Origin of the sequence: Scopulibacillus cellulosilyticus (genome assembly GCF_042665295.1) — a bacterium.
Lineage (GTDB): Bacteria > Bacillota > Bacilli > Bacillales > Sporolactobacillaceae > Scopulibacillus_A > Scopulibacillus_A cellulosilyticus.
In genome coordinates this window covers 230,687-279,220 of sequence record NZ_JBHTCO010000002.1, presented here as the reverse complement: position 1 = coordinate 279,220, position 48,534 = coordinate 230,687, and the positions used below count along the sequence as shown (strand labels likewise).

The following is a 48,534-nucleotide window of genomic DNA, read 5'->3' as shown; positions in this document are numbered from 1 at the left end:
AAATGCATATACACGTAACTCCTATCCTTCTCTTGTTTCTGGACAATTCAAGTGTAAAGGATTAAGGAGCTTGCGTGTATTTTTTTGTTTTAATTTTTCTCATACCCCAACAAATATTATAGAGCCATTTTTATATACTTTTCGCTGTTTATGTGCGATTTTTCGCTGTTAAAAAAAAACGTCCCGCGTGCGGGACGTTTTTTTAAATCTCTACTGTCCAATTAAGAACATCTTCTTCCTTGCCCAACTGGATATTTGTAATTGCTTGGTAAAGACGCATTGATAAATCGCCTATTTGATTGCCGTTAACAATGATCTGTTCATCTTTCCATTTTAATTCTCCAACCGGTGAAATAACAGCGGCTGTACCCGCTCCGAATACTTCTCTCAGCTCACCTTTATGATAAGCATTGAAAATATCTTTAACAGATATACGTTCTTCACGGACAGGGACGCCCCAGTGTTGCAACAATTGAATAACAGAATCCCTTGTAATTCCGCCAAGGATGCTGCCATTAAGTTTAGGCGTAATTACTTCGCCTTTGACTTTGAAGAAGATATTCATGCTGCCAACTTCTTCGATATATTTCTTTTCAACCGCATCCAGCCATAGAACCTGATCATAACCTTGCTCTTCTGCTTCTTCTTGCGCTTTTAGGCTGGCTGCATAGTTGCCGGAAGTTTTAACATAGCCCACACCGCCGGGCACCGCGCGAATGTATTGATCCTCTACATATATTTTAGTCGGTGACAATTGTCCTGAATAGTAAGAACCTACTGGAGATAGGATGATCATAAATTTGTATTGTCCGGCTGGTCTAACCCCTAAGTATGGTTCTGTTGCAATAACAAAAGGCCTGATGTATAACGATGTTCCTTCCTCTTCCGGAATCCAATCTTTCTCTAATTCAACCAACTGTTTAATGGCTTCTAATACAACATCTTCATCAAGCGTCGGTATACTCATTCTATCACAGGATAAATTCAGTCTTTTAACATTCTTATCGGGTCTGAATAATAATACCTTGCCTTCTTTGGTCTTATAAGCTTTTAATCCTTCAAAGACAGCTTGACCATAGTGAAAGACCATTGATGACGGATCTAATACTAACGGTTCATAAGGTGTAATTTTTGGCGAATGCCAGCCTTTATCTTTTTGATAATCCATCACAAACATATAATCAGTAAAATATTTGCCAAAGCCTAAAGATTCAACAGACGGCTTTTCTTTCTTTGCATTTGTTTTAACTAATTCAATCACTTGGTTCAATCTAAGCATCCCTTTCTCTATTTATCTCACTCGTGATGTTTCATTCGATTATATCAGAAGCGGCTGATTAATTATACAACTAAAATAATTTCTATTTATTTTAAAGCTTTTTCAGTTCATTAATCACCGCGTTTGTTACTTCTTCAGTCGTTGCTTTCCCGCCTAGATCAGGTGTCTTAATGCCTGAATCGAGTACATTTTCAATCGAAGAAAGCAAATGATTACCTAACTCATTCTCGCCAAAATGATCAAGCATCATTTTAGCTGTCCAAATTTGTCCGATCGGATTGGCAATGCCTTTTCCGACAATATCAGGGGCCGATCCATGAACCGGCTCGAACATCGAAGGATATTTGCCGTTTAAATTAATATTAGCAGATGGTGCAATACCGATACTGCCCATAATCGCTGCCCCTACATCAGTTAATATATCTCCAAATAAATTACTGGCAACAATCACATCAAAGGTTTCCGGCTGTGAAACGAGAAAAGCCGACAAAGCATCAATATGCACTTTTCTTGTTTTTATATCAGGAAAATCAATTGCGGTTTCTTTGAAAACTTCATCCCAAAATGGCATAGAATGGACAATGCCATTTGATTTTGTCGCACTGGTCACATGATGACGCCGGCTTTCAGCCAATTTAAATGCGTAGTCCATTGCCCGGCGTGTGCCCTTTTTTGTAAAAACAGCATTCTGTATAGCTATTTCATCATCGCCTTGATGTATCCGTCCGCCTGATTCACTGTATTCTCCTTCACTGTTCTCCCTGACAACAATAAAATCAAAGCCCTTCGGATCATGGAGAGGCGAACGAACACCTTTAATATGTTTTGCCGGACGAATATTAACCACTTGTTCAAATGATCGGCGAATATTAATTAGCAGCCCCCATAGGGAAATGTGATCAGGAACCTTATTCGGATCGCCGACTGCTCCAAGAAAAACGGCATCGTGCGGCTGCAATTGTTCAAGGCCGTCCTCCGGCATCATCACACCATGTTCCAAATAATAATCACAGTTCCATGGATATTCTGTAAATTGAAAAGATAACCCGCCGTGAAGATCAGCTGCTGTTTCTAATACTCTCACAGCCTCAGAAACGACTTCTTTGCCTATTCCATCTCCTGGTATGACTGCTATATTGAAGTCTTTCATTTCTACATCCCTTTCTATAACAACGGTTGCTGAAACATTATAAAAATTCTAATATAATCTTATCACAAAATCTTCGATTAAGGGGATGATGATTTTTGGAATTTATAAGAAATTATTTAACAATAAAAAAACTTGCCGATTGGCAAGCCGTATGGCGCAGCCATAGGCTTAGTTGCCCTTATACTGTCTACATACATTATCATGACAACTAAACCGAACCTGCTTCTAAGTTGTCAAGATATACTTTCCGACAATATAAAAGACAGCCAGGATCATCTCCCGGCTGTGGAACACTTTAAACTTTATCTTCATATTCTTCTTCAGCTTCAATTAAAAATACATTTTTTAAATCAATTTCAAGATCACTAAGAATATTAACTTTAATAACATCTTTTCTAAAAAACATGCCTTGGCGCTGGTACGTTCCATCTTCAAGTAAATAAACCTCGATCACCTGATTGTACGGGTCGACAATCCAATATTCCTTAATACCGGCTTCCTCATACTTATTGAATTTTAAAATCCTGTCATTCTTTGCGGTAGACGGCGAAAGTATTTCTGCAGCAAGATCGGGCGGACCAATAATACGCTTGTTATCAATTTTGTTTTCGTCACAGACGACAATCAGATCCGGTTGAACCCAATTTTTAATTTTATTTATATCTGTCTTTTTCTTATCAAACAAACAAACATCGATTGGTGAAGTAAAAGTTTCGCATTCTTTGCCCCTTAAATACATAGCAAATTCAACCGCTAATTCCCTTAAAACCCGTTGATGGTCAGGTGTTCGGGCTGGTGTCATGCTGATCACCTGTCCATCTAATACTTCACAGCGCTTTCCTTCGTCCCATTTTAAATATTCCGCGTATGTCATTTCTTCCCGGTTATCGATTAGAGACATTGAATATCCCTCCGGAGGGTATTTTTGTCTATTATATCAAGAACGATGGAGAAATTTCTATCGATGGTTGATACTCCGTAAAATTTAAAACGCCCAATTACCGTTCCGGAAAATCGCTTCGCGCGTGCCGTCTGCCAATATACCGTCGATATCCATTTCTTCGGACCCTATCATAAAATCGACATGTGTAATACTGATGTTTAAGCCGTTGTTTCCAAGCTCTTCTTCATTCATTTGTTTGCCGCCTTCAATACAAAACGCGTAAGCACTGCCAATTGCTAAGTGGTTGGAGGCATTTTCATCAAATAAGGTATTGTAGAATAAAATATTTGACTGGGAAATGGGCGATTGATGCGGGACCAGGGCAACTTCGCCTATGTAATGAGAACCTTCATCTGTTTCTACAAGTCTTTTTAAAATATCTTCACCCTGTTCTGCCTTCACATCAACAATTCGGCCGTTCTCAAATGTAACTGTGAAATTATCAATTAAATTACCGCCGTAGCTCAAGGGTTTTGTACTGGACACATAACCATCAATACCATCTTTTTGGGGAGCCGTAAAAACCTCCTCTGTCGGCATGTTAGCCATAAAATCTACGCCCTGTTCATTTTCGCTTCCCGCGCCAATCCAAATATGCTTCTCAGGCAGCTTAATCGTTAAATCAGTACCCGGTGCCTTGTAGTGAAGCATTTTATATTTTTTATTATTTAATATATCAACTTTACGATGCAATGTTTGATCATGATCTTTCCAAGCTTGTACAGGGTCTTCAGTATCAATTCTTGTTGAAGAGAAAATAGCATCCCATAGTTTTTCAATACATTGATTATCATTTGGGAAAACTTTTTCAGCCCAAGCCTGAGACGCTGCAGCTACAACAGTCCAGCTTACCTTATCAGACTGTACATATTGTCTAAACTTATTAAGAGCTTTTCCGGAAGCTTTTTGGAAATTGGAAATACGTTCCGGATCGATGCCTTTTAATAAATCAGGATTATTGGAAACGATTGAAATAAAAGCTGCACCTTTCTCCGCAAGTTCTTCCTTTTCTTTTACCTTCCATTCGGGGACTTCTTTAAAGACCTCTTCATCCGCTTTTTCATATTTTAAGCGTGTTAATACATCATCCGCCCAATCAATGTGAACATTTTTGGCTCCAATTTCGTAAGCATGTTTGGCAACAAGTCGAACTAATGGCGCTGATTCTAAATTTGCTGAAACTAAAACCTCTTGTCCTTTTTGAACATTAACCCCTACCTTGACAATAAGTTCTGCATATTTATCCAGCTTTTCTTGAAAATTAGACATTTAACATTCTCCTTTTCCATAATCTTCTTTTATTTTACCAGTGTACAATTCATTTTAAAAATTTAAAAATGGTCAAGAAAGTTTTGCCAAAAAAGAACAGCCGGCAGTTTCACTGCCGGCTTGTATTCTATCATTTGTATTAAATTTAAATAGATTAAAGATTTTTATTTGGATTGATTTTCAAATTTAATAGATTTAAACCATTAATGAAACATACTTCGTTTCCAGATATTCTTCAATACCTTCAGCGCCGCCTTCACTTCCGAGACCGCTTTGCTTGATACCGCCGAACGGTGCTTGTGCGGTAGATGGCAGCCCGTCATTCCAACCGACAATACCGTATTGAAGCTCTTCAGATATTTTTGTACCGCGGGAAACGCTTTCTGTAAAGAAGTAAGCAGCAAGACCGAATGGTGTATCATTAGCCAAGCGGATAGCTTCTTCGTCTGTTTCGAATTTTTGAATTGGCGCAATCGGACCAAATGTTTCAATATGCATGATTTCCATATCTGACGTTACATCCTTTAACACAGTCGGCTCAAAGAAATAGCTGTTGTTTTCAGCTTTACCGTGACCGCCGACAACACATGTTGCGCCTTTTTCAACGGCATCCTTAACTTGATGTTCAACCTTTTCATAGCCGCCCTTATCGATAAGCGGTCCTAAATCTACGCCTTCTTCCATGCCGTTACCGACTTTAAGCTCTTTGACTTTTGCTGCGAATTTATCAACGAATTCATCATAAACACTTGAATGTACATATAAACGGTTGGCACATACACAAGTTTGACCGCTGTTACGATATTTGCTGGCAATAGCCATATCAACAGCTTTATCTAAATCAGCGTCTTCACAAACAATTACCGGTGCGTGTCCGCCAAGCTCCATGGACATTTTCTTAACCGTTTTTGCGCCCTGTTCCATTAACAGGCGGCCAACTTCAGTTGAACCTGTAAATGTTATTTTACGGACTCTTTCATCATCCATAAAAGCATTGGTAATCTCTTTAGAATTTCCGCAAACAACATTAACCACTCCTTTAGGAATGCCTGCTTGCTCACAGTATTCAGCAAGCTTAAGTGCAGTTAACGGCGTTTGTTTCGGCGGTTTTACGATAAATGTACAGCCGGCAGCAAGCGCAGGTGCAAGCTTGCGGGTGATCATTGCCGCTGGGAAATTCCAAGGCGTAATGGCTGCAACAACACCAACAGGCTGCTTAAGCACTTTAATGCGATGGTTTTCATTTTTGCCTGGAACTGTGCGGCCGTAAATACGCTTTGCCTCTTCTGCAAACCATTCCATGAATGAAGCAGCATAGGCCACCTCGCCTGTTGATTCTTTCAGCGTTTTACCGTTTTCAAGCGTCATAATTTCGGCAAGTTCTTTTTTATTCTCAAGCATAAGGTCGCGAACTTTCATAAGAAGACCGGCGCGTTCAGCCGCAGTTTTCTTTGACCATTCAGGAAGGGCTTGATGTGCTGCTTCAATTGCCTGATTTGCTTCATTATATCCTGCAGACGGCACTGTGCCAATTAATTCACCGGTTGCCGGGTTTGTAACTTCGATTTTTTCATGTTCTTTACCAGTCCATTGACCATCAATATAGTTTAGCATGTCTAGTTGTTTCACTTAGAAACCTCCCTTATGTAATCTTTATTGTCTATATAACCTTAATTCAGGATCAGAAAACTTTTTTCCTGCTAATGACGATATTTTTTTTAGAAATTTTGTCGATTTTTAAAACATTATTTAAGACAGTGCATAAATATTCAAGATAAAACAAACCTTAAAAATGACCAAATATCATTAAGAAATGTGCCTAAATCAATATTTTAGACGATATTCCAGAATATGAAGGAGGCTCCGGCAGTGGAGAAACTGGATAAATTAAATTACATTAATGGAGAATGGGTTGGAAAAAACGAACAAAAATTTGAAATTAAAAATCCGGCTACCGGTGAAGTTGTCGGAACGATGCCAGAGGGGACGAAACAAGATGTTGAATCGGCAATTGATGCAGCGGACAAAGCCTTCCCCGAATGGGCAAATCTCTCCGCTGAAAAACGTGCGGATTATTTAAAAAAATTATTCCATATTATGATGGATAAAAAAGAAGAATTAGCAACGATCATGACCTTAGAGAGCGGCAAGCCGTTAAAAGAGGCTCGCGGTGAAGTCGATTACGCCGCTTCATTTATTGAATGGTTTGCTGAAGAAGCCAGGCGCGCTTACGGACGGATTATCCCTGGAAAAACAGCCGATCAGCGCATTCAAGTGATTAAACAGCCCGTTGGTGTCGTTGCCGCCATTACCCCGTGGAATTTTCCCGCCGCGATGATTACAAGAAAAATGGGACCGGCGCTTGCCGCAGGGTGTACTTTTATTGTTAAACCGCCGAAAGAAACACCGCTGACTGCCATTAAGCTGATGGAATACTGTGAAGAGGCAGGGATTCCAAAAGGTGTTGTTAATCATGTTGTTTGCCCGGATGAAATTTTCAGCAATACAATTAAAGACAGCACAAAGGTACGGAAGCTGACATTTACCGGTTCAACTGAAGTTGGCGTGCTTTTAATGAAGCAAAGTGCCGAGCATATTAAAAAAGTATCATTCGAACTGGGCGGACAAGCGCCATTTATTGTCCTTGATGATGCTGATTTGGATAAAGCCGTCAAAGGAACGATTGCCTCGAAGTTTCGCAATGCCGGCCAAACTTGTATTTGCGCAAACCGTTTTTACGTTCAGTCAAAGGTTTATGATGCATTTATCGAAAAGCTTGAAAAAGAAGTTAAAAAGCTAAAAGTTGGCAACGGGCTTGAAGAAGGTGTTGACATCGGGCCGCTTATTAACAAAGATGGTTATGAAAAGGTCGAGCATCATGTAAAAGATGCCCTTGAAAAAGGTGCAAAGGTCGTTACAGGCGGAAAAGGAGAAATTAAGAATGATAATGCCTATTTCTTCGAGCCGACCATTTTAAAAGATTGTAATGAACATATGGTTTGCATGCAGCAAGAAACATTTGGACCGCTTATCCCGGTACAAAAAATTGAAACAGATGAAGAAGCGATTGGCGCTGCTAACCATACACGTTATGGACTTGCCGGTTATTTCTTTACAGAAAGCGTTACCCGCGGAACAAAAATGGCTGAAGCCCTTCAATATGGGATCGTTGGCTGGAATCATGGTGCGCCGTCTGCTGCTCAAGCGCCATTCGGCGGAATGAAGGAAAGCGGTCTCGGACGTGAAGGCGGTACAGAAGGCTTTGATGAGTACCTTGAGACGAAATATATTTCTTTTGGTTTATAGTTTATAAAGAAAGGAGAGTGACAAGTCTGTCCTCTCCTTAATCATTATCCAAATTTTATCCTTTTATAAAGTTTCCAGGTGCACCCTGCTGCCTTTTCCGGATGGTTCCGCAGGCTCAACATATAACTTTCTCGATAAACGTGCCCTTAATTCCGGGACATGGCTGATGACACCAATAGATAATTGATTCATATGAAGTTTTTCAAGTGATGTGATAACCGTATCAAGTAATTCTTGATCAAGTGTGCCAAAACCTTCATCTAAAAAGAAAAACTGCAGCGGAACATCACCGCGTAATTGAATTTGCGCGGATAATGACAGTGCGAGGGCTAAAGAGGTTAAAAATGTTTCTCCTCCAGAGAGCGTAGACACCGGCCGTCTAATGCCGCCATTCGCATCATCTCTAATAACGAATCCTAATGATGTGTCTACTTCAAGAGCATAACGCTGTCTTGTTAAATCGCCAAGCCTTTTTGAAGCATCAAAACAGACTTGATTCAATTGCTCTTCAGCAACAAATTCCACAAAACTGTTGCCGCGAAAAACTTGCTGAAGTTTTTGCAGCTGATTAGCTTTTTGCCAGTGACCCTCTTTTTCCTTTTCCAGTATTTTGTAGCGTTCATGATTTCCTTTTATAGTTGTAAGCTCTTGATACAGGCTTGCTTTTCTTTCAAGCAAACGCTCATATTCATCCTTTAACTGCAGTAAACGTTTTTCAATCTCATTAAACTGTTCTTCAGTTAACGAATCGTCACCGACACGATCTTTTAACTTTTGAATATCATTAGTGACTTGGCTCAGTTCTGTATCATAATCTTGGATCTCTTTTTCTATCTTAGCCTTCTCTTCATCTTCCAAATGTGCTGCTTTTACCGCCTCTTCATCGGTAAAATTCGTTTTTATAAGAGCGTTATCCCAATCTATTTTTGCTTTTTCCAGCCGTTCTGTCGCATATTTATAGTTATTTTCAGCATTCGAATAATCCTTTTCCGCTGAAAACCGTAACGTTTGTACTTTTTGCCACTCGTTATAAGCAGATTCCTCTTGACTCTTAAGCTGGTTCAATTCTTTTTCAAGCTCTTTAAGGCATTGATCTATCGCCAGATCTTCTTCTGTTCCCAACGCTTTAAGTTTTTGCTTTTGAGTCTCGACCGATTGGGTTAACAGCTGTATCATGCTGCTGTTTTCAGTCTTCTGAGATTGCAGAGAACTGATACTCTCCCGCAGTTCATCAATTTGTTTATTGATATCATCTTTCGCTTTTAAAAACTGATCGTATTTCTTTGAAAACTGTTCAGTCAACTTATCCTTTTGCTGTATCTTTTCTAATTCACTTGCAGCATCTTCATAAGACAGATCAGCATATACTTTTTCCCAACGATCTTTCTTCGATTGAATCATTTCTTTCAATTTCTCTGCCTTTTTTTCTATATCGAGTTGATGTTTTTGATAAAAATCGATTTCAGTTTGAATTGATGATAACTGTTGCCCCGATGTTTGTGCCTCATTTATTTTTTTATCTGTTTCTTCACTTAGTGCCAAAACATCTTGCTTGACCGCCTTGATTTGGCTGGCAATAGCTTGGATATCTTGATGATTGAACTGAAGGGGATCAGATATTTCCTTATAGTTGATTGGTAAATCAGGCAAAGAGATGTCATCCGCGTATTCAGCCAATCTTGAAGATTGGCTTTCTAACCTCATTTTTAATGTCTCAATTTCATTAATCTGTTTTTGCAGTTCTTGAATATCTTGACGGCAATGCGTACGTTTTGACTCCAGGTCACTTTCTTCAAGGTAACTCCCGTTCTGTATCGGGTTTGGATGATGAGTGGAACCGCAAACCGGGCAAGGTTTACCGTCTTTAAGGTCTTGAGAAATCTGTAAGGAAAGTTTTTGCTTATATGCAGCTTTCAACTGATTTTCAATTCTAACCTCTTCTTGTTCCAGAAACCGCTTTGTCATATGCGCCTGACTTTCATATTCAGCTGCCTGATGATAAATATTATCATGTTTCTTCGTCAACGACTCTAGATATTTAAGAACAGCTTTATGTTTTTCATTTGCCTTTTCTAAATCATTCTTTTTCTTAAGAAGACCTGAGCGGTTTTTTTTCCAATCCTCTCGCCACTCTAACAATTGTTGATGCAAAGCGCTGATGTTTTGCTTATCAGCCATGGCCTTTGAAACCGTTTCTCTGTATTCAGAAGAGACTTTTGCCGATTGCAGTTTTTCTTGAATGTTTTTAAGATCCTGACCAACTTTTTGATAGTCTATTTGCTGTTCTTTAAGAACTTTCTCCTTTTCTCCAATCTTTAAAGCTAATGTTTGTTCAATCTGTTTCTTTTGATTAAGCTGGTTTTGTTGCGTGAAGAGTTCCTTTTGAATCTCTCTTGATTGCTCCCACTTGGAACGCTGTTTTAACAAAACAGGCTCTCTTTCATTTCTATGCTGCTTAGCTTTTTCATAAGAGATTTGGCATTTTTCTTCTTTTTCTTTTGCTTGTTCGTATCGGCTTTTCGCCTCTTTCAACGTTAGTGACGTTTCATCATAATGTTTCTTTGCACCTTGCCATTCTTTCATGGCTGGCATGATTTTTTCTGCAGCCTCTGACTGTGCGAGGCGGTTTTTCCTGCCGTGAATTTCCGGTTGCTTTTCTATTAATTTTTGATAATGCTTTTGATTTTCTTCAAGCTCAAGCTGCCATTGCCATCGTTGCTTGACTTGTTCAAACTGCTTTTCGTTTTTGCTTAATTCGTCCTTAGTATGGTCAACAGTCTCAGTCATTTCCGTGAACTGTTTTTTTATGTCTTCCAGCTTTTCTTTTGAAGCATCGCCAAGCCCTTGTTGTTCGGCTGCTATCTCTTTGATGCGTTGGTTTTCTTCTTGCATGTGAACTTTGATTTTATCATTCAGTTCATCGCCGTATTTTTCTAAATGAAAAAGGCGCTGCAGCATTTTCCGGCGATCGGCGCCTTTTAAAGTCAAGAATTCGGCAAATTTTCCTTGAGGCAACACAACGGCCCGGGTAAAGTCTTCATGCGTTAAACCTAAAATATCTTGAATTCCTTGGGTGACATCCCGCTCTTTGTCTGCTAAAACTTCTGTTTCTATATCATTTATTTTCAACAAACGGGAGCTGCCGATTTTCATACTGCCATCTTTTGATCGTTTATAACTTCTTTCTACACAATATCGTTTTGTCCTTTCACCTGACAGCTCAAATGTAAAAGCTACAGATAACTGGTTTTCTGCATGATTCATAATCCCTTGTGTATTTTTCTTTGCCCTTTCGACTTTTCCGTAAAGCGCAAGGGTCATAGCGTCAAGAAGTGAAGATTTGCCGCTGCCGGTCGGCCCAAATATCCCAAAAACTCCAGCTTCGCAAAGCTTATCAAATTCTACCGTTTGCTGGTCGCGAAAGCTGTGCAAACCTGAGACAGAAAGTTTAATAGGACGCATGAAGAGCCGCCTCCTGTTCCACAGTATCTTTATTGTCATCTTCATTGATTAAATTTAAAAACAGCTTAATAAGGTCATCTTCCGGCTGAGCACCGTTTGTTTGCTGCTCGTAAAAGCGGGTAAATAATTCATCTATCGGCATATCTGCAACTTGTTTTTTTGTCTTTTCTTCTTCTAATTGATAAACAGGCTTAATATGAATAATCCCTTGATGCTGCTTTCTCAGCTGTTGAATTTCTTGAATAGATAATGATCCGTTTAAATGAATCTCCAGGTCTATCCATGCATGAGAATCCCTGCCCTCTTCAAGCCATTGATGGACTTCATTCAAACCGTGCTTCGCCTGCCATTTAACAAGCGGCCTCCCCGCAGATAAATAAATCTCTTTTACAGAAGCCGTTTTGCTGGGCTCTACATCAATAACGGTTACCGACTTAGGCTGGTTAGCTTCTGAAAAACTGTAAGCGAGCGGTGAACCGGAATACCTTGTTGGTGCAGATGCTTGGTGAATCGTTTGCGGCCGATGCAAGTGTCCAAGCGCAATATATTGAGCTTCTTTCGGCAAAGATTGCGGTGAAACGGTATAAGCGCCGCCTACTTGAATAGGCCGCTCTGAATCCGATTCCCTGCTGCCGGCAATAAACAGGTGACTCATCATAATATTAACAGTGTCTTTTCTAAAAGACTTGGCATGCTCTGAAAAAACTCTCGCCAGACGTTGTTCGTAAGCCAATTGTATATCTTTTTCCTCATTCATTACACTCAGAACTTCATTTAATCTGGATTCTGACGGATAAGGAACTGCACTGACAATCATGTCAGAACCGGCTGCGGGGACAGGGATGCGCAATGGTTGTGCAATCGGTTTGCCAATCAAAGTGATTGCCTGAACATTTGCAATCGGTGCAGATGCCTGTAATCGTTCCGGGTTGTCATGGTTGCCGGAGATAACGACGATCGGCCGATGACCATTATTTGATAAGCGGTGAACCGTTTCATAAAATAAAGTTTCTGAGGCCGCCGGCGGGTTAACCGTATCAAAAGCATCCCCCGCCATAATAACCGCATCAATATGCTCTTCTTCGGCAATCTGGCATATTTCGTCCATAACAGCTTCTTGCTCAGAATGACGGGACCGTCCTTCTAAAGTTCTGCCCAAATGCCAATCTGCTGTATGCAGTAATCTCACACTTTCTCCTCCTTCCTTATTTCAATAAACCGTCCGATATCAAATGACCATAAACCGACCGTTTGTACCTTTCGTTTCCAAATCCTTTCAATTGCCGTTTTATAAAGTACCATCTGTTTTTCGTATCGAAGTATCATCTGCTTTTCCGCCTCTTCTATCGAGGGATAACGCTCGGCTACCTGATCCGTTTTATAATCAATAAGGGCAAGGCCGTCATGATCTTCAATCAAACAGTCAATAACGCCTTGAACGAGAATTTTTTCATTATCATCATTTTGCCAATCTGGGTACGTTTCATTGCTGTCAAGAACTAAACTAAATGGACATTCTCTGACTACTCTCGGAGCGTTTATCATCCGCTGCCCTATCGAAGATTTAAAAAATGCTAATATTGCTTCATAGTCTAAGCTGTTTTCTTGTTCAGGCGTCATCAATTCATTGGCAAGACAAGCTGCCCCTTGTTCTTTTAATGAATCGATTGATATTTCTCGGGAAATATCGACATGCTGCATCATCATATGCATAGCCGTTCCCTTTTCTGTTGCCGATAGCTGCCCTTTTTGCAAAAAACGCGGGCGGTCGCCGATCGGCTGCCGGAATTGCCTTATCATTGCTTCGTCGAATCCATCATTAAAATAATCCTGCTGCCTTTTAATTTCCGTCACTGTTTGTTTGGCCATAAAGCTTGTCGCTTTATTGTAAGAATAATTCCAAGTCAACCGGCGACTAATTTTATCAATATATTCCCCGTTTGTTTGAACTGGCTGCCATTGCTTGATTTGCAGCCATTTCTTATCCTTTTCTTCAGAAGGGTTTTCTTCCGGCAACAATTCGTTTGATGGTACTACTTTAGTTACCCATGATGAGCTGTCAAGAGAAACAGTTGTTTTATCAGGTTGTTCCCCGGCGATTTCATGCAGCGTATCTGCTTGGCAATGGCGAATAACAGCCGGGCCGATCCAATCAAGAAACGTTTTTCCTTTACTTCGGTCAAATGCCGGTAAAAGCCATGATTTTTTCTGAACATACGCCGCCCACTTTTTGATCGTTTTTTCGGCATCATTGATTGTACCAATAAGGTAAAGTTTTTCTTTCGCCCGTGTTAAAGCAACATACAGCACACGCATTTCTTCAGCTAACATTTCTTCTGCCATTTTTTGTTTAATTGCTAAAAACGGCATGGTTGGCAAACTGATTCTTTTCTCCGGATCAATATTTCTCGTTCCAAAGCCTAATCCTTTATGGAGCAGCGCCTTTTGACGAAGGTCCATTTGATTAAATTGTTTATTTAAACCGCCGACAAAAACAACGGGGTACTCCAGACCCTTACTTTTATGAATCGTCATAATCCGGACGACATCTTCCTGTTCGCTAAGTGCTCTTGCCGCCCCCAAATCACTGCCGCGATCCCGCATTCGTTCGATAAACCTTAGAAATCTAAATAAACCGCGGAACGATGTTTTTTCGTACTGGCGGGCACGGTCATACAAAGCTTTCAGATTGGCTTGTCTTTGATTGCCGCCTGCCAGTCCAACAACATAATCATAGTAACCCGTCTCACGATAAATTTGCCAAATAAGATCCGCTAATGCGCCGGAACGCGCCCGGCTTCGCCATGACTGTAACTGTTCTGTGAAGTATATAAGCTTATTTGCCAAAGAATTATTATTGTCGCTTATATAAGCCTTTAATGCTTCATAAAATGGTACCTTATCTTGTTTGAGACGAATTTGTGCAAGATCGTTACCGGAAAGGCCGACAATAGGTGACCTAAGGACAGCAGCCAAAGGAATGTCCTGATACGGATTATCAATGACATTCAACAGAGACATCATCACGGAAACCTCAACAGCATCGAAGTAACCTGTTGATAATTCAGCATGGGCAGGAATGCCTTGTTGCTTTAAAATATCAATCATTGTCGGTGCTAAGCTTTGTGCAGCGCGGAGTAAAATGACAATATCACGATATTGTATCGGCCGGTTACGCTTTAAATCCTTATCGAAAACTTGAAAAGCTTCATCCGGATTTGTTCCTATTAATTCTTTTATTTTCTTTGCAATTTGATGGGCCTCCAGTTCAGCCGCTTGAAAATCCTCAGCTTCATCAGTTTCCTCATCTGCATTATTATTTTTCCGGTTAATGATCAATAGTTCAGCTGGATGCGATGCTTCAGGATAAGATGCACCAAGCTTGAGTTCGGCTTGTTCATCATAGTCAATTTCACCAACTTCTTCGTCCATAATTTGCTTAAAGAGATAGTTCGTTCCATCAATTATCTCTTGCCGGCTTCTGAAGTTTTTGGCCAAGTCAATCTTACAGCCTGTTTCACTATCAACGTGTCCAAATTGCTTATATTTGGTTAGAAACAAGCCGGGCTCCGCTAACCGGAACCGATAAATACTCTGTTTGACATCACCAACCATAAACAAGTTTCCGCCAAGCGCCTGATCACGGCTGACAAGCTGGAGAATCGTTTCCTGCACAAGGTTTGTATCTTGATATTCATCAACTAAGACTTCTTCAAATTGCGCGCGGTATTGTTCAGCTACTGAAGAAGGCAATTCTTGACCTGGAACCGCGGCACGATCCCGAAGAATATCCAGACAATAATGCTCCAGATCAGAAAAATCAACAACGCCTTTTTCTAATTTTGCTTTCCGGTATCGTATTGAAAACTCTTTAACTAAATCAATCAGCTGATCAACATAAGGCGCCATTTCTTTTAGATCTTGTAAATAGGAATCCGGAGTACGCTTAAACCATTCGTCTTGAATTTTGGTTACTTGCTTTTTCACTGAATCTCTTAAATCTTTTACTTGTTTCTTCAAAGCTTCTATATAATCATCGCCCTTAACGGCCTTTAATTTTGTAAATTTTATATTAGAAAATGCCTGATAACAATCCTCCCAAGTTTGATCACACGTATAGATTAACTTTTCAATCATTGCTTTATCTTGTTCAATATTATCTAAATAAGGCACCGGTCCGCCGGGTTCATTTGCGAGCGTTTCAGCCTGTTTTAAAATACTTAATAAACTCATTAATTGTTGCTTAAGGGCCGCTTTAACCCCTTCAGTCCACTTAAGTTCGTCAATGCTTGTCAAATCTTCAACATGATAAGCTTGGGATATGTCATCTAACCATTGCTCAGGCCATGAATGGCTTCCGGAAAAATCGTAAATTTTTTGGATTAAATTTTGTAAATATATATCATTTCGGTCATTTGAATAACGATCAACCAGTCCATAGAATAACTGATTATCCTCTGAGCTGTAAAAATCCTCAAACAAATCCTCCATAACCTCTTCCCGGAGCAATTCACCTTCAGTTGTATCAATAATTCTAAATGACGGATCAAGGTCAAGCAGATAATAGTAGCGTTTAACAACTGATAAACAAAAAGCATGACAGGTCATAATAGAAGCTTTATTTAACAGGGATAGTTGTCTCCTTAAAAATAACGAACCAGGATTTTCACTCAATGCTTTTTCCAAAGCTTTCCCAATTCTGGACCTCATTTCAGCAGCTGCCGCATTAGTAAAGGTAACAATTAATAAGCGGTCAACATCGATTGGGTGATCTGGATCAGTAATTTTACTTATAATCCTTTCAACAAGAACGGCTGTCTTACCGGAACCCGCCGCTGCCGCTACTAATATATCTTTTCCTTTTTCTGTAATCGCCTGCCATTGTTCATCGGTCCACTGGCTATTTGCCGGCTTACTCTTTTGCATTTCCACTATCCGCACCTCCATCCGCTATCATTTTTCTTAAAATATCTTCATCATTTTCTTTTCTCAACTGCCGGTAATTGTTATCATTTTGTGATTGATCAAACTGACAAACCGATTTAAATGAACAGTATTGGCAAGGGGTTTTGTCCTTGAGTTTGTACGGAGATATACGAATATTTCCTTCCGTAATGCTCGTCCCGGCAGCAATAATGACTTGCCGGACATATCGCCTTAATGTTTGAAAAGACTCATCATCGGCAACTGATGAATATTTCATAAATCCGCCGTCTTTCTTTAAAGACACAGGCAATATATCTGATTTAGAGGCCATGCTTTGATCCATTAATTTAGCGACCTCTTCATCAGCTAAAATAAGCCCTCTCATTTTAAATTGTTTCATCAATTCATATTCTAAATCACTCTCAGTCAGCTTCTTCGTTTCATTAAGCATCGGATTATGCACATGAAAATAAAGGACACCCGCCGGCGTTGCCTCAGCACCTAGCCAATCCTTTGCGAAGGTTAAGATAACATCTAAATAGGTAATCATTTGTAAGGCTAAACCAAAATAAATATCTGTTAAACTAAGATCCTTAGCGCTTGATTTATAATCAATAATTCTAAGCAACATGCCTGTGTTTCCCTCACCCTTGTCGACACGGTCAATCCTTCCGGCCAGTTCCATTCTGCAACCGTTTGGCAGTTCAAAAGTTAATGGCGGAATCGGTTGTTTTGGACCAAACGGAAGCTCCAATCCTACCGGAGAAAAGCCGCTCACCATAGCATGCTGCCTCATGACTTTTGCCGCACGGATAATGACTTGCTCAAGCTTATGCTGTAAATATTGATGGCGATGCGAGCTTAATAGAATCTCACGCTGCAATTTTGGCGCCAGCCGGTTAACAGTGTTAAACGCCATCTCTTCACATTCACTTACGGAGACATCCGCCCATGACCTTTTATCTTTCATTAAGGCTTCTGTCATGAGTTTAATAGCCGAGTGGAACAATTCTCCGATATCAGGCGCTTCCAACCGGTATACTTCCCGTTCTTTGAGGCGCAATCCATAAGATGCAAATTGTGCAAACGGACAAGCATTAAACAGCTCCATTCTCGAAACACTTGCCCGGATTGTCGTCCCAAATAGTGATTTGGCAGTATCCGGGTTAAGCCTTTCTTGATTTTGATAAAATAAGCTGCTGAGTATATTTCTGCTTTTTCTTGACCATTGATCGCTCTCTGTATACCAATTATATACATCCCACCAAAGATCAGCAACTGGATAGCCTTTGTCCCACTGGCGAATTTGTGAAGCGAGCCTGCCTATCGTTTTGCCTGGTGTTGTCACAAAGTTTAATTGTTTTTCTTCAATGACCTCATGCGGTTCAGCAGGAATAAACCTCACGTTAATATCAGGAAAAATTGACTTCAATCTGCCAATAAGCGGTGACGCCATCAAGGATTGCCCGTCCTCCGCCGCCAGCGGATAGGAAATAAATAACTTGTCGCTGGCACTTGTCATCGCGCGATATATCAGAAATTCTTCATCGAGAATTTGTGAACGTGTCCCTTCAGCCAGATGAATACCATAGTCTTCTAGCAACTGGCGATCTTCATCAGAAAACACATGATCCTCATCAGGCTTAGCTGGTAATATCCCTTCATTGGCACCCAGAATAAATACCGCTTTTGTATTAGACAGACGGGTTCTGTCAATGCTTCCTACTAAAACTTGGTCAAGCGCAGGCGGCACTAAAGAGAAGTGAAGCGAATCCAGACCAGTGTCCAATACTTTAGCAAATATTTCTAAAGACATTTCTTCAGAACCGGCTGCCTCAACAAATTGATCTAAACAATCCATCAAAGCGCCCCATACTTGGTCATGTTCTCTTGCTTCGTCAAGTCTGCCGCTTGCTTCAGCTTGATTTCTTAAACGCTCAATTTTTTCCGGAACAGACAGACCTAAAAGAAATTCATATAAAACCGTACACTTATCAAGAATAGTCTTAGCGGCTTTCATGTCAGATTCAAATTCTAATAGGGGTTCCCTTATCAGTTCCCGAAGCCTATTAATTTCCTTTTGGTAATCCAGCTCCTCATCAGTTTGTTTCGTTTCTTTTTCTCTTAACCCGCGGTATTGCCGATACTGCCACGGCTTATTTTGTTTCCATGCCCCGCCATAAATACCGTAGGATATACAATAGTTTTCCAGTCCATCCATTTGTTCCCTCATTTGGTGAAGATCCGCATCAAAAGGAAAAATCAGATCGGTTTTTATACAGCGAAAAACAGGCTCATAGCGCCAATTTTGCTGAATAACATCTATCGCTGAACGAATAAATTCGATTAATGAATGATGTCTCATCGGCCGTTTCTGATCGATAAAAACAGGGATCTGATAATCCTTAAAAATCGTCTCAGTTAATTCATGATATATAGATAAATCACGAACGAGCACGGCTATATCACGATACCTTAATCCCTCGTCCCTGACTAAACGAAGCACGTCTCTGGCTGCCTGTTCAATTTCCTCTCTGCGATTGACAGCTTCAGACAAACATATAGCCTGTCCGGAATATGCTTCTGCTGCGGGCCGCCTTTCATAGTATTTTTCCAGGTGGTTAAGTGCCGGTTCATTAAACCTTATCGATTCATTCAAAAGCACAGGTTCTTGGATATTAATTGAATGATCCGTTGCCGATTGCCTGATTTGCCGGTAAGTTTGCGCAGTCTTTCTAAATAATGAAAGCTCTCCAGGATGAATATCATCATAAGCTCTATCAACAGTTAATGTAACAGTCACATGTTTTGCTTGCTTCATAAGCATAACGAGAGCCTCTATCTCGCGGGGCGTAAAACTATCAAAACCATCTATCCAAACTTCGGCATCTTGGAAAAATGTTGTTTGATCCGCCTTTTCAATAAACAGCTTAAGATAATCCTCTGAATCAACATATTTGTTCAATAAAGCATTTTCTAATTGAGTATAAATAAACTGCATATCATAGAGCTTATCTTTTAAAAGTTTTTCACCGGATTCTCCTGCCGCTTCTTCCAGTCTTTCATACTTTCGATATAAATCTCCTGGCGTCAAACAATACTGCTTAAATTCCGTGATCGTCGTATGTAAAACATCATAAAAGCCTTTCTGCTCCGATGCCTTCTGAAAAACACGGAGTTCGTCTTTATGATGTTCAATAATCTTGCGTATTACCATCATCATACCCGAACGATTTAAGTGGTACCTCGTTATCCCGCCTGCCTGCTGGAGCACCCGCAAAGCTAATCGTGAAAAACTGTAGACATTAAAACGGGTCATGCCTTTGAGATCCGGCGTTTTTGCTATTTCATATTCTGTTTCAAATGTCATTTGGTCAGGAACAATATATATAAGAGGCGGACCGTCAGGCGTTTGACGCAATACATTTCTGACTTCTTCGAAACAATATTTCGTTTTGCCGGTACCCGCCCGCCCGAGTATAAATCGTAAAGACATACCTGGTAAAACCTCCGTTCAGTGAAAATATCATTCTTATATTATCTCATCTTTTTTAAGCCGGGAACAGTCACAGGAATTGCTAACTATGAAGAACCTTTCCAAAGTGTTGTTAACATTATAGCACAAAATAAGAATGTGTATTCGCATTTCGACTTAACTCTTAAACTATAAAGTGATTAATTTTCAAAAGTTGAATATTTATTGATAATTTCAATATTTATGTGTATAATTTTGTAGAAATTATGAACTATTTAAGTTAAGAAAGTGTGATTAAAAAGGGGGATTCTAATTGGAGACACAACCAAATGTACCTTTAAAGAAAGGAAATACGGGGTTAAAAGTCATCATTTGGATCATTGTTGCTTTAGCCGGCGGCATCAGCTTATCCGTTATTGCTTTATCCCGTCACGAACAGATTAATGCAGTATGGTTTGTTGTCGCTTCACTGTGTACGTATGCGTTTGCCTATCGTTTCTATTCCCGATTTATCTCTAATAAAGTCTTTGGCCTTAACAAGAATAACGCCACTCCTGCAGAGCGGTACAGTGATGGGAAAGACTTTGTTCCAACAAATAAATGGGTCTTATACGGCCATCATTTTGCGGCGATTGCCGGAGCCGGACCGCTTGTCGGACCGACGCTTGCGGCACAAATGGGGTATCTGCCCGGAACAATATGGATTATTGCCGGCGCGGTACTTGGAGGAGCTGTTCAAGATTTTGTTATCCTTATCATTTCTATGAGACGTAAAGGAAAATCGCTGGGTGAAATTGCAAAAGAAGAAATCGGACCAGTCGGCGGTTTTCTTGCGCTTATCGGAATTTTTGCAATTATGGTTATTTTAATTGCTGTTTTAGCTATGGTTGTTGTTAATGCCTTAAAAGGCAGTCCATGGGGGACGTTCACCATCGCTATGACAATTCCAATTGCTTTGTTTATGGGCATTTATATGCGATTTATTCGTCCCGGCCGCGTTGGAGAAGCATCGATTATCGGATTTGTCTTATTAATTCTTGCCCTTTTTGGCGGACAATGGGTGGCTGATTCTTCTGCACTGGCTCCATTATTTACTTTCAGCGGCAAAACGATTGCATTTATGATGATTATTTATGGCTTTCTTGCATCTGTTTTACCTGTATGGCTTTTGCTTGCACCGCGTGATTATTTAAGTACGTTTCTCAAAGTTGGCGTCATTGGACTCTTAGCCATTGGCATAATCATTGTATTGCCGCAAATTCAAATGCCGGCGCTTACTAAATTTGTTGATGGATCTGGACCGGTATTTTCAGGGAACCTCTTCCCATTCTTATTTATTACCATTGCTTGCGGTGCAGTTTCCGGCTTCCACGCTTTGATTTCATCAGGAACGTCACCGAAAATGATTGCCCGGGAAACGCATGCGCCAATGATTGGGTATGCCGGTATGCTTACAGAATCTTTTGTAGCAATTATGGCTATGATAGCTGCTACTCTTTTATCTCCAGGGATTTATTTTGCCATTAATTCACCGGCAGCAGCAATTGGCACCGATGTTCATACAGCTGCCCAAACTATCTCGTCGTGGGGCTTTTCGGTATCTGCGGCTGACATCAGCCAAATCGCTCATAATGTTGATGAACAATCAATATTGTCCCGGACAGGCGGCGCACCGTCACTGGCCGTCGGTATGTCTCATATTTTCTCAAAAATCATCGGCGGACATGTATTAATGGCTTTTTGGTATCATTTTGCTATATTGTTCGAAGCGGTCTTTATTTTAACGACCATTGATGCGGGCACAAGAGTGGGACGGTTTATGCTCCAAGATTTGCTTGGACATGTATGGAAACCCATTGGCCGGACAGATTGGCTTCCTGCCGGGTTAATAACGAGCGCGATTGTTGTAATTTGCTGGGGATACTTCCTTGTCGTCGGCGTAACCGATCCGCTTGGGGGAATCAATACCTTATGGCCATTATTCGGTATCACAAATCAGATGCTTTCGGTGATCGCCTTAATTGTCGCGACGACAGTTATTATTAAAAAAGGCAAAGCTAAGTTCTGTTGGGTGACGGTCATCCCATTAATTTGGTTAATGCTTGTTACATTTGCTGCCGGATGGCAAAAGATTTTTTCCAAAGTGCCAAGCGTCGGTTTCTTAAAACAGGCAAGTGTCACTAAGCAAGCACTTGAAAGCGGCCACTTGCCGGCTAATATTCCAACAGCATCAGCAGCCAAACAGGTGATTTTCAATAATGAATTGAATGCTGTATTAACAGCTTTGTTCATGCTTCTGATTATTGGGGTTTTAATTGATGCATTACGGATATGGTATAAAGTATTAATTAGCAAAAAACAAATAATAACAACAGAGGAACCGTTTATCCAAACCCAGCTTAATGAGGTGTAACATTATGGGTCATTTATTTAATAACATTAAAAAAGGCGCGTGTATATTGCGTAATATCGGTAAAGGCGTTTCTAACTTACCCGATTATGAAGCATACGTAGAACATTTAAAAACCCATCATCCAGAAGTGACACCGCCAACCGAAAAGGAATTTTTCAAAAACTATTTAAATGATAAATACGGCGCCTCGGCAACACGATGTTGATAGTCAAATAAAAGTGCAGGTTGCACTTTCGCTGAAAAGGTGAGCATGATAGTGTGCTCATCTTTTCTATTTTTAATTTTATCAACTCATTTCTTCTCATTCCCCTTTGTTCTATCCTACAATTCCCACCTTTGTAAAAATATAAAACTAAGGCACCCAAACATGAGTTTGGACGCCTTAATAAAACGCTTACAATTTATTTAGATTCTATCGGATTCTCACTGTATGAAACCCAGTCACTCCAGCTTCCCGGATAAAGCTTAACATTTGTTATACCCGCAGCATTTAGAGCTAATATATTTACGCAGGCTGTTACACCTGAACCGCAGTAAACGGTAATCGACTTTTTATCTTTCAGGGGTGCAAACCTCTCTTTTAGTTCTTCATTTGATTTCCATTTACCGTCTGCGGCTATATTATCTTTCCAAAACCAATTTTCTGCACTTGGAATATGGCCGGCTTTTTTGTCTAGCGGTTCTGATTTTCCTAAATAACGGTCTTCAGCACGCGCATCGATTAAAGCTCTGCCATCGGGATTTTTCATTTGATCTTGAACTTCGCTTTGCCTGACGAGCATCTCTTCATTAACACGCGGTATGAATTGTGTCGACGTATTAAAAGACTTCTTATCCTCGGTCGGATAACCTTTTTCAACCCATGCAGAATAGCTCTCATCCATGACAAATGCATTATCATGCCCCATGTATTTTAAGAGCCACCAGAAACGGGCTGCCGCTATAGAGCCATTTTCGTTATCGTAAGCAACAACTGTTTTGTTATGATCGATGCCAACGTCACCTAATTTAAAAGCTAACTGTTTGATATCCGGAAGCGGATGCCGTCCGCCATGCTTACTGACAGGACCGGACAGATCCCTTTCCAGGTCAAAATATACAGCCCCTTTAATATGGGAAGCCTTATATTCATGATACCCTTTGTTTGGATCCTGCAAATAAAATCTGCAGTCAACAATCACAACGTTGTCATCATTTAAATGTTCTCTTACCCAATCCATGCTGATAATTGTTTTCATCTTTTTCTCACCCCATTCATCTTCAACATTTCTTCTTTTACATGTTCTTTTCCTGCTTTTTTGTTAAGAATAATTTTGCCAATTAAACATTCGAAATTATAGGAATTATAAAATAATCTTTAGGCTGTATTAATAGGAAAAAGCCCTAAACCATTTAGGACTTTTTCCAATAAGATAATATTTAACGAAACTTTTTTGTCTTTCCTTCCATAGAGACACCGTTTGGATTGTAATGGACTTTGATGTTGACTGCTACCTCGGAAGCTCCCGCTTCGATACATGCCAATTGCGCTCTTTTTACAATATCAATTAAGGTATCAAATTCACCCTCCATAACCGTCTCCAACGCGCCGACTTCATATTTAACGCCTGACTTTTGAACAACTTCGATCGCTTTATCAATAACATCATAAACATTGCCATCCGGTACAATCGGCAAAACTTGAAAACCAATATTTGTTGTTGACATTGCCATTCCCCCATTAAAAAAGTTAGTTATTTCATTATAGCATCTTCTTAGACTGCAACATCCCGTTTTGTGAAAACGAGCCAAGAAATAAAAAGAAAGGCAAGGTAATAAATAAGGAGGACAGTAATAGAAAATCCCGGTGTCATTCCTGTAAATAAAGGTTCCCCTTTTGTAAATTGACTAAAGTCTGTATTAGAAAAAACGATATATTTTCCCCAGGTTATTTTGGAATAGCTTAAAGCTTCAACAACTGTCTTAGATAAAAAGACAATCATAATAGACAGGCTGATCGAAAGTGAACTGCTTCTAAATGCTGTTGAAAGCATAAAAGCAAATGTTAAACTTATTAAAATATTAATAGACTGATTACTATAAGTTAAGAAAGTGCCTGCCAATGTATAAATACTTTCCAGGGTATGACTGAAACCGAAGAATATTGCACCAAAAATTAATGAAAAAACATATAAAAGAAGCAATAGAAAAACGGTAAACAGCAAGACAGTAACATATTTTGAGAGCAGTATTTTATATCTTTTAATAGGACGAATCAAAAGCAGTTTGATCGTACCCCATGCAAACTCGCTGGCGACAATATCCCCGGCAATGACGAGTCCGCAAATATTTACACCGATAAGCAAGTTAGTGCTGTCAGAACAAAAATCCCAAACATTATAGACCATACCTGTTCCATGGGTAAATTTCTTCATCACTATCGCAAAAACAAGGTCGCAAAACACTAAAGCCGCAATGAGCACCCAGGTTCTCGTACGCTGAAAGATTTTAATCATTTCGTTTTGTATTAATCCATAAAATCTACTCATCTTCACCATCTCCGGTAATTTGCAAAAAGGAATCTTCCAATGTTTTTGTCACAGGGTTAATGCCATAGACTTTGATGCCATTTGCAACAAGCGCGGCATTTACCACCGCGATTTCTTCTTTTGATAACGTGATTTCAAAACCATCCATGATTTGTTTATATTTAGCTTTACTGTTTACTTGACTAAGAATGTCATGAATCCGGCTTTTGTCATCAACATTAAAACGAACCGGGACTTGGTCATCGCTATGTATCAAATCTTTGATATGCCCTTCATCCAGTAATCTGCCATTTCGTATGATAGCAAGACGGTCACATAGTAATTCCATTTCTAATAGCATATGACTCGAAACAACGACGGTCGTGCCCTCTGTATCTGTCAAATGACGCAGATAATCACGCAGCTCGCGAATCCCTGCCGGATCTAAGCCGTTTGTCGGTTCATCAAGAATAAGTACAGAAGGGCGATGAAGAAGCGCTTGCGCTACTCCTAAGCGTTGGCGCATACCCAAAGAATAAGTGTCTACTTTATCATAGATTCTCTGATCAAGTTTAACTAAAGAAGCTGCTTCCTTAATCCGTTCTTCAGAAATGCCAGGTACCATTCGCGCATAATGCTGCAGATTTTGATAACCTGTGAGGAATTTATAAAGTTCCGGATTTTCAACGATAGCACCTACATGTTTGATAGCACCTTCAAAATCTTTTTTTATATTTATGCCGTGGATAAATATTTCGCCTTTTGTTATTTTCATTAATCCTGCCATCATACGAATCATCGTTGTTTTTCCTGAACCATTGGGACCTAATAGACCAAATACTTCTCCTTTGGGAATATTTAATGTGATATCATCAATGATTGTCGTTCTTCCAATTTTTTTCGTTAAATTTTGCAGCTGCAGCGCATATTTAGAACCCATATGCCTATCACCTAACCTAATGTTATCTAAATTTTCCATGTACTGATTGCTATGTTATATAGAAAAGGTGAGCTTGTCTATACCTTTTTAATGAATAGAGCATTTAACCGCTTTTACTCCAAACTGAGCAAGCAAGGCTGTGTAAACGGCAAAACGCTTCTGCAGTTTTGCAGAAGCGTTTATAACGATATTGGACTTTTATTCTTCCCAAACTTTTACTTCAGACATGACATCGCCGTTTTTCATTTTAAGAACTGTATCCATACCTTCTGTTACTTGTCCAAACACAGTATGTACACCATCAAGATGCGGCTGAGGTTCATGTACAATAAAGAATTGACAGCTGCCTGTATCTTTGCCTGCATGAGCCATAGACAAAGCGCCTTGCTGATGTTTGTGCGGGTTGCCTTCTGTCTCGCACTTAATTGTGTAGCCGGCATCACCTGTACCAGTGCCTCTAGGACATCCTCCTTGAGAAACGAAACCAGGAATGACACGATGGAAGGTCAAACCGTTGTAAAAACCTTCGTTTGCAAGTTTTTCAAAGTTAGCGACTGTATTTGGCGCTTCCTCAGGATAAAATTCAATAAGAATTTTTTCACCATTTTCCATTGTAATGGAGCCTTTTTTCATGTGAAACTCCTCCTAAAAAGTATTCATCAGATTATTTTATTTTACTATACTGCCGGTCATCAGGCAAAAAATACTTTCTCAAATCTTTTAAAGCTAATTTTTCTCCATTTATTTTTTGGATGATGGCGCGCCAAAAAAGCCCCCTTTTGCTTTCTTAATTAATCATTATTTTGGTTTTTAGCTCATGATAGCCGTCTAAGAATTTTCCCCTTTTCTTACATATATTATTTTACTGTTATTTGTTGACTAAGTTACTCAAGTTAATCAACAATTCGCCATCTTAGGAGGAATCATCATGAAAATTTCAAGCCGCGGGGAATATGCATTACGTGCTTTGATTGTATTGGGGTTGGAGAATGGACAGATCTTACAAATCGCTGATATATCGGAAAGGACACTTGTTCAAACAGATTATTTAGAACAAATTCTGCTTAAGTTGAAAATGTTGGGTTATGTAAAAAGTAAACGCGGTAAAAACGGTGGATATACACTGGCAAAGTCCCCGGATCAAATTGTTATTGGGGAGGTCATCCGTCAGCTGGAAGGCCCTTTGGCGCCAATGAGCTGTGTCAGCGTCACTTCTTACGAACCTTGTCCGCTTGAAGGGCATTGCTTGTTAAAACCTTTATGGGCTTTGGTTCGTGATACGATCGCCCGCTTGCTTGATAAAACGACATTAGAACATCTATTGAAAGGGAAAATACCGTCCATTGTTGACGAGTAACAAGAATAATAGGATAAAAATTATTCAAATTTAGGAGTTGATACTATGTTTTTATTGATAATCGCCTTTGCTATTTCCTTCTTCTTTGCGATGAATATTGGCGCTAGCGGTGCAGCAGCCGCAATGGGAACGGCTTATGGCGGGGGAGCCATAAAAAAACGTTGGATTGCTATGGTGCTTGTCGGGATTGCTGCCATGCTGGGAGCTGTCTTGGGGGGAGGAGCCGTTGTTAAAACTATCGGCGGGGGAATCATTGCTTCCAGTCTTCTCAGCGTTCCAATTGTCGTTATTATTTTAGCATCTGCCTGTATGACCTTGTTTTTTGCTAATCTCTTAGGTATCCCTCTGTCAACCAGTGAAGTGACGATCGGTTCGGTTGTTGGGGTAGGTATAGCCTACCATTCCCTTTTTGCAGGTAAAGTTTTATTTATCGTTACTGTATGGCTTGTTTTACCTTTTATAGCTTTCCTTATCGCTTATGTCATCGGTAAAATTCTCCGCAAAATGCGTCCAAAATTTCACTTTCTCTCTAAAAAGCCGCTTATTCGAACAGCTTTGATTGTTTTCTTGATTGGTGCTGGCTGCTATGAAGCCTTTGCTGCCGGTATGAATAATGTAGCGAATGCGGTTGGTCCATTGGTCGGGGCAGGATTAATCAGTTCAAACATTGCCGTCATTGTCGGAGGCTTGTTCGTTGCACTTGGCGCTGTTGCTTTGGGTGGAAAGGTTTTGGAAACTAACGGTAAAAAGATTACTAAACTATCACTTTTAAGAGGATCCATGGTCTCTTTAACAAGTGGAACGCTGGTTATTATCGCGTCAATTTTTGGTTTACCAGTGCCATTAGTTCAAGCTACTACAATGGCAATATTCGGTATTGGAAAGGCAGATAATGATTTGAAATTGACCAAGAGTGAAATTGTAAAGCGAATTCTAAAAGTATGGGTGATTTCGCCAACATCCGCTTTAATCATTTCGTACATCTTGGTTCAACTGTTTATTATGAATGATATTTATGTATTGATTGCCATATTGTCTGCCTTTATCATGCCTGTCGGCTACATGAGTATTATGAAGCGAAAAAAAATTAAAAGTTGAAGAAAGAGATAAAGAGCCCGACCATAAATGGCGGGCTGTTCCTATTTTTACTACAAAGTATCCGTTTATGATAAACACGTTAACGCATTAAAATCAGGTGCCGGAAGAGAGCGTCCCAACAGCTTAGTTTTTTGGGCTGCTCTCTTCTTTTCCGTTGAGGTTCTTTATTATTTCTTCCATAGGACGAAGCCAATTTTCACGAATTATTTTTGCCGCTGCCTGTTTGTCTTTAGCTTTAAGAGCCTCAATGATCTTTTCATGCTCTTTAACGGAAATACTTGCCGGAACATACGATTTAAAATATACAAATCTTACCCTCGCGGCATGCATATATAATGTGTCCGTAAAGGAATCAATATAATGATTTCCTGATATCTCTATGATTTTCTTATGGAACTTTTCATCTAATTTTGAAGCATTCAAGGAATCTTTTTCAGTTATAGCGTAAGCAAAATTTTTATTAATATCTATCAAACTTATAATATCCTCTTCTGTCACCTTTTCAATCGCTGCATTTACCGCCGTTTCATCTAAAGCAGCCAAAGTCTGGTAAATGTTAGGGATATCTTCTCTGTCAATAGCTGTGATTCTTGTTTCTTTCCCCGGCTGCATTTCAACAAAACCTTGCATTTCTAATATTTGCAGCGCCTCACGTACCGGCGTGCGGCTGACGCCTAAAGCTTGCGATAAGTCGGCATCGCTTATTTTTTCGCCCGATTGCAGAACACCTTCTGTTATCCATTTTTGTAATTGGTTAAGGGCGATCGTCTTTGCGGATTGTCTAATCGGCTTTTTAATATTTTCAGGTATAGGCATACATAACACCTCATGATTTTATCCTTAATTTTCAACCTGTCTTTTTTTCATCCAATATTAATGGTTGGTTTTTTTTCTTAGACTTTTTCGATGAAACCACAACCATCGCAATAATACATATTGTACCAAAGGTTTGATAAAGACCAAATGGGACGTGTATGAAAATCACTGATGAAATGACTGATGACAGCGGCTCCATACATCCCAGAAGGCTTGTTTCCTTTGGCGAAATATATTTTAAGCTTTCTAAGTAAAGATAAAAGGCTATGAGCGTACCAAATAAGACAACAAAACCAATTAATAATAAACTTGTGAGAGATGCATGGAATTGATGAATTTGCCATGGCGGATTTTTCAAACTCATGCCTATCCCGCCAATCAGCATGCCCCATCCGATAACAGTGAATGAACCCCATTTTTTGAGCAATTCGCCCGGATATAATGTGTAAAAGGCTAACGCTACTCCTGATAGAACACCCCAAAACACCGCTTTACCAGATACGGTTAATGAATGAACTGAGCCATTTGTTAATAAAAAATAAGTGCCTAAAAGCGCTAAAATAATTGATATTATTTCTCTTAACGTTGGGATCGTTTTATATCTAAATAAAATATATAATGCGATAAATACAGGTCCTAAATATTGTAACAGAGTAGCTATTGGCGCGTTACCAGCATCTATAGATGCAAAATAAGTATACTGAACACCCAGCATCCCTAAAATACCAAAAATAAGTATTTTAATGATTGAGCTTTTATCCCTCCATATACGCCATACCCTCTTATCTCCTTTCAATGTTGCCATAATAATAAGAAGCAAGCCAGATATAACAAGCCTTATTGTAACTAGCCATTCCATTGAAATATTGTCTTTTTGAAACAAATATTGGGCCGCTGTTCCGGACAGACCCCATAACCCTGCCCCGGCAATGACCATAAGAAATCCTTTCAAGCGGTTCATAATCATATCCCTCTTTCTAAGCAAATCCTCTTTTGAATATGCGATATATTGCATATAGTATACATGAAAAACTATACTTTTCAAACCATTATTTTTTTAAAATTTAAAGGCTTGCATGAACCGAATATTGCCAATTTAGCAACATTAATCGCAACTATTGACATCGCAGCTATATTTCTTTTACAATTATCTCGAATTAGAGATTTATCATTTAAAGATTTTTAAATAAAAACTATTTGGAGGTATTCAATTATGGTTAAAGATTTTTACTCAGCACTTAAAGATAGACGGTCTATTTATGGGATTAGTAAGGAACCTGTCGCATCAGACGAAAGAATCCAAGAAATTATTAATCATGCAGTCAAATACAGCCCATCAGCTTTTAACTCTCAAAGCAGCCGCGCTGTTGTGCTGCTTGGCGAGCAACATGATAAATTATGGGATATCACGAAAAACACTTTAAAGAAAATCGTGAGCGAAGAACAATATGCTGCAACCGAACAAAAACTTAATGCTTTCCAAAGCGGCTATGGTACCGTTTTATTCTTTGAAGACAGCCAGGTTATCGAACAATTGCAAAGAGATTTTGCAAGTTATAAAGATAACTTCCCAATTTGGTCCCATCATGCTTCCGGTATGCTTCAACTCGTTGTTTGGACATCTTTAGAAGCTGAGGGTTACGGCGCCTCCTTACAGCACTATAATCCGCTTATTGATGATGAAGTGAAAAGAGAATGGAACATTCCGGAAAGCTGGAATCTGGTTGCACAAATGCCGTTTGGCAAGCCGACAATGGAAGCTGGCGAAAAACAATTCCAACCGCTGGAAGATCGTATAAAAGTATTTAAATAATCAATGGAAAAGAAGCATGCGGATCATTCGCATGCTTCCAGTTTATATCCGTTGAAATTTGTTTAAGCGCAGCATTCCAATTCTAATATAAAGGCCTTACTTTTCCTTACACCGTTTAATTAAAATTTTTAAGACAAATGTTTATACATCAGCTTATGCGGTCCTATGCCCGGTATATCAAACACATCACCTTTTACCGATAATCCAAGTTTTTTATAATATCCGCTGGCGGTAACTCTTGCATTGCACCACCAAGCATCAACTTGCCTTTCCTTTAATACTTTTTCACCATACTTAATCAAAGCACTTCCCGCTTTAAGATTCCTATATTCGTCAAGTGTTGCCATCCCCCTTAACCGATATTGCACCTTCCCTTCCACATTTTCATTTTTTTCCGGATAAAAGGATGCAATGCTTACTAATTTGTTCTCAAAAAAGGCACCAAGATCAAAAGATCCTTCAATGTTGTCTGACGGAAACTTGCAAGATTCAATGTTTTGATTAGGCCGTAAAACCTTATGCCTTATTTCATAAGTTTCTTCAGCACTAATGAGTTTAACTTCTACCAAACGATCCACCTACAATCACTTTTTTTCAAAATCATATCATAAAAATAGTGTGTATTAACTTTTTATTCAATTTAATATTTTGTCGCTTCCTGGAATGATTTATCGCTTTTATTCAAAAAATATCCTTAAGGAAGGAGTGGGATATTTGAACAAACAAAAAGCGAATCAAAACAAAGTTCCAGCAGATAAGGTTAATCATATTCCCGATAAAGTTCGGAATAAAATAATCGATATGAATCAAGATGAAATGGCAAAGCGCATGACCAAGCGTCCCCAATAAGGAAAAAACCCTCCAGTTAGAGGGTTTTCAATTATTTATCCACATTATTCACATTATCCACACGTTCACAGGGTCAGACCCCCGAATTAAGCGACGTCTTTTTCTTTATCGGGAATAACGTATTTGTTGCGGCCGGCGCCATATCCTGTAATCAGCATGATAACACTTGTTATAATGATAAATGTTAAAGGAGTCAGCCAAGTGTGTGTTAAGTCCCGAAGAAATCCAAACAAAATGGGTCCAATTGCTGCCAGAAGATAACCGAAGGATTGAGCCATACCGGAAAGTTCTGCTGCCTGATGGGCATTCTTTGTACGCAATCCAAATAACGAAAGGGCCAGACTAATTGCCGAGCCTTGGCCAAGACCGAGAAAAATAACTGACAAGATAACTAATGATGTTGAGTTAACCATTAATCCTGCAAATCCGGCAATATAAAAGAAACCAGTCATAACGGCAAGCCATTTTTGATTTGAAACACGGTCGGCAATAACCGGAATTAAAAAGTTAGCGGGCAGGCTAATGAATTGTAATAATGAAAGCATCCATCCAGCTGCTGAAACACTAAGTCCCCTATCTTGAAGAATAAGCGGCAGCCAAGCGACAGTGACATAAAAACCCATAGATTGTAAACCCATGTACAGTGTCACTTGCCAAGCAAGCGGTGAACGCCAAAGTCCTCCAACTTCTATACCTTCCCCTTTTGCCTTACTCAATTTATCATGATTCCTCAACTGGGGAATCCATATAACAGCGGCGATGGCTGCTAAAACAGCCCAGCAATAAAGCGATCCTTTCCAGCCTAATCCTAAACCGTGCGAAAGTGGTATACTGATCCCCGATGCCAAAGCTGCGAAGATGCCCATTGACGAGGAATATATCCCTGTCATAAGGCCAACTTTTTTTGAAAATTTATGTTTAATCAGCCCGGGTATTAACACATTACATATTGCAATAGCTAAACCGAGGATTGCAGTACCAATAAATAACGGGACGCTTGTTGAGGATGAACGGATGAATATACCAATAATTAATGCGATAAGAGCTATAAACAGTGTTAATTCATTCCCAAGCTTACGCCCCAGTTTCGGAGCGAGCGGCGACATAATGGCAAAGGCAATAAGCGGCAATGTTGTAATCAGGCCGGCCACGCTATTGGATAGATGCAAATCATCACGAATGCTGCTGACCAATGGTCCTACTGAGGTTAATGCAGGGCGCAAGTTAGCTGCAAGAAGTATGACCCCGAATATAAGCCATATAAAATGCTTACGCTGAAATGACGGTGTTTCCTTTGTATGATTATTATTTTCCATTTTTCGTTCCCTTCTCCCTGGTTTCTTTTTGTAATGCCACTTGTGATGCCGTCTCTATATGGATACGAACTGCTTCTTCTGCAGCTTCCGGATCTTGTTTAATAATAGCCTCCACAAGTTTATGATGAGCTTTGAAATTTTCTTCAGACAAATGATCATCACCGTCCATCGTGCTGCTGATAGAGTTTTGCAGCGACTGAGACATATGTTTATAAAGATCTATAAGGACACTGTTATGAGTTGCCTCAAAAACAGTATTGTGTAAATCTATATCTGCCTTAACATGTTCCTCAGGGTTATCGCTTTGTTTAAAGAAATAATCTCTCTTTGCCAAACTTTCGCGCAGATTCTTAATATCTTCATCTGTACGCCTTAAAGAAGCTAATCGCGCCGCTTCCCGCTCTAAACAATAGCGGACTTCCATTGTTTCCAGCACACTGGATTTTTGCAAACGGCGTTCCATTGCGGCTCCGAAATCTGTCTGAGAACGGACATATGTACCGTCGCCTTGGCGGGCTTCAAGCATTCCTGTATGAATTAAAGCGCGGACAGCTTCCCGTATCGTGTTCCGGCTGACTCCCAGCTGTTCAACCAGCTCTGGTTCCGGCGGAATTTTTTCCCCAACCGGCCACCCTCCGGACTCAATTAATGACTCTAATTGACTGACCACCTGATCAACCAACGATGAGCGCATTGCTTTTTTAAGTGCCATACATAAACCTCCAAACATCGGATGATTGGAACATTGAAAACGATTCTCATTCTATCAGAGAATCGATCATTCGTCAATTCATTTTCACGTTTAATTATTTCATATAAAAAACCCTTTAAGCACTTTAATCATTTGTGCTTAAAGGGTTTTCTTTATTATTCATAGGCGATATAGGCCCGCAGCATCCAGACATGCTTCTCAAATCTTCCTTGCAATTCATTTAACAGATCAACGGTTGGCTGATCATTCTCCTCTTCAGCCAGCTTAACGCCTGTATCTTTAATTTCATTAATTAATTGGATATAGTCCTCATGAAGCCGCTTCATCATTTCTTCTTCTTTGTCATCTGCTGTCGCTTCTTTTAATGTAGCCTCTTTCAAATATTTTTCCATTGTTGCCAGAGGCTTTCCGCCAATTGCAAGAATTCTTTCTGCAAGCTCATCCAAATCATCCGCCATCTCTTCATACAGTTCCTCAAACAGCTTATGCAAACCGTAAAAATGTTTCCCTTGAATGAACCAATGATAGCGGTGGAGTTTAACATACATCACATGAAAATTGGATAACTCCTGGTTTAAAAAATTAATCAAATTTTGGTTATTTTGCATGGGTACCTAACCTTCCTTTTGTTTCTTAATATCAGCTTTTGGTTAAACACCCTTTTTTATACACTAATGCTCCTGCGCTTTTTCTTTTTCAAAGTTCCTTACAATCATTGACATTACAACGAGCCAGACACCGCCCGCCGAGTAACCGGCCGCTATATCACTGAAATAATGGACGCCAAGCATGGGACGGCTAAGGCCAATGAAAAGAATAAGCAGCATAAATAAAACAGTAACAGTCCATTTGACCGTTTGATCTTTTAAAATCCTATAAAGTATAAAAGCGATTGTCCCGTAGACACCTATAGCATTCATCGTATGTCCGCTCGGAAAGCTGTAGCCTGATGCTTTAACAAAATGATGCCCTGCCGGCCGTTCGCGTAAAAAAATCGATTTCAATATGATATTTAATAAACGGACGCCAAAAAAGCTGAATAATGTTGCGACCGCACTTATAGAACGGTGCAAAAACAAGAAAATAACGATAAAAACAACAGCGACAGGCAATACAACAATCGATGATCCAATCATAGTCATGACTTTAAAAAAGCTTATGACGCCCGGCTGTCTAACGCCGTTCAGAAGATTCAAGAGTTTATTATCAAAATCGGTAAACCAAGGCATGAATGTTAAAAAGCCTAAAGCAAAAAACACGATACCTAAACAAATGATTAAAATGATACTTTTTCTCAAATCAGCACGGTTCACATGAAACAACCTTTCTTATTGAGGGAGTTGTGAGATGTGAGATCACTAAGCATTTTTAATGGATTAAAAATGAGGCTGCACCGTATGCAACTGCGGCAATGGCAGCTCCAATTAATCCTGCTTTTAATTTAAATTTTGCATAAGAAACAACCTCAAGATCTAAGATTCCCGCCATTGTGTTTGTATCATCGCTTATCGGCGATGAAAAAGTCCCAAAGCCGCCGCTTGCAAAAACAGCACCGACAACAAGCGGAAGCGATGCACCTGAAACATGAGCCAAAGAAACAGCAAGCGGCATTAAAATGCCCCAAGTGCCGAGTGATGATCCAATAAAATAAGCGATTGCCGCACCTAGTATAAATAATACGGGCGGAACTAAAGATTTTGGTATCCAGCTGACATGATGGCTGACAAAACTGGAAAAGCCAAGCTCATTGGTGACTAACGATAATGCCCAAATAACAGATAATAAAATAACAACGTTCATGAGCTCGTTACCGCCGTTAACAAAATCTTTAAGAAGGTTATCAAGCTTAAACTTTTGAAACATAAACAGAATGAACGAAATAATGATTGTTACGACTAAAGCGACAAGCATTTCATCTAATACATCCGCCTTAATAAATGCTTTAAAAAAGTTATGATACCCCTTAGAATACCCGCTGTACCAAGTCAATACTAAAGTCAGACCAATGACGAGAATTAGCGGTATGATAAGATTCAACGGCTTTTCAGGTAAATCTTTCGCCACGACAGGATGACAATCCTCCCATCCTTTTGCCTCAGCTTGTTTTAAGTTTTGCGGATCTTTATTTTTTTCAACCTTCTTTTTGGAATGATGAAAAAAACTTAAGAAAATCCCAATAAGAATGATTGAAAACGCAAAAAAGTTAAAAGGGATGCTTCTAATATAGAGCAAATATGGATCTTGATGTATATGTTGATACCTTAAGGCCTGATTAATAATGGACGTATTATAGCCGACAAATGCCGTAGCAATTGGTATGAGAGCAATGACATTTGTACCGGTCAAATCAATAATAAACCCCAATTCTTTAGCGCTCATCTTGATTTTATCGAGCAAGGCCCGCATAATTGGCCCAACAGTAACCATTCTGAAGCTGGGCGCGCTGAATGTGGCAAGGGTCGACAGCCATGTGATAATTAAAGCCCCCCGCTTTGTTTTAATGCGGTCACTTATCCATCTGACAAAACCTTTAATTCCGCCGGCATGTTTGATGACACCGACAAGTGCAGTAAAAAGATATAAAAATGCCGCTACTTTAAGATTATTTTGATCGGCCAGAGCATTGGCAATGTGATCAATGACAGCCTGCATGCCTTCAACCACATTCGGATGAAGCAAATACCCGCCAACAACCAAACCTATAAACAAAGAAGTTAACACCCGTTTTGTAAAAATCACCAATACAATAACAACAATAAACGGGATAATTGAAACCCAATGATCCATGACAAACCACCTTTATAGAAAACTTAGTTATCGTTTTTTGATAACTTAGCTCACACTTATACTTTCTTCCACTTAATTTATGAATTAAGAAAGTGCTGAAATGATCTGTTCATAGCTTGTTGCAAATTGGGGAAAATATGCTTAGTTAAACCTCTTAATATGGGTAAGGTGGTTAATTGTGAAATCAAAAAAACAAGTTAATCCTCCATTAGGTCTTGCATTGCTATTTATTTTTGTCATTTTACTTGGGACAATCGCATTAAAGGTGCCCATCTCTACTTATCACCGAATCAGTTGGCTGACTGCTTTCTTTACAACAACATCGACCATCACCTCTACAGGATTAACTGTTGTTGATATACCCAAAACCTTTACGCCATTTGGTTTAACAATTATTGCATTTCTTATTCAAATTGGCGGCGTCGGCATTATGACGTTTGCTACCGTCATTTATTTACTAATTGGTAAAAAACTAAGCATTGAACAAATGATGCTTATCCAGGAGGCATTAAACCAAAATTCTTTTAAAGGCATTTTAAAGCTTGCCCGCCGTTTGTTTTTCTTTTCTATTTTCTTTGAGGGATTCTTTGGCATTTTATTATGTATACGTTTTATACCTAAATTGGGCTGGATTAAAGGTATTTGCCACGGTTTTTTTTATGCCGTATCCGCTTTTAACAACGCTGGAATGACCTTAACCAGCGATAATTTAATAGGGTATGCCGGCGATCCCGTCATAAATGTTTTAATCTCAGCTTTATTTATTATTGGCGGTATCGGTTTTGTTGTTATTAATGATATATGGGATAAGAAAAAATGGCGGGAATTTATTTTACATACAAAACTAATGATCATTAGTACAGTCGTCATTAATATCATTGCAATTATTATTATTTTAAGCCTTGAATATGGGAACCCAAAGACACTCGGGCCTTTAACACACGGGGAAAAATTTTTGGCCGGATATTTTCAGGCGGTCGCTCCGCGGAGCTCGGGATTCAACACGGTCGACACAGGCGATTTGCGGCCGGCTACTTTGTTTTTCATAATGATTTTAATGTTTATAGGCGCTGGAAGTATTTCAACCGGCGGCGGTATTAAGCTCTCCACTTTCGCCAGCTTATTAGTTATGATCACCGGCTACATCAGAAAGAAAAATGAAGCTGTCCTTATGGAACGAACCATTCACGAAAATCAAATTTTTAAGGCGATGACCCTGTCGCTTCTTAGCATCGCCATTATTTTTATTGCCGTTTTTGCGCTGCTGATTTCGGAAACGAAACTCAGTTTCTTACAAATAGCCTTTGAAACTGTCTCAGCCTTCGGTACCGTTGGATTATCGACAGGCATCACTTCCCAGCTTTCAAGCTTTGGCGAGTGTGTGATCGCTCTGATCATGATTTTTGGCAAACTTGGTCCGCTAACCCTGGTTCTGTCATTAACCGGCCGTGAAAAACAAAAAGTTCGTTATCCGGACGGAAAAATTTTCATTGGTTAAACTTTTTTTCTGAATGAGTCTCTTTACGTTTTTTAAGATGAGGTTTATGATTATTTAATTTCTTCTCGATTGTTTTCCCGATGATCCATAAGACGGCGACCGCAACCAGTACAATGATTAATTGGATTGGATTTGTCAAAAGTCCCTTCCAGTCATTTCCTATAAACGTCACAAGTCCAATCATGATCATTTTGCCAAGCATTGTTGCCAAATAAAAAGATCGGGGATGGATATCAGATAATCCTGCCAGTACATTAATGACAGATGATGGCGTAAACGGGATAGAAAGGACAATAAACAGCGGTCCGAAACCTACCTTTTCTACCCAATGCATCATTGAACGAAGTTTCTGACGCTTGTAGATCCATTTTTTTACTGGTCTGCGGATGACTTTCCTGCAAAATAGAAAGACAATAAATGCGCCTAAGCAAGAACCAACCCAAGACAATAAAAACCCGACAACAAAGCCATAAGCGGCCGCGTTGGCAAGGACAAAAACGATTAAGGGCAAAATAGGCAAAAAGGCCTCGAACATTGGGAGGGCAATACCAACGAATATGCCTGTCCCCTTATAACCTTGTAAAATATTTTCAACATTTTTTAATGTGATATGTGTGTCAATAAAATGCTGTAAACTTTCGAAAAAGTTCATACGCGGCTTGGGCTCCTTTTATTTAGCATCCAGTAGATAAATTAGTTCTATTATATCATATTGTCCGGATCCTTATCTTTTTTGAAGTTCGTTATTATATCTTAAATCTTATTTCCATTTATACTGGTATTGGTACATATTCAAAAAGGAGGGCTTTACATGAGTGAATTCACCTTTTCTTTTAATGGAGAATGGAAGGGCGGGCGCGCCGGCAAGGGACATATTCGTACAGAAGGCATAGATAATACGGTGTCAATTGGTGCGGAAATGAACGGTCCGGGCCAGGGAACAAATCCTGATGAATTATTGATCAGCGCTGTTGCGACATGCTATATGATGACATTAGGCATTGCCCTGGACAGACAAGGGCTGCCATATGAAAAAATAACTGTCACCTCAAAAGGTATAGTAAGCGATGAAGGCGGGCTGCATTTTAAAGAAATTATTCATTATCCTGCAACCATCATAGAAAAAGGGACGCCTCGCGACACAAAAGAAAAAATTCTTAAAGCAATGGAACAAGCGGAAAAAGATTGTATGATAGCAAAAGCATTAAAGGGTAATGTCCAAATATACATTAACCCAGAGTTAAAGGAAACCTGAATAGAAAACTTACAACCCAAAAGGGGCAGACAAATGAAGTAAAGCATTGCCTTAACTAAAAAACATCTGCTAGCTGGCAGATGTTTTTGTTAACTTTTCCTTAATGTTTTTAAATGAACGGGAGACAGTTGATTTTAATGATTTTGTTTCGTTTGCGATATGTTGAATATTGTCTTTCTTTATATTCATATCTTCCTGCAGCTGTTTGAGTTTTTCATTTAATTTCTCTTGTTCTTTTAAAATACCCTCGGCTTTTTCCCGTAATTTCTCTGCTGTTTTCCCTACATTAACCACTGTGCTTTTTACATCTTTCATAATTTTAAATGCCGCAATACCAAAACAGATAATAGCAATAACAACTAAAGCTATGCTTAACCAGACAATGATCAAAATAAAACTCCTTTCCTTTAGAGGATGGCCCTTAAATTTGGAAAACTACTCTTCGCCAAGCCTATTCAATAATAATATACCCTATTTTACACCTATCTGATCACTTAATTTCTCCGGTTTTTTTTCTTTGAACAGCTGCTCTAAAATAATTGCAATAATGACGCCAATGACCAGACCATTAGTTAATAGAGAAGAAACGGTGCTTGGCAGCATATTTAAAGCCCCGGATGGTATCAGCATCATACCGGCTCCAGCCATAAATGCAATACTCATGACAGTAACTTTTGACTCATTATTAACTGATGCTTTAAAAGTTTTAAATCCCAAACCGGCGATACTTGCCATAGAAATAAACATTGTTCCATAACCAATTGAATCCGGTAATGATGCAAAAATATTCATTACTATAGGAAAGAAACTCATAACAAGAATAATAGCTGAACCGACAAGAAATGGCAGCCTTTCTTTTATCCGGGTTGTCAGAATAAATCCGGCCGATCCGGAAATAGCCACACCGCCTACCGCTGAAAATAATCCGGCAATAATTTGATTGATTCCCATAACAAAACCGGTCATATTGAGATTAATTTTTTTATTTGAATGTGTAACTTCTTTAACCGCATCTACACTGGCTAAAAGATTGGTTAATAACAAAAATGTTGTTAATAGCGCTGTAATAAAAATACTTAAATTAAAAGTCGGCCAGCCCCAAACGAATATCTTCGGCAAAGCAAATACTTGTGAAACATGCGGTGCATTCGTTTTCAAACCAAACAGGTTATATAATATCCAACCGATAGCTAAACTTAACAGAATTGAGTAATTTTGCAGGAAGCGGCTTTTTGACCTGGAAAACACGATAGACAGAAGCAGCGTTAAAACGGCAGCAAGCATGACTTTCCAATTCATCTTATTGCCTTCAATACCCAGAATCCCTTGAATAAACGGTCCGCTCAACTGAATAGTGAGTAAAACAAGGTATATTCCTGTAATCGTTGGTGTAAATAACTTTCTTACATATTTTATTAAATTAAAGCAACTTAATAAAATAAATAAAAGGCCTGAAGCAAGCAAGCCAAGTTCAAGGCTTGTTAATGTTCCTTGTATAGAGCTGTGGGAGGAAATTGCAACGCCCGCATAGGTAAGAAACACGCCCCACCATAAACCAGCCGGTCCTTCCATTAGCGGCAATTTATGCCCAAAAAGCCCTTGAAGTAAACTTGTTGCTCCGACTAAGAAAAAAGTACGCTGTAATAATGCCGATGTTTCCTCAGGAGAAAAATGAAAAGCAGCCGCTACCGAGATCGGAGTTATAATCGATCCTGCGAGTATAAAGACTGCCCACTGTATTGATGATAGTAAATTTTTTCCCATTATATCTTCCCCTAAGTCATGATGTTTGTTGCCCCATTATTCTCTATGAAAATTGTAATGAGACAGATTTATTTTAACACTAATTGTCAAATGGCGCCTTGCTGCACAAAAAAAATTCCCTCTTATTAACTAGTAATGTTATGATTAAGATGGAATTTGCTAAAGAGGGTGAATTTTTTGTTTATTGCCGCGCTGTTTGAATGGCTGCTATATATTTGTTTTTCTTTTTTGACAGGCAGTCTCTTTATTAGTCAAAAAAGAAGGGTTTTTCCTAAAAAGTTTGTTCTCTTTGCCGTTGCCGGATCAGCTCTATTTTCTTCCGTACCTTTGGCAGCCGATACAATATCTATTAGCCGGGATATCGGCTTCGGAACAGCTGCAAAAAACGTCTTTATCGATTTCCATGAAGGAAAAGCCTGGTTTATCCTTGTTGTTATTGCTGTATTACTGTTTTGCTTAATCAGATTTAACGATCTTAATAACGATCCATTTTTGACAAAAATTGCTCTGCTCCTCGCCATGTTATTAATTGGCCTTTATGCTTTCATAAGCTTGTCTGGAGGTATTTTGCCATGGGTTGAATATATCTGCCGTTTTCTTTATATGACATGTTTTTCCTTCTTGGGAGGACTATTGTTAACTCGTGATCCAAAGAATCATAAACGGCGCTCTGTTACGAGTATCATGTTTTTACTCATTGCTTTAGTTTCTAACTTTCTTATCATGTCGGTTAACTTATGGAATCCGATACATCATCTCTTTTATCAATTTAAACAAAGTTTAATAGTTAATTATGGACAAAACTCTCTCGTTCTATTTTTATTAATTTTTATTGCCCTTTGGCATACGCTTATGAGTTATTTTTCTAAAAAAAATGACCGAATCGTTACTAGAAGAACTATATTTTTATCCATACTTGCTGTCAGTGCTTTTTTAGATCAACAAATACAGCCCCATGATATAGAAGCATTAATAAAGACTGGGAATATAAGTCCGCTGTTTCAAATTTTCTATCACCAACCGGTCACCCCTTCGGCAGTTATACATTTTACTTGGAATGGATATTCAGTTGTCATGCTGATCGTAAGCTTTCTTTTTTTATTTTTGTCTGGCGTCTGTATTATTAAAAGCTGGCCCAAATGGCTCTCCGTTGTTTTTTCTTTCTTATTTGCCGCATCAGCATATCTGACTTTAATGATAAGCATTTCATAGATTATTTCACTTCATAGGTCTTGTTTGATATATTTAAGTTATTACATAATTGAGGTGTTTAAAATGAGTGAAAAAGTCGCATTAATCACTGGCGGAACAAGGGGAATTGGCAAGGCAATTGCTGAAAGATTTGCTAAAGAAGGCTACAACCTTGTTCTTAATTTTATGAGAAAGCGTAAAGCTGCTGAGGAAACAAAAGAGGAATTAGAACAAAAATATTCTATTAAAGTACATACTGTTAAAGCAAACATTGGAGAATTGGAACAAATCCGTTCATTGTTTGCCGACATCGAGGAAACCTTTGGGCGTCTGGATGTATTTATTAGCAATGCCGCATCCGGCGTGCAAAGACCCGTGATGGAAATTGAAGAAAAACATTGGGATTGGACGCAAAATATTAATGCTAAAGCTTACTTTTTTGCTGCGCAGGAAGCGGCTAAAATTATGGAGAAAAACGGCGGCGGCCATATTGTTGCCATATCAAGTCTGGGTTCGATCCGGGCCTTAAAAAATTATACCGTTGTCGGTGTGTCTAAAGCATCTTTGGAAGCTATCACCAGGTATTTAGCCGTTGAACTTGCATCAAAAGGTATTGTTGTTAATGCTGTTTCCGGCGGCGCTGTTGATACCGACGCCTTAAAGCATTTTCCAAACCGGGAAGAAATTCTAGAAGCTGCCAGCAAAAATAATCCGGCCGGCCGTTTAGTCCAACCGGAAGACATGGCAGATACTGTCTATTTCCTTTGTACAAAATCCGCTGATATGATTCGAGGACAAACCATTATTGTGGACGGCGGGCTGTCATTACTAAGTGAATTATAATTTTTAAAGGGGTCCATAATCAGGACCCCTTAGTTTTTTTATAACACTCAATCATAAGCTCTGTATATTCTTCTACAAAGCGATATTCATTTTTCATTTTAAAAAAAGGAATGGCCTCGTTTTCCAAAAGTTTGTATAGAACAATATCACAGCCGTCTGTTAACTGTTGGTACAAGATTTGAAAATGATATATATAGTCAACGAGCTTATGCCTCTCCGCATATTGCAGGCCTGCTTCACACCATTTCAAAGCTTCTTGATAATTGCCGTTTTTCACCAATACCCTCGTAATATCACAAGATGTTTGCGCCCTTGCCAGATACTCTCCCTTTCCTATCAGCTGCAGGCTTTTTTTATAAAAGTGAATCGCTTTTCTATATTTGCCTTCTACTGAATAGAGATGTCCTAAATTATGATAAGCAGTATGTCTCAGCTGATAATTGGAAGTATAGCTTAAATACATCAAAGCTTGATGATAATGAAATTCACTTACCGCTGCCTTTCCTTTTCTTCCATAATTAATGCCAAGTATAATTTCACATTTGGCAGCACTCTCAAAATAATTTGCCTTTTTAAAAGTGGTAAGAGCCAATTTTCCAGCATAAATAGAGCGGTCTATTTTATAAGACCTGCCGAGGGACAATCCGTAATGATAGTAAAAGTCTGCCTTCTCAATAGCCGTCAATGACTGAATAAATGGTATATATGATTCTGCCTCTTTAAAATAGCGGATAGCACCGGCATAATCTTTTTTTAATTTATAATAATAAATGCCTCTAAAAAACAAAAAATAAAAATGATAAGTTGATGATGCCATTTGTTTGCGGTTTGCGATACATTGATGAAGAATTTGCTGGCTTTTGTCGAATTGATTTAATAGAAGCGTGTATCTCAAATGAAATAATTTATAATAGCTTGCTGACCGGGCATCATATTCTGAATTTAAAATGCTCTCTATTTCCTTTTTTATCAAAGAAGCTTTAACAATCTCCGGCTTAATCATCATATGATGCCAGTGTTTCAACTTCTGCATTGTTATTTTAGCAGTAAGCCGGCCGCGCAATTGTTATCCCTCCCTTCATCAATACAAATTTATCCATACAAAGAAAAAATTAAAAGCAGGTTCTGCTAACCGTCCCTATTTCAAATTAATTTAAGTTCTGTTGTACGTTATCAATTTTTTGTTGTACGTCATCAATTTTTTCATGTAAATATTTCGTTGCATTATCTAAGTAGCTGACTGCCAATTCATGGTCGCCGAGTCTCATATAAGCATTTAAGACTTGATCGCCTAATAATGTATCACCTGCTGCCTGAATGACTTCCAATACCATTCGTCCAATCTTATCAGGTTCTTTGTCCATTAATATAGCTGTCTTAAATTCCCTTACTATTTCCGTTAAAATTTGCAAGCGTTCGAGTTCTCTCAATTCCTTAACCTCTCTTACTTATATAAGTGTGTCAAAAAAGGTTTGAACATCCTCTTAAAAGTATCTTTGATAAATATAACATATATTTATACTTTTTTAATAACAGCTTTCACAAATTTTAATGCGCCTCACATATTGTGAAGCGCATCTATCACTTAATGACTCCGCATATTATTCGATTACCGGAATTCCCGGAAGGATTTGACTTTAGATCATCAGCATTTTCGTGAATGACTATTGCTGATCCATCTGCATCTCTTAATGAATTTTTTGCTCCTTTATTAAGCGTTACCCTTGGATTAACAATTGTTGTTTTGACTTTACCGCTTGTATCCGCAAAAATATTACGCATATCTCCAGCATGAGGGCCTTTTGGATTCTCAAGTCCATGCTCCTTGTTAAAAGGGTTAAAGTGTTCACCGGCTGATGTGAATTTCGGCGGCACGCATTCCCCTTTTTCATGAAAATGTACGGCATGTACCCCGGGTTTCAAGCCAAAGGCATTTATATGAACAACGACCCCTTTTTTACTTTCTGATAAAACAGCTTGCCCTGCTGGTTGTCCGCTCGAACTTTTCAATGGCACGACAACTTGGGGAGAAGTGTGTTTATCCTCACTGGCTTGCGCAAAAAACGGAAAATCGTATCTTAAGAATACGAAAACGGCTATAACAATACCGCAAAATACATACAGCCCATTCTTCATTAAATTCCCTCCTTTGAAGGTTAGTTTGCGCAATTATTTTGGGTAAATACACCAATAATGTGAAACTTCCATAAATGTGGGATTCTTTTTACCCGTTGAAGATGCTGCTTGAATTAACCTTCCGTGCTTTGGAAAGGGAAAAATCATTAATTGAAAACCGGGATGGTCATTGAAATGAAAGGCTTGTTCCCTTATGATTGGGAGATGAGGTGATTTGATGTTTAAAGGGTTTAAGGAATTTATTATGCGCGGAAATGTTGTTGATTTGGCGGTTGCTGTTATCGTCGGCGGGGCATTCGGAAAAATTGTCACATCATTGGTCAATGACATCATTATGCCGCCAATTGGTTTACTACTGGGTAAAGTTGACTTTAGCAATTTATATATTAACTTATCTGGAAAGCATTATAAGAGTCTGGAGGCTGCTCAAAAAGCCGGCGCGCCAACCATTAATTACGGACTTTTCATTAATACGGTTATAAACTTTCTTATTATTGCTTTTGTTATTTATTTGGCGCTGAAATTCATTCAACGTTTTAAGAAGGAAAAACCTGCGGAAATTACAACGAAATCGTGTCCCTATTGCTTATCCGATATTCCGCTTGAGGCTGTAAAGTGTCAAAATTGCACTTCTGATCTTGCTGTAGATATTAGTCAAGCAATTGAGGGATCACACAGAGAAAATGCATAGTTAAAAGAGGCTGTACAAAAAAGTCAGTTACCTGACCTTTTTAGCAGCCTCCTATAATTTATATTCAAAAGTTTTTGGACCTGCTTGAACCCGGCTTCCGCCTTTCGGTTCAATTGTAATCAAAATATAATCTAATTTATTTATTTGTCCGCCTCTAATATGCATACGTGCGATGCCTTGGTTAAATTTCAGAACACCGGCATTTTCCTTTTTGCCGCCACAGACAAACCATACTTGATAATCGTGACTCCGGAGCGGTCTTAAGCCATTTACGTAGACAACTGCCTCGCGATTCACCCTATTGATCAGGAAATAGCTGTTCACATGACTATTTTGATCCGGGACAGCCCCTGAACTGATATCTTTCGATTGAACAGCTAATTGGCTTCTGATAATACCCGCTTCAGATGTATGTGAGTTAAAGGCCGTTCTGTCTATAATAAGAACAAAGAAGACAAAACAAAGACATCCTGTAACTACGGCCCACGGCATTTGCAGAAAACTATCCCTTCTGCCCTTCCGTGTTTTAGATACTCTTATGGTGCGTTTAATACGCGACTTTATTTTCGAAGAGGGTGTATGATATTCATATGATTCCCTTAATAAAGCTTCCCGCCATTCCTCTATTTTCTCTTGGCATGACTTGCAGAATTCTAAGTGCCGTTTCAACGCTTTGTCCTCATTACCAAGTACATAATCAACCAGTTCCTCTTCCGGCCAATGACAGTCAGCTCCCATGGTTATGATCATCCTTTTGTGTTTCTTTTTCTTTAACAACAGTCAATTGTTTTTTTAAATTTTTCAAACCATATCTTATCAGCGACTTTATTGTGCCTAAAGGCTTATCCATTTCTGCGGCAATTTCTTTTTGCGTCAGGTAACCAAAATACTTTCTGTCCAGTGCATATTTCTGGGCCTGCGGCAATTGACTTATCGCATTCTTTAGCATTTCTCTATCAAGCTTTGTTATGATGGTATCCTCAAGAGCGGTCGCTGGCGTTGACAATTCGGGTTGCGGTGCTCCAAATATAATACGCTTAGTTCGTCTTTTTCGATCTATAAATCTGCTTTTTGTTTTAACCGCAAGCCAAGCTTTAACGCTGCCTCTTCTGCCATCATAACTTTTTGCCCGGTAAAATACCTCTACAAATACATCATGGCACAAGTCTTCCGCTTCTGACTTATTTTTAGTTAAAACAAGAGCTGTTTGGTAAACAAAAGACACATATTGTTCATAAAATTTATCAAAAGCAGCTGTATCTCCTGACTGAATCTGCCGTAAAAGCTCTTCGGGATCCCCTATTCTCACCGCATTCACCACCTTATCATCGCAAACAAATCCTCTTTTATTATGGACTTAATTCAAAAAATTGTCTAAGGAATTAGCATATAATTAATTGTACTTTTATCAATTTTAACCTATAATTTATTTCTGATTAATTTTACTAGAATACATTTCATCACTTAGAGGAGTGATAACATGTCAATAGATGGCATCATAACTTGTATTTTAATTGGGATAATCCTTATCATTATTGGACTCCTGATTTATATAAAAAAACAACTTAGCTTTATTAATAATGGCCAATCGGAAACAGGCAAAGGATTAAGAAGACTTATCAGGACTATTGGTATTGTTATTATGATTATAGGGATATTTACGCTGTTTGCGCCATTATTAATCTATGTTATCGGAACTGATTACTGGGTCATTTATGTATCTACAGCCATAGTCATTGTTCTTTTGATTTTAATCGCCAGATGGAAATAATAAACACCGGACAAATTTGTCCAGTGTTTATTTTTATACATTAAGAAACAGCTTTATTCCGATCAGGTTTAATTTTCCATTTAACTAACAAGCTTCCGAGGATCAGAAGTATTCCTGAGAAGGCGAATACATATGAAATAGATAAATAGCCCGATATCCAGCCAGCAACCAGCGGACCTGCTAAATTCCCCAAGAAACGGCTGCTTGACGTCACACCGAAGGCTCTCCCTTGTATGTGCTTCGCGGTCTTTAAGTGAATAAGTGCTTGTATTGCCGGCCACATCCCGCCAAGCAAAAGGCCCTGTGCAAAGCGCCAAATATATAATTCCCAAATATGATGCGTCCATATTTGCGGCAGTGTAAATAACCCGCACAGCACCATAGCAACCGGTAAAGTTTTTGCTTGACCCAGCTTGTCGCTAAGCCGTCCCAGATAAGGTGAACCTATCATGTTGGCTATACCGGCGATTGAAGCGGCAAATCCTGATATAAAAGCCAGATTATGCGAATAAGGAACTAGCGTTTTAACGAAGATGGTCATCATTGAATTCGTACCTAAGATAGCAGCTTGAACAATGAAAGTTGCAATTAATAAAACAATTAAAATCGGGTTTTTTAAAATCTCCGCAAATGACCCTTCTTTAGCCTTCGTTGTTTGAACAACCGGGTCTTTTTCTAAAAAGAAAATAACGAGCAAAGTTGTAAGTAAAATTAGAATGCCTGTTACAGCAAAAACTGGACGGAAACCAAATAAGTCTGATAAAGCGCCGCCTAAGAGCGGGCCAATAATACCGCCTGATACCCCTCCAGTTTGTAACAAGCCGAGGGCTGTTCCGGTTTCATTTCTCGGTGTGATCCTCGATAAATATGAAAATGAAACAGTTATAAATCCCGAGAAAAACCCGACAATGAATCTTAAAATAAGCAGCATAGCTGGTGAGATAGAAAATGCCATCAAAAATGTAAT

44 protein-coding genes (1 of these 44 running past the window's edge) are annotated in these 48,534 nt (G+C 39.1%); 13 read left to right on the top strand and 31 right to left on the bottom strand.

Annotated elements, in window-relative coordinates; all coding sequences use genetic code 11:
• Positions 1-202 precede the first annotated feature (202 nt).
• From ACFQRG_RS02400 to ACFQRG_RS02380, 5 genes are all read right to left on the bottom strand, one after another.
• Positions 203-1,270 carry a branched-chain amino acid aminotransferase gene (locus ACFQRG_RS02400; RefSeq protein WP_380963230.1) on the bottom strand — a complete coding sequence of 356 codons (1,068 nt, stop codon included), beginning with the start codon at positions 1,268-1,270 and terminating at the stop codon, positions 203-205.
• Between the two features lie 100 nt (positions 1,271-1,370).
• Positions 1,371-2,429 carry a tartrate dehydrogenase gene (locus ACFQRG_RS02395; RefSeq protein WP_380963228.1) on the bottom strand — a complete coding sequence of 353 codons (1,059 nt, stop codon included), beginning with the start codon at positions 2,427-2,429 and terminating at the stop codon, positions 1,371-1,373.
• Positions 2,430-2,724: 295 nt separating this feature from the next.
• Positions 2,725-3,330: a Uma2 family endonuclease gene (locus ACFQRG_RS02390; RefSeq protein WP_380963226.1), complete on the bottom strand. Its 606-nt coding sequence runs from the start codon at positions 3,328-3,330 to the stop codon at positions 2,725-2,727.
• 84 nt (positions 3,331-3,414) lie between these two features.
• Positions 3,415-4,641, bottom strand: a complete 1,227-nt coding sequence (locus ACFQRG_RS02385; protein ID WP_380963224.1) for an aminopeptidase — start codon at positions 4,639-4,641, stop codon at positions 3,415-3,417.
• A 195-nt stretch (positions 4,642-4,836) separates the two neighbouring features.
• Complete coding sequence (locus ACFQRG_RS02380; protein ID WP_380963263.1) at positions 4,837-6,255, bottom strand: NAD-dependent succinate-semialdehyde dehydrogenase; 1,419 nt, start codon at positions 6,253-6,255, stop codon at positions 4,837-4,839.
• 264 nt (positions 6,256-6,519) lie between these two features.
• Here ACFQRG_RS02380 and ACFQRG_RS02375 point away from each other — a divergent pair, with 264 nt between their 5' ends.
• Positions 6,520-7,947, top strand: coding sequence for an NAD-dependent succinate-semialdehyde dehydrogenase (locus tag ACFQRG_RS02375; RefSeq protein WP_380963261.1), 1,428 nt, complete (start codon positions 6,520-6,522; stop codon positions 7,945-7,947).
• Between the two features lie 63 nt (positions 7,948-8,010).
• Here the strand turns inward: ACFQRG_RS02375 and ACFQRG_RS02370 are convergent, their stop codons facing one another.
• The 4 genes from ACFQRG_RS02370 to addB are packed head-to-tail and all read right to left on the bottom strand — an operon-like array spanning position 8,011 to position 19,831.
• Positions 8,011-11,409: an AAA family ATPase gene (locus ACFQRG_RS02370; protein ID WP_380963222.1), complete on the bottom strand. Its 3,399-nt coding sequence runs from the start codon at positions 11,407-11,409 to the stop codon at positions 8,011-8,013.
• Complete coding sequence (locus ACFQRG_RS02365) at positions 11,396-12,598, bottom strand: exonuclease SbcCD subunit D (protein ID WP_380963220.1); 1,203 nt, start codon at positions 12,596-12,598, stop codon at positions 11,396-11,398. The genes ACFQRG_RS02370 and ACFQRG_RS02365 overlap by 14 nt, the downstream gene beginning before the upstream one ends.
• Positions 12,595-16,335, bottom strand: coding sequence for a helicase-exonuclease AddAB subunit AddA (gene addA, locus ACFQRG_RS02360; protein ID WP_380963259.1), 3,741 nt, complete (start codon positions 16,333-16,335; stop codon positions 12,595-12,597). The genes ACFQRG_RS02365 and addA overlap by 4 nt, the downstream gene beginning before the upstream one ends.
• A complete protein-coding gene (addB, locus tag ACFQRG_RS02355) occupies positions 16,322-19,831 on the bottom strand; it encodes a helicase-exonuclease AddAB subunit AddB (protein ID WP_380963218.1) in 3,510 nt (1,169 codons plus the stop codon). The genes addA and addB overlap by 14 nt, the downstream gene beginning before the upstream one ends.
• Positions 19,832-20,123: 292 nt before the next feature.
• Between addB and ACFQRG_RS02350 the strand changes: the two genes are divergently transcribed.
• Both ACFQRG_RS02350 and ACFQRG_RS02345 read left to right on the top strand, forming a co-directional pair.
• Positions 20,124-22,223 carry a carbon starvation CstA family protein gene (locus ACFQRG_RS02350; RefSeq protein ID WP_380963216.1) on the top strand — a complete coding sequence of 700 codons (2,100 nt, stop codon included), beginning with the start codon at positions 20,124-20,126 and terminating at the stop codon, positions 22,221-22,223.
• A 4-nt stretch (positions 22,224-22,227) separates the two neighbouring features.
• Complete coding sequence (locus ACFQRG_RS02345; protein ID WP_380963214.1) at positions 22,228-22,428, top strand: YbdD/YjiX family protein; 201 nt, start codon at positions 22,228-22,230, stop codon at positions 22,426-22,428.
• 196 nt (positions 22,429-22,624) lie between these two features.
• On the opposite strand, the gene ACFQRG_RS02340 is transcribed toward ACFQRG_RS02345, so the two are convergent.
• The 5 genes from ACFQRG_RS02340 to ACFQRG_RS02320 form a co-directional block, all read right to left on the bottom strand.
• Complete coding sequence (locus ACFQRG_RS02340; RefSeq protein WP_380963212.1) at positions 22,625-23,461, bottom strand: sulfurtransferase; 837 nt, start codon at positions 23,459-23,461, stop codon at positions 22,625-22,627.
• Positions 23,462-23,642: 181 nt separating this feature from the next.
• Positions 23,643-23,930 (bottom strand): thiamine-binding protein, encoded by a 288-nt coding sequence (locus tag ACFQRG_RS02335; protein ID WP_380963210.1) that lies wholly within the window; start codon positions 23,928-23,930, stop codon positions 23,643-23,645.
• 47 nt (positions 23,931-23,977) lie between these two features.
• Positions 23,978-24,751, bottom strand: a complete 774-nt coding sequence (locus ACFQRG_RS02330; RefSeq protein WP_380963208.1) for an ABC transporter permease — start codon at positions 24,749-24,751, stop codon at positions 23,978-23,980.
• Positions 24,744-25,670, bottom strand: a complete 927-nt coding sequence (locus ACFQRG_RS02325) for an ABC transporter ATP-binding protein (protein ID WP_380963206.1) — start codon at positions 25,668-25,670, stop codon at positions 24,744-24,746. The genes ACFQRG_RS02330 and ACFQRG_RS02325 overlap by 8 nt, the downstream gene beginning before the upstream one ends.
• 198 nt (positions 25,671-25,868) lie before the next feature.
• Positions 25,869-26,303 (bottom strand): peptidylprolyl isomerase, encoded by a 435-nt coding sequence (locus ACFQRG_RS02320; RefSeq protein ID WP_380963204.1) that lies wholly within the window; start codon positions 26,301-26,303, stop codon positions 25,869-25,871.
• Positions 26,304-26,598: 295 nt separating this feature from the next.
• On the opposite strand from ACFQRG_RS02320, the gene ACFQRG_RS02315 reads away from it, so the two are divergent.
• On the top strand, positions 26,599-27,027 hold the full coding sequence (locus ACFQRG_RS02315) for an RrF2 family transcriptional regulator (RefSeq protein ID WP_380963202.1): 429 nt from the start codon (positions 26,599-26,601) through the stop codon (positions 27,025-27,027).
• Positions 27,028-27,072: 45 nt separating this feature from the next.
• Positions 27,073-28,125 carry an inorganic phosphate transporter gene (locus ACFQRG_RS02310; protein WP_380963200.1) on the top strand — a complete coding sequence of 351 codons (1,053 nt, stop codon included), beginning with the start codon at positions 27,073-27,075 and terminating at the stop codon, positions 28,123-28,125.
• Positions 28,126-28,248: 123 nt separating this feature from the next.
• Here ACFQRG_RS02310 and ACFQRG_RS02305 read toward each other — a convergent pair whose 3' ends face one another.
• Together ACFQRG_RS02305 and ACFQRG_RS02300 are read right to left on the bottom strand one after the other, a co-directional pair.
• A complete protein-coding gene (locus ACFQRG_RS02305) occupies positions 28,249-28,941 on the bottom strand; it encodes a GntR family transcriptional regulator (RefSeq protein ID WP_380963198.1) in 693 nt (230 codons plus the stop codon).
• Positions 28,942-28,972: 31 nt separating this feature from the next.
• Positions 28,973-29,908: an EamA family transporter gene (locus tag ACFQRG_RS02300; protein ID WP_380963196.1), complete on the bottom strand. Its 936-nt coding sequence runs from the start codon at positions 29,906-29,908 to the stop codon at positions 28,973-28,975.
• A gap of 246 nt (positions 29,909-30,154) precedes the next feature.
• On the opposite strand from ACFQRG_RS02300, the gene ACFQRG_RS02295 reads away from it, so the two are divergent.
• On the top strand, positions 30,155-30,754 hold the full coding sequence (locus tag ACFQRG_RS02295; RefSeq protein ID WP_380963194.1) for a nitroreductase family protein: 600 nt from the start codon (positions 30,155-30,157) through the stop codon (positions 30,752-30,754).
• A gap of 128 nt (positions 30,755-30,882) precedes the next feature.
• On the opposite strand, the gene ACFQRG_RS02290 is transcribed toward ACFQRG_RS02295, so the two are convergent.
• Positions 30,883-31,323 (bottom strand): GNAT family N-acetyltransferase, encoded by a 441-nt coding sequence (locus tag ACFQRG_RS02290; RefSeq protein WP_380963192.1) that lies wholly within the window; start codon positions 31,321-31,323, stop codon positions 30,883-30,885.
• 145 nt (positions 31,324-31,468) lie between these two features.
• On the opposite strand from ACFQRG_RS02290, the gene ACFQRG_RS02285 reads away from it, so the two are divergent.
• The gene (locus tag ACFQRG_RS02285; RefSeq protein WP_380963190.1) at positions 31,469-31,603 is read left to right on the top strand and encodes a hypothetical protein; all 135 of its coding nucleotides are present in this window, start codon (positions 31,469-31,471) and stop codon (positions 31,601-31,603) included.
• Positions 31,604-31,689: 86 nt separating this feature from the next.
• Here ACFQRG_RS02285 and ACFQRG_RS02280 read toward each other — a convergent pair whose 3' ends face one another.
• The 5 genes from ACFQRG_RS02280 to ACFQRG_RS02260 form a co-directional block, all read right to left on the bottom strand.
• The gene (locus ACFQRG_RS02280; RefSeq protein ID WP_380963188.1) at positions 31,690-32,919 is read right to left on the bottom strand and encodes a CynX/NimT family MFS transporter; all 1,230 of its coding nucleotides are present in this window, start codon (positions 32,917-32,919) and stop codon (positions 31,690-31,692) included.
• Entirely contained in the window at positions 32,909-33,631 is a 723-nt protein-coding gene (locus tag ACFQRG_RS02275; RefSeq protein WP_380963186.1) for a FadR/GntR family transcriptional regulator, read from the bottom strand. Before ACFQRG_RS02275 ends, ACFQRG_RS02280 begins: the two co-directional genes overlap by 11 nt.
• 155 nt (positions 33,632-33,786) lie before the next feature.
• A complete protein-coding gene (locus ACFQRG_RS02270; protein ID WP_380963184.1) occupies positions 33,787-34,239 on the bottom strand; it encodes a Dps family protein in 453 nt (150 codons plus the stop codon).
• Positions 34,240-34,302: 63 nt separating this feature from the next.
• Positions 34,303-34,944, bottom strand: coding sequence for a phosphatase PAP2 family protein (locus ACFQRG_RS02265; protein WP_380963182.1), 642 nt, complete (start codon positions 34,942-34,944; stop codon positions 34,303-34,305).
• A gap of 55 nt (positions 34,945-34,999) precedes the next feature.
• Positions 35,000-36,418, bottom strand: coding sequence for a Na+/H+ antiporter NhaC family protein (locus ACFQRG_RS02260; protein ID WP_380963180.1), 1,419 nt, complete (start codon positions 36,416-36,418; stop codon positions 35,000-35,002).
• A gap of 178 nt (positions 36,419-36,596) precedes the next feature.
• On the opposite strand from ACFQRG_RS02260, the gene ACFQRG_RS02255 reads away from it, so the two are divergent.
• Positions 36,597-37,916: a TrkH family potassium uptake protein gene (locus ACFQRG_RS02255; protein ID WP_380963178.1), complete on the top strand. Its 1,320-nt coding sequence runs from the start codon at positions 36,597-36,599 to the stop codon at positions 37,914-37,916.
• On the opposite strand, the gene ACFQRG_RS02250 is transcribed toward ACFQRG_RS02255, so the two are convergent.
• Entirely contained in the window at positions 37,906-38,568 is a 663-nt protein-coding gene (locus ACFQRG_RS02250) for a TVP38/TMEM64 family protein (protein ID WP_380963176.1), read from the bottom strand. The two genes, ACFQRG_RS02255 and ACFQRG_RS02250, sit on opposite strands and share 11 nt — an antisense overlap.
• Before the next feature lie 159 nt (positions 38,569-38,727).
• On the opposite strand from ACFQRG_RS02250, the gene ACFQRG_RS02245 reads away from it, so the two are divergent.
• The gene (locus ACFQRG_RS02245) at positions 38,728-39,171 is read left to right on the top strand and encodes an OsmC family protein (RefSeq protein WP_380963174.1); all 444 of its coding nucleotides are present in this window, start codon (positions 38,728-38,730) and stop codon (positions 39,169-39,171) included.
• A gap of 69 nt (positions 39,172-39,240) precedes the next feature.
• On the opposite strand, the gene ACFQRG_RS02240 is transcribed toward ACFQRG_RS02245, so the two are convergent.
• A complete protein-coding gene (locus ACFQRG_RS02240) occupies positions 39,241-39,561 on the bottom strand; it encodes a DUF948 domain-containing protein (protein ID WP_380963172.1) in 321 nt (106 codons plus the stop codon).
• A gap of 81 nt (positions 39,562-39,642) precedes the next feature.
• On the bottom strand, positions 39,643-40,935 hold the full coding sequence (locus ACFQRG_RS02235; RefSeq protein ID WP_380963170.1) for a purine/pyrimidine permease: 1,293 nt from the start codon (positions 40,933-40,935) through the stop codon (positions 39,643-39,645).
• A gap of 177 nt (positions 40,936-41,112) precedes the next feature.
• On the opposite strand from ACFQRG_RS02235, the gene ACFQRG_RS02230 reads away from it, so the two are divergent.
• Both ACFQRG_RS02230 and fabL read left to right on the top strand, forming a co-directional pair.
• The gene (locus ACFQRG_RS02230) at positions 41,113-42,147 is read left to right on the top strand and encodes a hypothetical protein (RefSeq protein ID WP_380963168.1); all 1,035 of its coding nucleotides are present in this window, start codon (positions 41,113-41,115) and stop codon (positions 42,145-42,147) included.
• 63 nt (positions 42,148-42,210) lie between these two features.
• Positions 42,211-42,969, top strand: a complete 759-nt coding sequence (fabL, locus tag ACFQRG_RS02225) for an enoyl-[acyl-carrier-protein] reductase FabL (protein WP_380963166.1) — start codon at positions 42,211-42,213, stop codon at positions 42,967-42,969.
• Positions 42,970-42,988: 19 nt separating this feature from the next.
• Here the strand turns inward: fabL and ACFQRG_RS02220 are convergent, their stop codons facing one another.
• The 3 genes from ACFQRG_RS02220 to ACFQRG_RS02210 form a co-directional block, all read right to left on the bottom strand.
• Positions 42,989-44,032 (bottom strand): tetratricopeptide repeat protein, encoded by a 1,044-nt coding sequence (locus tag ACFQRG_RS02220; RefSeq protein WP_380963165.1) that lies wholly within the window; start codon positions 44,030-44,032, stop codon positions 42,989-42,991.
• Positions 44,033-44,117: 85 nt separating this feature from the next.
• Complete coding sequence (locus tag ACFQRG_RS02215) at positions 44,118-44,399, bottom strand: hypothetical protein (protein ID WP_380963163.1); 282 nt, start codon at positions 44,397-44,399, stop codon at positions 44,118-44,120.
• Positions 44,400-44,550: 151 nt separating this feature from the next.
• The gene (locus tag ACFQRG_RS02210; RefSeq protein WP_380963161.1) at positions 44,551-45,105 is read right to left on the bottom strand and encodes a superoxide dismutase family protein; all 555 of its coding nucleotides are present in this window, start codon (positions 45,103-45,105) and stop codon (positions 44,551-44,553) included.
• Between the two features lie 217 nt (positions 45,106-45,322).
• Between ACFQRG_RS02210 and mscL the strand changes: the two genes are divergently transcribed.
• Positions 45,323-45,796 (top strand): large conductance mechanosensitive channel protein MscL, encoded by a 474-nt coding sequence (gene mscL / locus ACFQRG_RS02205; protein WP_380963159.1) that lies wholly within the window; start codon positions 45,323-45,325, stop codon positions 45,794-45,796.
• A gap of 51 nt (positions 45,797-45,847) precedes the next feature.
• Here the strand turns inward: mscL and ACFQRG_RS02200 are convergent, their stop codons facing one another.
• Both ACFQRG_RS02200 and ACFQRG_RS02195 read right to left on the bottom strand, forming a co-directional pair.
• Positions 45,848-46,534 carry an anti-sigma factor domain-containing protein gene (locus tag ACFQRG_RS02200; protein WP_380963157.1) on the bottom strand — a complete coding sequence of 229 codons (687 nt, stop codon included), beginning with the start codon at positions 46,532-46,534 and terminating at the stop codon, positions 45,848-45,850.
• Entirely contained in the window at positions 46,524-47,105 is a 582-nt protein-coding gene (locus ACFQRG_RS02195; protein ID WP_380963155.1) for an RNA polymerase sigma factor, read from the bottom strand. The genes ACFQRG_RS02200 and ACFQRG_RS02195 overlap by 11 nt, the downstream gene beginning before the upstream one ends.
• A gap of 171 nt (positions 47,106-47,276) precedes the next feature.
• Here ACFQRG_RS02195 and ACFQRG_RS02190 point away from each other — a divergent pair, with 171 nt between their 5' ends.
• Positions 47,277-47,567: a hypothetical protein gene (locus ACFQRG_RS02190; RefSeq protein ID WP_380963153.1), complete on the top strand. Its 291-nt coding sequence runs from the start codon at positions 47,277-47,279 to the stop codon at positions 47,565-47,567.
• A 40-nt stretch (positions 47,568-47,607) separates the two neighbouring features.
• Here the strand turns inward: ACFQRG_RS02190 and ACFQRG_RS02185 are convergent, their stop codons facing one another.
• On the bottom strand, positions 47,608-48,534 hold the 3' portion of the coding sequence (locus tag ACFQRG_RS02185; RefSeq protein WP_380963151.1) for an MFS transporter. The gene runs 267 nt beyond the window's last position; only the last 927 of its 1,194 coding nucleotides appear in the window; the start codon falls outside the window, past its right edge; the stop codon is at positions 47,608-47,610.

Bases quoted from the DNA above. Each gene is read 5' to 3' on its own strand.
- ACFQRG_RS02395 (WP_380963228.1), bottom strand. From the start codon at position 2,429: ATGAAAGACTTCAATATAGCAGTCATACCAGGAGATGGAATAGGCAAA.
- ACFQRG_RS02390 (WP_380963226.1), bottom strand. From the start codon at position 3,330: ATGTCTCTAATCGATAACCGGGAAGAAATGACATACGCGGAATATTTA.
- ACFQRG_RS02385 (WP_380963224.1), bottom strand. From the start codon at position 4,641: ATGTCTAATTTTCAAGAAAAGCTGGATAAATATGCAGAACTTATTGTC.
- ACFQRG_RS02380 (WP_380963263.1), bottom strand. From the start codon at position 6,255: ATGCTAAACTATATTGATGGTCAATGGACTGGTAAAGAACATGAAAAA.
- ACFQRG_RS02370 (WP_380963222.1), bottom strand. From the start codon at position 11,409: ATGCGTCCTATTAAACTTTCTGTCTCAGGTTTGCACAGCTTTCGCGAC.
- addA (WP_380963259.1), bottom strand. From the start codon at position 16,335: ATGCAAAAGAGTAAGCCGGCAAATAGCCAGTGGACCGATGAACAATGG.
- addB (WP_380963218.1), bottom strand. From the start codon at position 19,831: ATGTCTTTACGATTTATACTCGGGCGGGCGGGTACCGGCAAAACGAAA.
- ACFQRG_RS02345 (WP_380963214.1), top strand. From the start codon at position 22,228: ATGGGTCATTTATTTAATAACATTAAAAAAGGCGCGTGTATATTGCGT.
- ACFQRG_RS02340 (WP_380963212.1), bottom strand. From the start codon at position 23,461: ATGAAAACAATTATCAGCATGGATTGGGTAAGAGAACATTTAAATGAT.
- ACFQRG_RS02335 (WP_380963210.1), bottom strand. From the start codon at position 23,930: ATGTCAACAACAAATATTGGTTTTCAAGTTTTGCCGATTGTACCGGAT.
- ACFQRG_RS02330 (WP_380963208.1), bottom strand. From the start codon at position 24,751: ATGAGTAGATTTTATGGATTAATACAAAACGAAATGATTAAAATCTTT.
- ACFQRG_RS02325 (WP_380963206.1), bottom strand. From the start codon at position 25,670: ATGGGTTCTAAATATGCGCTGCAGCTGCAAAATTTAACGAAAAAAATT.
- ACFQRG_RS02320 (WP_380963204.1), bottom strand. From the start codon at position 26,303: ATGAAAAAAGGCTCCATTACAATGGAAAATGGTGAAAAAATTCTTATT.
- ACFQRG_RS02315 (WP_380963202.1), top strand. From the start codon at position 26,599: ATGAAAATTTCAAGCCGCGGGGAATATGCATTACGTGCTTTGATTGTA.
- ACFQRG_RS02310 (WP_380963200.1), top strand. From the start codon at position 27,073: ATGTTTTTATTGATAATCGCCTTTGCTATTTCCTTCTTCTTTGCGATG.
- ACFQRG_RS02305 (WP_380963198.1), bottom strand. From the start codon at position 28,941: ATGCCTATACCTGAAAATATTAAAAAGCCGATTAGACAATCCGCAAAG.
- ACFQRG_RS02300 (WP_380963196.1), bottom strand. From the start codon at position 29,908: ATGATTATGAACCGCTTGAAAGGATTTCTTATGGTCATTGCCGGGGCA.
- ACFQRG_RS02295 (WP_380963194.1), top strand. From the start codon at position 30,155: ATGGTTAAAGATTTTTACTCAGCACTTAAAGATAGACGGTCTATTTAT.
- ACFQRG_RS02280 (WP_380963188.1), bottom strand. From the start codon at position 32,919: ATGGAAAATAATAATCATACAAAGGAAACACCGTCATTTCAGCGTAAG.
- ACFQRG_RS02275 (WP_380963186.1), bottom strand. From the start codon at position 33,631: ATGGCACTTAAAAAAGCAATGCGCTCATCGTTGGTTGATCAGGTGGTC.
- ACFQRG_RS02270 (WP_380963184.1), bottom strand. From the start codon at position 34,239: ATGCAAAATAACCAAAATTTGATTAATTTTTTAAACCAGGAGTTATCC.
- ACFQRG_RS02260 (WP_380963180.1), bottom strand. From the start codon at position 36,418: ATGGATCATTGGGTTTCAATTATCCCGTTTATTGTTGTTATTGTATTG.
- ACFQRG_RS02250 (WP_380963176.1), bottom strand. From the start codon at position 38,568: ATGAACTTTTTCGAAAGTTTACAGCATTTTATTGACACACATATCACA.
- ACFQRG_RS02245 (WP_380963174.1), top strand. From the start codon at position 38,728: ATGAGTGAATTCACCTTTTCTTTTAATGGAGAATGGAAGGGCGGGCGC.
- ACFQRG_RS02235 (WP_380963170.1), bottom strand. From the start codon at position 40,935: ATGGGAAAAAATTTACTATCATCAATACAGTGGGCAGTCTTTATACTC.
- fabL (WP_380963166.1), top strand. From the start codon at position 42,211: ATGAGTGAAAAAGTCGCATTAATCACTGGCGGAACAAGGGGAATTGGC.
- ACFQRG_RS02210 (WP_380963161.1), bottom strand. From the start codon at position 45,105: ATGAAGAATGGGCTGTATGTATTTTGCGGTATTGTTATAGCCGTTTTC.
- mscL (WP_380963159.1), top strand. From the start codon at position 45,323: ATGTTTAAAGGGTTTAAGGAATTTATTATGCGCGGAAATGTTGTTGAT.
- ACFQRG_RS02200 (WP_380963157.1), bottom strand. From the start codon at position 46,534: ATGGGAGCTGACTGTCATTGGCCGGAAGAGGAACTGGTTGATTATGTA.
- ACFQRG_RS02190 (WP_380963153.1), top strand. From the start codon at position 47,277: ATGTCAATAGATGGCATCATAACTTGTATTTTAATTGGGATAATCCTT.